Here is a 57,671-nt window from a genome sequence, read left to right as displayed (position 1 = left end):
GGCATGAATGGCGGGCAGATGGCCCGTCAGTTCCGCATGAACGCCCAGACGCGTTCGATCCCCATCCTGATGCTGACCGAAGATGTCGGGCCCGGACTGGAGCGTGAAGGGCTCGAAAGCGGCGCGGATGCCTATATCTCCAAATCGGCCCATCCTGACCTGCTGGTGCTGCGTATCCGTGCGCTGCTGCGAGAGGGCTCGGATTTTCTTCAGGCCGAAGAGGCTGGACGTTTTCGCCGGGCGCGTATCGTTATCGTCACGAGCCCCCATACCGAGGATTTCGAGGACGAGCCGGGCGACAATGCCAATTGGGAGCGCGATTCCTCCGGTGCCTCTCTGGGGGAGCTGCTCTGGCGCGATGGCCATACGGTCACCACGGTTACCGCCTCGGGCGAGCTGATTCATGGGGGCTGGCTTGGGGGCGAGGAGGGGCCGGATTGTCTGGTGCTCGACCTTACCTCGCGCCTGCTCGATGGCGTGAATTTCTGCCGCCGTCTCGATGCGCGCCGTCAGGATGTGCTCGAGGCCGGAGGAACATCATTCCGGATCCTCGGCATTGTCGATGCTGACCGGTTCAGGCGTCACTCTGCGGCAGATCTGTTCGATGCGGGGCTGGATGACCTGGTGCCCAGCGACATCGCCCCCGATGTTCTGGCGCTGCGCATCCGGGTGCTTGTGCGTCGCAAGCTGGCTCAGGACGAGATCAGGCAGCAGGAAATCAAGCGTCAGGTGCGCGAAGTAGCACTTCAGACCGCGCAGAGCGAGGCCCGCGCCATTGCCGCCAAGGCCGCGATGGCTGAGGCGCTGGCCCACGCCAATTCTGAACTTGCCGATGCCAATGCGCGACTGATCGAGACGCAGGCCAAGCTGGTGCAGACAGCCAAGATGGCCTCGCTCGGCGAGCTCGTGGCAGGCATCGCCCACGAGATCAACAATCCGCTCGCTTTCACTCTGGCGCATGAGGAGACCATCGCGCGGGCCCTGCAGCGGCTCACGGAGTCCGAGGGGCCTCTTCTGCCAGCACAGCTTGCGCTGCTGGAGAAATGTTCGAGCCGTATCGGTGCGATGCGGCTGGGGCTGCAGCGCATCCAGAATCTGGTGCTGAGCCTGAGGCGTTTCTCACGTCTCGATGAAAGCGCTTTTCAGGATACCGACGTGGTTGAGGCAATCGATACCGCGCTCGCCCTTCTGGCGCATAAATTCGGCCGCGAGATTACAGTGGAGCGCCATTTGTCGGCCCCACGTATGCTGGTCTGTCAGCCGGCCCTTCTGCATCAGGTGGTCATGAATATCGTCAGCAACGCAGCCGATGCCATACGCTCGCGTGCCGAGGCCGAAGGGCTTGAGGCCGGGGCGCCAAGCGGCAAGATCGTGATCCGGACCGTTCTGGAGCAGGAGGGATCGGATGCAAATTACGTGATCAGCGTGGCAGATGACGGACCGGGTGTGCCCGCCGCCCTGCGCGCACGTGTGTTCGAGCCATTCTTCACGACCAAGCCTGTCGGTATGGGAACGGGGCTGGGGCTGGCAATTGCCTATGGCGTGATCGAGGCGCATGGCGGCACGATTGATATAGAGGACGCGAATCTCGAGGGTGGACGCGATGTGGGGGCCTGTTTCACGCTCTCCGTTCCGGTGCGCCTTACCCCTACGGGACCGGTGACGATAGGACGCAGCGCATGAAACGGACCGAAATGAGCGTACCATTCGGGAGGAGCCGTATCCTCCTGGTGGATGATGAAGCCGAAATTCTGGTCGCGCTGACCGATCTGCTGGAGGATGAATTCGATATTCTCTCCAGTACAGACCCGCTCGAGGCGCTCGAATTCCTGCGCAAGTCACCCGATATCGCGGTGATTGTCTCCGATCAGCGCATGCCCAACATGACGGGCGATGTGATGCTGAGCAAGGCGCGGGACTATTCCGATGCGCGTGGAATTCTCCTGACCGGTTATGCCGATCTGGCCGCCGTGGTTGCCGCCCTCAATCAGGGCAGGATCCAGTTCTATGCCCACAAGCCGTGGGAATCCGACTCACTGCGCGCGATGGTGCGTGAGGTCGCAGCCCATCATCGCCTCGAGCGGGCATTGATGATGGAGCGCGTGCTTTTGCATGGCGCACTGGAATCGGTGCCGATGGATGTCGTGTTTTCCGAGGCCGATGGCACGGTACTGCGCCACAATATCGAGGTCGAAGTCACGCCGGATAGCAGGGGCGATATCGCTGAGGACTCCCTGTTCAACGATGCCCTTCGACCCGATATCGCCGCCATGCGTGAGGAGACCCGAAGCGAGGGCGAGGTCTCGCGGCTGGTGTCGGAGCATACGGCTGACGGGGTGAGGTGGCACGAGATCACGCGCCAGACCCTGCCCTGGCCGCGCAATGCGCTGGGTGTCCCTTTCCCGAGCGCGCAGCGCTGGCAGATGATGCTCGACCGCGATGTGACAGAGCGCCTCGCCATGGAGGAGCGCCTGCGTCAGGATGACAAGATGCATGCTCTTGGCACACTTGCCGGGGGGATTGCGCATGACTTCAACAACCTGCTGACCGCCATGCTGGGCTCGCTCGAATTGCTGCAGGACATGACGCCTGCAGTAACCCCGACCGTGACCAAGCTTTTCGACAATGCCCTTGAGTCGGCCCGTCGCGGTACGGTCCTGACCCGCCGTCTGCTCGAATTCGGCCGGCCGAAACCCATGGCGCTGCGTCCAGTCAACCTGGTCGAGATGATCTGGAGCATGCACGACCTGATCGTGCAGAGCCTGAGTCGGGCAAGCGATCTGCGCGGCGAAACGGGGCGTTGCACGATCGATCTCTCTGCCGTGCCGCGTGATCTGGTCATGCCCCCCGTAATGAGTGACTCCGGTCAGCTTGAAATGGCCCTGCTCAACTTGTGTATCAATGCCCGCGATGCCATGCCGGATGGCGGTGTTATCAGTATCGCGCTCAGCCATGAGGCTCATGCCCCTGAAGGTGAGCGCGTCGTGCTCTCGGTGGATGATCAGGGCTGCGGCATGCCGCCGGAGATCGTGCGCCGTATCTTCGAACCTTTTTTCACGACGAAGGGCCTTGGAAGCGGCACGGGTCTGGGGCTTTCGACCATCTACGGGTTCCTGCAGCGCAGCGGGGGGGATATCCGTGTCGAGAGCACGCCGGGCGAAGGCACACGCATGATCATGCTTCTGCCTGTCAGCCACGAGGCGACGGCAGGGGCGCAGCAGGAGGCGGTCGAGGCTGTTTCGGGGCCGCGCAAGCTGCGTGTGTTGCTGGCTGATGATGAACCCGGTGTGCGGCTCGTTACGGCGCAATTCCTCTCGCAGGACGGTCATGAGGTGATCAGCGTTGCGGATGGCAAGGATGTGATTGCCTGCCTGGCTGCGGGTGAACATTTCGATCTGGTTGTGCTCGATCTGCTGATGCCGGGCATGGGCGGCCGCGAATGCGGCGCCATCCTGGCGGAGAAATATCCCGCTCTGCCGGTGCTTTACGTCAGTGGTTATGCCGACCCCGAAAACCTGCCTGCCGATGCTTTCGTGCTGGGCAAGCCTTTCACCCCGGTGGAGTTGCGTCAGGCAATCGCCACCACGCTGCGTAACTGGGCATAGGGCGGGCTTGTCTCTCTGCGCGCAGGGCTTATGTGAAGAGGCATGCACACTCATTCCTCTTCCCCCCATGACCCTGTTGGCTGGCATGGCACCACCATCCTTTGCGTTCGTCGCGACGGACAGGTGGCCATGGCGGGTGACGGGCAGGTTACGCTTGGCCAGACGGTCATCAAGGGCAATGCCCGCAAGGTACGCCGCATAGGGCCCAAGAACTCAATTCTAGCCGGGTTCGCCGGGGCAACAGCTGATGCCTTCACCCTGCTCGAGCGCCTTGAAGCCAAGCTGGAACGCTATCCCGATCAGCTTGAACGGGCCTGTGTCGATCTGGCGAAAGACTGGCGCACGGATCGCTATCTGCGTCGGCTGGAGGCCATGATGGCGGTGGCCGATGCCCATCGCTCCTTCACACTGACCGGCAATGGCGACGTGCTTGAGCCCGAGGACGGGATCATCGCGATCGGCTCCGGCGGCAATTACGCGCTTTCGGCGGCGCGTGCGCTCATCGATATCGAGGGGCTGAGTGCCGAGGATGTGGCCCGCCGTGCGATGAAGATTGCTGGCGATATCTGCGTCTACACCAATCATTCGGTCCGGGTGGAACTGCTGGGCGGAGAGTCGCTGTAATGGAAATTCCGAATTACTCGCCGCGTGAGATTGTCTCCGAGCTCGACCGCTTCATTATCGGTCAGAACGAGGCCAAGCGGGCTGTGGCTATTGCCATGCGTAACCGCTGGCGCCGTGCGCAACTGCCCGAAGGGTTGCGTGAAGAGGTCGTGCCCAAGAATATCCTCATGATCGGGCCAACCGGCTGCGGCAAGACCGAGATCGCCCGCCGTCTGGCGCGTCTGGCACAATCGCCTTTCCTGAAGGTCGAGGCCACCAAGTTCACCGAGGTTGGCTATGTGGGGCGTGATGTGGAATCCATCGTGCGCGATCTGGTCGAGGTGTCACTCACCATGCTGCGTGAGGCCCGGCGCAAGGATGTGAATGCCAAGGCCGAGCTTGCCGCAGAATCCCGCCTTGTCGACGCGCTGGTCGGTGAAGGGGCCACGGCGGACACCAAGACCAAGTTCCGCCAGATGCTGCGTAATGGCGAACTTGAGGACAAGGAAATCGAGATTCAGGTGGGGCGTGAGCCGGGCGCGGGTGAGATGCCCGACATGGCAGGTGGCACGGTCATGAATGCCGCCGCCTTTGGCGACCTCATGAAGAACCTCATGAACCGCTCACCCCAGAAGCGTCGCCTGACGATCGCTGCCGCGCGTCAGCTTCTGATCCGCGAGGAAGCCGACCGGCTGGTGGATAATGACGCACTGACCCAGGATGCAGTGCGTCATGCGCAGGATCACGGCATCGTCTTTCTCGATGAGATCGACAAGGTCTGCGCCCGCTCGGGTGAAGGCGGTGGACGGGGTGGCGATATCTCGCGTGAGGGCGTGCAGCGCGATCTTCTGCCGCTGATCGAGGGAACGACGGTCACCACCAAATATGGGCCGGTAAAAACCGACCATATCCTGTTCATCGCATCCGGGGCCTTTCATTTGGCCAAGCCTTCGGACCTGCTGCCTGAGTTGCAGGGGCGTCTGCCCATTCGCGTTGAGCTGGCTGGTCTGACACGTGAGGACCTCAAGCGCATTCTGCTCGAGCCCGAGCACTCCCTGCTCAAGCAATATGTCTCACTGCTCGGCACTGAAAATCTGACGCTTTCTTTTGAGGACGGTGCGGTGGATGCGCTTGCCGAACTGGCGGCGGACATCAATGAGCGTGTCGAAAATATCGGTGCCCGTCGTCTTGCGACGGTCATGGAGCGTCTGCTGGAAGATGTTTCCTTCAGGGCGTCTGACCGGAGCGGGGATACTGTGGTGATTACCGCGCAGGATGTGCAGGAGCGCGTTGCGCCTCTGGCCCGCAAGGGCGATCTGAGCAGGTTCATCCTGTGAGCGGCGCGGTAACGGATCTCCCCTTCGTCCAGCCCGTGGATGGCACGGCGGCGGAGGCCATTGCGTCGATCGGCGATGAACTCGCCTTGTTCGATGACTGGATGGATCGCTACGAATACATCATCGAGATGGGGCGCAACCTCCCGCCCTTTCCCGCTGCGTGGCAGAATGATGGGCATCGTGTGCCCGGCTGCCAAAGCCAGGTCTGGCTTGAGGCGCATGAGTCAGATGGCCGCCTGTTCTTTGCCGGGGCGTCCGATGCGGCCATTGTGAATGGGCTGGTGGCTCTGTTGCTGCGGGTCTATTCCGGGCGTGACCGGGCGGAGATCGAGGCGACGGACCCGACATTCCTGCATGATCTGGGACTGGTGAAAGCACTCTCAACCAACCGTGGCAATGGGGTCGAGGCAATGGCCCAGGCCATACGGGCCCGAGCCCGGGTCTAATTTTGCACGGGCCTGATTTTGACAGGGTAGAACGGCAATCAAGAAAAAAGGCCCGGGAGACCGGGCCTTTTTTACATGGAACAACCCGAACTGCGAGAGGCGGAGACCGCCCCCTCAATCAGTTCTTGCCAGGGGCCCCATCAGCGGGGGTCGCGGGTGCGGTCGTCTTGCTATCGTCCTTGGAGGCGGCATCAGCCTTGCACTTGGTGAACTTGCCCTTGGCATCGCGGCATTTCTCGGCCTTCGGCTTTTCGCATTTCACGAACTTGCCCGAGGTCGCATCGCGGCAGGGCTTGGCGTAGGCAACAGGGGCTGCGGCTGTGCCGAGCAGCACGGTCAGAGCGAGAAATCCACGGAGCATGATGAAATCCTTGGCTGAGGTTTCAGCAACACTCTGACATTATTCGTCGCTGTGCAAGAGCCGTGCAGGCCCTTTGAAGCCGGGCACAAAAAAACCCGCCAAAAGGCGGGTTTTCCTGTTTCCGAAACCGGGAGGGATCAGTTCGGCAGAGCGTAGGCGATAACGTAATCGCCCATTTTCGTGCCGAAAGAGCCGTGACCACCGGCATAGGTCACGATGTACTGCTTGCCATTGGCAGAGTAGCTCATCGGGGTGGACTGGCCACCGGCGGGTAGACGGTCCTGCCACAGGGTTTCACCCGTGGTGACGTTGTATGCGCGGATGTAGAAATCCAGCGTGGACGTCAGGAAGGCTACGTTGCCGGCCGTGGTGAGCGGGCCACCGAGGCTGGGCACGCCAACCTTGAGCGGCGGCAGCTGGATGGGCAGGGCGCTGTTGTAGAGACTGTCACGCAGCGTGCCATTGCGATGCTGCCAGACCACCTTGTTGGTGCGCAGATCGATACCAGCCATGTAGCCCCACGGCGGACGCTTGCACGGGATCGGCAGACCGATGCGTGTGGTGATCGGGTTCAGGAACGGGCTCAGCATGATGGCATAGGGTGCGCCATAGTTGTGCTGCAGGCCGGTCTCGCCGCCCGAACCCTTGGCGTCCTTTTCGGGCCAGAGCGGGTTACCCGGACCACGGGGAACCAGACGCGACACGAAAGGCAGGGCGATCGGGTTGGAGATGGCGATCTGACGCTGCGGATCGACAGCAAGACCACCCCACTCGAAGATACCCAGATTGCCCGGGAAGATCAGCGAGCCACGCTCGGACGGTGCCGTGAACGTGCCCTTGTAGTCGAGCTGATGGAACGCCACGCGGCAGATCAGCTGATCGAACACGGTGCCACCCCACATGTCCTTGCCCGTCAGCAGGGCCTTGGGACGCAGGGTCAGGTCAGAGAAGGGCTGTGTGGGAGCAACGTGATCGCTCTTAACCACTTCCTGCGGCACGGGAAGCTCGGGTGCAGGTACGATGAGCTTGCCGTCGCGACGGTCGAGAACGAAGATGTTGCCCGTCTTGGCCGGCGCGTAGATGGCCGGAATAACGGTGCCGTCCTTCTGGGTGATGTCCACAAGGCTCATCTGGGCCGGAAGATCCATGTCCCACAGATCGTGGTGCACGGTCTGGTAGCTCCAGGCCAGCTTGCCGGTATCGGCGTGGAGGGCGAGCACGGACGACGCATAGCGTTCGGCATCGGGGGTGCGGTTGCCGCCCCACTGGTCAGGCGTCTGAACGCCGGTCGGGATATAGACCAGGCCCAGATTGGCGTCATAGGACGCGGTGATCCATGAGTTGGGCGAGTTGGCGACATATTTGTGGTCACCGCTCGGCATTTCGTTCGGGTCGGGGTTCGAGGGGTCGAACACCCAGACGAGCTTGCCTGTGAACAGGTCGAAAGCACGCGTGACGCCCGAGGGCTCCTTGGTGGAGTTGTTGTCGGTCACGGCGCCGGAAACGATCACGACCTTGTCGGTTACGACAGGCGGTGAGGTCGGCTCATAGCCGCCAACATGGTCATACGGCATGTAAGGCGTACGCAGGTCGATCTCGCCATTGTTGCCGAAGCTCGGACAGGCCTTGCCGGTCTGGGCATCGACAGCGAACATGCGACCGTCATTGACGGGCAGGAACAGGCGCTCATGGCACTCATCAGGGGCCGGCGTGCCATCTGACGTGACGGCGCTGGCATCGGATTTGTGGTAGGTCACGCCACGGCAGGTCAGATGCTGGAAGCCCGGATTGACATAGAGATGGGGGTCGAAAACCCACTTTGTCTTGCCGGTTGCGCCATCGACGGCCCACAGCTTCTGATGCAGCGAGCAGAAATACAGCGTGCCGTTGACGGCAAGCGGTGTCGCTTCGTTGGTGGCTTCACCGGGATCGTTCGGGCCCTTGAAGTCGCCGGTACGCATGGTCCAGGCCACCTTGAGCTTGCTGACATTGTCAGCATTGATCTGGGTGAGCGGGGAGAAGCGATCGCCATACTGGGTACGGCCATAGGCCTGCCAGTCGCCATCGGGCACCTGGGCGGCATCACTGCCAGCAGCGGCGATCTTTTCGGTGGGCAGATTACCTGCCTTGTCACCCGGATCCTGCACGAAGGCCACGATCACGACGATCAGCGCAAGGACGACGCTGCCCAGCAGGGGCATGGTGGCGAGACGGCTGGTGGTGATCTGGCGGCTGACGAAAGGCAGGAGCAGCCAGATGCCGAGAATGGTGATGACGTCGCCGCGTGGTACGAGCGACCAGAAATCGATCCCGATTTCGCTGACCGCCCAGACGAGCGAGCCGAGAATGATCAGGGTATAGAGCCAGAAGGCGGCAGGGCGGCCCGTCCAGACGAGATAGGCGGTTGCCAACAGAGCAATACCGCAGACTGCGTAATAAGGGGTGTCGCCATAGCTCAGGAGCCAGACACCGCCGAGTGTCAGATAAATGCCACAAAGGGCAAATATCACGGCGGTGAGGGCTGCCCAGAACCGCGGCCGGGAAACCGTGTTCATGCGTCGTCCTATGTGTGGTTTCGTGTTCGGAAACGTTGCGAAAAGAGACCGCGTCGTAAAAGGCCCAAATGTTGATCTACGTCAAGAACGTCCCATATTGTGGTTAAGGTTCTGTCTAACCCAAAGTAAATGTTTTGGCGCGTTAAAATGGGTTGTGCAGGGCAGAGATATCCTTTAGGTGCCCCCTTTCGAACGCGCGTCCAGGCGATGGTAGGGCATGCCTGGCCGCTTGGTAACGTCCGCAAGCAATTGCGGGAGGTTGCCTGATATGTCGAGAGGAGAATGAAATGCCCAAGATGAAGACCAAGTCGTCGGTCAAGAAGCGGTTCAAGATCACCGCGACCGGCAAGGTGATGTGCGGTCCCGGCAACAAGCGCCACGGCCTCATCAACCGTCCGCAGAAAATGAAGCGCACCAATCGCGGCCCGCAGACCATGACGGACATGGATGCGAAGACCGTGAAGCAGTGGGCCCCCTACGGACTGGCTTGAGGAGCAGATAAATGGCACGTGTTAAGCGCGGCGTAACGACGCACGCCCGTCACAAGAAGGTTCTGGATCTCGCCAAGGGTTACCGCGGCCGGTCTTCCACCAACTATCGTATCGCTCTCGAGCGCGTCGAGAAGGCTCTTCGTTATGCCTATCGCGACCGTCGCAACAAGAAGCGCGATTTCCGCGCTCTGTGGATCCAGCGTATTAACGCTGCTGTTCGCGAGCAGGGCCTGACCTACAGCAAGTTCATCAACGGACTGGCAAAGGCTGGCATCGAAATCGACCGCAAGGTTCTGGCCGCCATCGCATTCGATGACGCCGCAACCTTCGCCGAGATCGTGAAGCTGGCGCAGATGGCTCTTGAGCAGTCCGCTCAGGAACAGACGGCGCAGGCCTGATCAAAGGCTTTAGCCTCCGGATTTTGGCTTCGGCAGATTTCCGGATTTGATAGAAAACGGGTCGTCCTGTATCAGGACGGCCCGTTTTCTTTTTTGACGATACCAGTTGACCGATGGGACAGGCGAATGATGGGCGATGATCTCGAAGCGCTGAAAAGCGAAACTCTCGAATCCCTGGCGCAGGCGCAGGATCACGCCAGCTGGGACGCCATTCGCGTTGGGGTGCTCGGCAAATCGGGGCGCCTTACTGTCCTGCTCAAGGAACTGGGCAAGATGACGCCCGAGATGCGCAAGGAGCGCGGTCAGGCGCTGAACCGCCTGCGCGATGCGCTCAATACGGCTGTTGAAGAGCGCGGCCAGGCCATTGCCGAGGCAGCGCTGGAAGCCCGTCTGAAATCCGAGCAGGTCGATGTGTCGATGCCTGCTGTCTCGACTCCGCTCGGGCTGCTCCATCCGATCAACCGCACGATCGAGGAAATGACCGCGATTTTCGGTGCCATGGGGTTCTCCGTAGCCGAGGGGCCGGACATCGAATCGCAATGGCATAATTTCTCGGCGCTCAATACGCCCGACCATCATCCTGCGCGGACCGAGCACGACACATTCTACCTGCCTGCATCCCATGAGGAGTCGCCGCCGCGTGTGCTGCGTACCCAGACATCGGGCGTGCAGATCCGCACCATGCTGACCGAGCCCCCGCCGATCCGCGTGATCGCGCCGGGGCGCACCTATCGCGCCGATCATGACGCCACCCACTCACCGATGTTTCATCAATGTGAAGGACTTGTCATCGACCAGGGCATCACGCTCGGTCATCTCAAGGGCTGTCTGATCGAGTTTCTGCGCATCTTCTTCGACAAGCCGAACCTTCCTGTCCGTTTCCGTGCCTCGTATTTTCCGTTCACCGAGCCCTCGATGGAGGTTGATATCGGCTGGTCTCGCCAGACGGGTGAGATTGGCGGTGGGACCGACTGGCTCGAGGTTCTGGGCTCGGGCATGGTTCATCCGCGCGTGTTGGCCAATTGCGGCCTCGATCCCGCCATCTGGCAGGGTTTTGCCTTCGGCATGGGCATCGAGCGTCTGACCATGCTCAAGAACGGTATTCCCGATCTACGCTCCTTCTATGAGAGCGATCTGAGATGGCTGCGTCATTACGGCTTCTCTGCCCTGTCCTCCGTCAGCCTCGCAGAAGGAGTCTGAGACCATGAAATTCACTCTGTCCTGGCTGCGCGAGCATCTCGATTTCACGGTCTCGCTGGATGAGATCGTCAGCAAGCTCAACGCCATAGGCCTCGAGGTCGAGAGCGTCGAAAATCCCGCCGACTCGCTTCGTGGCTTCCGTGTCGCCAAGATTCTCGAGGCTCATCGTCATCCCGATGCCGACCGGTTGCAGGTCTGTGTGGTGGCTGCTGGTGGGGATTACGAGAAGGTGCAGGTCGTCTGCGGTGCGCCCAATGCCCGCGCCGGCCTCCATGTGATCTTTGCCCCGCCGGGAACCTATATCCCGGGCAGCGACATCACCATCAAGGCAGGCAAGATTCGCGGGCAGGAAAGCGGGGGCATGCTGTGTTCCCTCCGCGAGCTGGGTCTCGGGGCGGAAAGTGACGGCATTGCCGAGCTGCCCGAGACGGTCGTGCTGGGTCAGTCCTACGCAGACTATGCGAAGCTCGATGACCCGGTGATCGATATCTCGATCACGCCCAATCGTGGCGATGCCCTCAGCGTGCGCGGCATTGCCCGGGATCTGGCTGCTGCCGGACTGGGCCATCTCAAGCCGTGGCTGGTTGAGACGGTCGAGGGGCAGTTTGCCTCACCGATCAACTGGGACATCCAGTACGATACGGCATGCCCCTATATTGCCGGGCGTCTGGTACGCGGCGTGAAGAACCGTCCAAGCCCCGACTGGCTGCGTCAGCGCCTCGAATCGATCGGGCTCAAGCCGATCAGCGCGCTGGTTGACATCACCAACTATCTCACCTTCGATCTGGGGCGTCCGCTCCATGTGTTCGATGCGGGCAAGATCAGCGGCAATACCCTGTCTCTCACCCGTGCAGCACGTGAGACGTTCCGCGCACTGGACGGACGCGACCTCGTTCTCGGCACGGATGACCTCGTGATTGTCGATAGTGCTGGCGTGCAGTCCCTGGCGGGCCTGATCGGCGGTGAGGCGACGGGTGTTTCTGACGAAACGACGGATGTGTTCATTGAGGCCGCTCTGTTCGACGCGGTGCGTATCGCCCTGACGGGGCGCAGGCTCGGCATCCATACCGATGCCCGCCAGCGTTTCGAGCGTGGAATCGATCCGGCACTCGTTCTGCCCGGCCTGGAAACTGCCACGCAGCTCATCCTGTCGCTCTGTGGCGGTGAGGCCAGTGAAATCACCAGCGCTGGCACGGTTCCCGCCTGGCAGCGTGAGGCATGGTTGCGTTTTGATCGTCTCGAAACGCTGGGTGGCGTCGAAATCCCTTCGGGGGAAGCTACACGCATCCTTGAGCATCTCGGCTTTGCCGTGCGTGAGCAGGACGAGACGCGCGCCTGTTTTGCGGTGCCGTCATGGCGCAATGACGTGGCGACAGGTGTCACGCTCGATCAGGCGCCGCATCTCGACCCTGCCCAGGCCCAGAACGCTGCGGCCTCGGTTCATGCCATTGAGGCAGAAAACGACCTGATCGAGGAAGTGCTGCGTATCTACGGGCTGGACTCGGTTCCCCCGCTGCCATTGCCGCTCAAGACTGCGATTGCCGCTCCCGCCCTGACGCCGGCACAGGCCCGTCTGGGCGATCTGCGTCGACTCTGCGCGTTACGTGGGCTGGTGGAGACCGTTGGCTTCTCCTTCGTCTCGCATGAGGATGCCCTGCTGTTCGGCGGAGCGCCTGAGGGGCTGCGTCTGCTCAACCCGATCGCTTCCGACCTCAACCAGATGCGCCCCACGCCGCTGATCAATCTGGCACGTGCGTGGCAGCGTAATGCGGCGCGTGGGCTGGGTGATGCGGCCCTGTTTGAACTGGGCCCCTGCTTCCATGCAGATGGGCAGAAGCTCGTGCTGGCCGGGCTGCGTGGTGGTGAGACGCCAAGGCGCCCCGGTATGCGGGCGCAACCCATGACGTTGTGGGACGCCAAGGCGGATCTCATGGCGGCGCTCGAGGCTCTCAAGCTTCCTTCCGAGGCACTAAGTGTGACGGCCGATGCGCCCGGTCATTACCATCCCGGCCGCTCGGGTGTTGTGCGTCAGGGTCCAAAGACGGTTCTGGGCTGCTTTGGCGAGCTGCATCCCCGCGTGACACGGGCCATGGGTATCGACTCGACCCTTGTCGTGTTCGAGATCTTCCTCGATGCCGTGCCGCTGCCCAAGGTCAAGCGTCGCCAGGCGCCTGCGCTCTCGGCTTTCCAGCCTGTCAGTCGCGATTTTGCCTTTATCGTGGCACCGGGTGTGGAAGCTCAGGCTGTTCTCAAGGCCGCCCGTGGTGCCGAACGTGCGCTGATCAGCGATGTGCGCCTGTTCGATGTCTATGAGGGCGGGTCGCTCGAGGCGGGGCATCGGTCACTGGGCATCGAGGTTACGCTTCAGCCCGTCAAGGCGAGCCTGACCGATGAGGAAATCGAGGCGGTTTCCGAAAAGATCATTGCGGCCGTTGCCAAGGCAACCGGCGCAACGCTGAGACGCTGAGCTCCTATGCCCAATTCTGCCATCGCCCCTCGCGTCATCTGGCTTCTGGCAGGTGAGGCCAGTGGTGATGTGCTGGGCGCCCACCTCATGCAGGCGCTTCACGCGCGCGACCCGCATCTGATTTTCGTTGGAATCGGCGGTCCGCGCATGGAGGCTCTGGGTCTCGCCAGCCTGTTCCCCATGCGGGATCTGGCAGTGATGGGGCTGGTGGAGGTGCTGCCGCGCGTCCGACAGCTCTCCCAACGCCTGAATGAGGCGGTCAATGATGTGGTGCTCCGTCAGCCTGATCTGATTGTCACGATCGACTCACCGGGTTTTGCGTTGCGCTTTCTCAAGCGCCTGCGACACGTGACCGTACCGAAGATCCATTATGTGGGCCCACAGGTCTGGGCGTGGCACGAGAAGCGCGTCCACAGTTTCCCCGAACTCTGGGACCGGCTGCTTTGCCTCCTGCCGTTCGAGGTGGAGTGGTTCGGTGAGCGCGGCGTAGCGGTCGATTTCGTCGGTCATCCGGTGCTTCAGTCAGGGGCCGATCAGGGGGACGCTAAGCGCTTTCGCCTGCGTCATGGCATTGCCGATGAGGCACCTGTACTGATCCTGATGCCGGGCAGCCGTCGCTCCGAGGTGCCGCGTCTTTTGCCGGTTTACGGCAAGATGCTCGCCCTGCTGAAACAGCGTCTGCCGGGTATCGTGCCGGTCCTGCCGCTTTCGCCGCTCGTTGCCCAGACGGTACGCGCTGCCGTGGCACGCTGGCCGGTCAAGCCGATCATCGTGACCGAGCTGCATGACAAGCATGATGCTTTCGCCGCAGCAGGCGCAGCCCTGACCAAATCGGGCACGTCGACGCTCGAACTGGCTCTGGCGCATGTGCCGATGGCTGTGGCCTATCGCGTCAACCCGGTCACGGCGTTCATGGCGCGTCGCCTGATCAAGGTGAAATATGTGGCGATGGTCAATCTCCTGGCAGGGCGGGAGGTCGTGCCCGAGCTTCTGCAGGAGCGCTGTACGCCAGAGGATCTGGCGGATGCGTCCTATGCCCTGTTGACCGACCCTGCGCTGGGGGCGACGCAACGCGAAGCCTTCGATGCGGTCATGGCGCAGCTGCGGCCTCCGGCATCACCGAGCCATAATGGTACCCCGTCAGACGCGGCGGCGGAAGCGGTCCTGCGTATCCTGAACGAGCGTCGCCCGGTGACAGTGCAAGAGAGCGTCACGACAACCGAGCCTGCAGCGCCCTGAGACGCCTCGGGCGGCGCCTGCTGTGGGCGCAGCGGCCTCAGCGTGCCGAGCTGGGGGTTGTGGTCCCGGGATCGCAAGGGCCCGTTCGTGTCACGAATAAACTCCTCGGCAAGCGCCAGGCCTTTTCACCAGACGGGAAGAAAAAGGCAGTAAAAGAGGCAGGGCTCAGTGCGCGCTGCCATAGAGCTGTTCGGGCGTAACTTCCGGCGCGGTCGTATCCCGCAGCCCCTCAGGAACGACTTCATGATAAAAGCAGCTGCGACGGCCGGTATGGCATGCCACACCCGTCTGGTTCACGAGCAGAAGCACCGCATCGCGATCGCAATCCAGCCGGGCCGAAACGAGGGTCTGACGCTGCCCGGAGCTCTCGCCCTTGCGCCAAAGCCTGTCGCGGCTGCGTGAGTAATAACAGACCTGACCGGTTGCGAGCGTCTCGGCAAGCGCCTCGCGGTTCATCCAGGCCAACATCAGAACATCATGCGGCGCCTCTGCCGCCTGGGCGAGGGCCGTGATCAGCCCGTCCTCATTGAAACGCACCGTATCGAGCAGGGCGTCGATCGTCTGCTGATCGGGGGGGAGGTAGCTCATGATGCTTCGTCCTGAAACCAGTCGGGAATGATGGGTGTGAGGGTTACTCCCTCATGATGCACGGGCGTTGTCCAGACCTCGCGACGCAAAAAGGCAAGGCCATGCTGCCCGATACTGCTGCGCATTTGACCGATTTCGCGGCCTCCAGCCATCAGGATGGTGCCGCAGGGGGGGAGGGGACCATCACCCCGCACGGGCACCAGACGCTTTTTCACTAGCCCACGGTAATGGGTACGGGCGGTGAGTTCCTGCCCCATATAGCATCCCTTGGTGAACGAGATGCCATTCAGCCAGTCGAAATTCGCCTCGATCAGCAAGGTCTTTTCGCTCTCGCAATCCTGCGCATCGGGCAGGCCCAGAGAGAGGCGATGGGCATGATAGGCCACAAGTTCCGCCTGATCGGCTGTATCCGGCCCCTCGGTGACACGGCGCCATCCTGCATCGGGATGCCTTGGGTCACGACGTGCGCTCTCGTGGGGGGCGTCATCCCAGAGGGCTTCCACGGAAAGAGCGGTCCGTTCCAGCGCCACGTCAGCCCTCAGGCGGAACCGCATCAACCGGCTGATCAGAAAATCAGCGTGTTCCCCAGGTACGTCGAGCAGAAGGCGCTCGTTCTCATGCCATAAAAAGAAATCCGAAAGGTAGCGGCCCTGAGGCGTGAGATAGCCTGTCCATATCAGAGCCTCATCTGAGGCAGCATTGACGTCGTTCGACACCAGTCCCTGAAGAAAGCTCACCCTGTCCCGGCCACTGAGGGAGAGAATAACGCGATCCGTGAGCCATGCTCTTGCCATTTTCATTCTCCAATTCGGACAGTATTGAATGGAGATGCGGGTTGCAGCCCGCTGAAACAAGAGAGAAAATGTGAAAGCGACGCATGCGTTATTCGTGCGTTGGCTCATCAACGCAAGTCATTCCCCTCAGGAGGGGATATCCTGGGAGGCGTGACTTTTGCCAGTTTCCGAGATCATTGACCCGGCCGATCCCGAAGCCGAAACGAGAAGACGCCGTCTGATCGAACTCGTAGGCCCGATCTTCGGCGTTGTTCTTGTCATTGTGGTCATTGTTGTTGTCACGCTTCATTCTTACCACAAGACCCGCGACGGGGTGATTGCGCTGACGCGCGATCTGTTGAGCGAGGAACAGAAAAACCTGACGCAGCAGGTTTCAGATTATCTCGCCCCCGCTCCGGCGACTGCCGTGGTAGCGCGTGACCTGCTGACCGATCCGGTGACGGATGAGCCACCCCAGGTCTTTCTGGATTATGGCGCATCCATGCTGCGCAATGTCGAGCAGGTGGAGAGCTTTTATCTCGCCGATGATCGCGGCTCATTCTGGTTCATCGATCGGGCGCCAAAGGAGATCGCCGATGGCATGGAATGGGTGCATCTGCTGCGGGACAAGAATGTTTTCAGGCACTGGTATTATGACAAGAACAATGTGCTTGTCCGCACGAGTGATACGCCCGGCAAGAATTATGATCCGCGTCAGCGCCCCTGGTACAAGGGAGCCTTCGAGCATCCGGACCTGAACTGGTCCGACCCCTATCCCACCGTTGCCACAGAACAGCTGATCGTGACTGCGGCCAGCGTCCTGCACACATCCGATGGGCATCAGGCCGTCTTTGCCATCAACATCTCCCTCAACCGCCTGACGGATTTCCTCGCAGCCATCAAGATTGGCAAAAGCGGGCAGGCGGTCGTGGTGGACAAGGAGGGGCATCTCATCGCAGGCAGCCATCTGCTGGATGTGGCGCGAAAAGCGAACTGGCAGTTCGACAAGATGCAGCTCGATCCTGCAACGCAGCCGGTTTTTACACGCGCGCTCTCGCTGTTCCACATCTATGGAGCGGGCGTGCATCTCATCAAGGCGCATGACAAGCAGTACGTTGCCATCATGGCTTCGCTGCACAAGATCAGGCCAGGATGGGTGTTGCTGCTGAACGCGCCAGAGGACGATTTTGCGGCCTTCGCTGCGGCGGCAGGGCGGCAGGGCTTCCTTTTCTCGATGGTGATTGTTGTGCTCGCCGGGCTGCTGGCAGGGTTTCTGGTGCGACAGAACCGCCGGACCGAGGGGCTGCGTCGCCAGATCCGGTATGAACGCGCCCAGGTCAAGGCCGAGAGCAACGCGCTCAATGCCATGGCGGGAACGCCTCATCTCCTCGACCCCGGACACGATGCACCGCTTCTGACGCAACGTCTGGCTGAACTGGCCCGGGCAAGGCGTGTAAGCCTCTGGCGCTCTGTCGGCGAGGAGGAGCGTCTTTTGTGTGAAGACTCCTATGACCGCACAACAGACGCCCATAGCGCGGGCATGGAACTGGCCCATAGCGATCTCAAGAACTTCTTTGCCATGCTGATGTCGGGTGAGGTGATCGAGAGCGATCACGCCTCGGCACAGGAGGGGCTGCGCACCTTCCAGCGTATGGTCATGAGCCAGATCGGTTCAAAGTCTGTCTATATCCAGCCCATTCTGGCCCGAGGCACGGTTATCGGCATGGTGGTGCTGGAAGACGCTGCCCGTCCCCATGCGGTCTCGCACATCATTGCGATTGTTGCCGAGATTGCGGCTGTCCGTTTTGCAAGCATGAGGGCCGATGAGGCGTCAGCCGGAAAGCCGGAGCAGACGCAACGCGAGGATTATGGTGCCATCACCACGCGACTGAATGAAGGCTTCATTGCCGCACCCGGCGAGAACAGCGCTGGCGGTCTCAAGGCCGGGCAATACGCGATGGTCCCGGTGGCGACAGTCCTGTTTCAGGACTCAAAATCGGAAGCGACAGTCGATCTGATTCCGATCGTCCAGACGCTAGTGGAGCGGTTTCAGGATGTGATCCAGCATGCCGGGCTGTTTTCGGCTCAGGTTCTGGGCGGCAGGCTTGTGCTGATCGGCGGATGTTCACAGGACCCCGATCCCGATGCGGCACGGCGTGTTGCCGATGCGCTGCTGGCCCTGCGTGAGCTGGCGCTTGTGACACTGTCCGATGCCGAACTGACCCCGAGCTTCCGTATTGGCCTCGATGTCGGGCAGGCCTTCGGGGCGACGCTGGGTCAGGATCCGGGTGTGTTCAATATCTGGGGCGAGGCGCCTCAGACATCAGAACTGCTGGCCATCAGTGCACCTGACTCAGGGACAATCCAGGTGTCGGAGGCCGCCCATGCGTTGCTGCGCGACTACTATCTGTTCCGGCCGCGCGGCATGTTCTACCTGCCGGGCCTTGGCATCACCAATACCTATGTTCTGGCAGCCAAACGTTGAGTGACGAGATTCCCCTCTACAGGCGCCTGCTGCGCCGTCTGGGTGCGCTGACAAGGCGACAGATGCGTTTCTCGCTCATGCTCGTTGGGGCGAGCTGGGGCGTGGTACGTGAGGCGCTGCGCCCGACTTCGTGGCGCCGTACGGTGCTGCATGAGTTCAAGAACACGCTGCGACAGGCCGCGGGCGGTGGGCTGTTCAGCACGCTTTTCACGGCGGCGCTCACGGGGTTCGGGATTGTGGCGCAGGCGATCTACTGGCTGGGCATTGCCGGTATGGCCGATAGCACGGACTCTCTGCTGGCTACCGTGCTCGTACGCGAAATCGCCCCGGTTCTGGTGGGCATCATCCTGCTGGGCCGGAGCGCCATGCTGAGCCTGACGCAGCTTGGACAGCTGACGCTGGGCGGTGAATTGCGCGCGCTTCAGGCTCAGGGGATCGATCCGTTCATGACACTGGTCATGCCACGTGCGCTGGCGATGATGCTGAGTTCCTTCACGCTGGGCATGGTGTTCAGCATCATCTCGCTATCGGTCGGATATGGCGTTTGTCGTGTCCACTCCGTCATCACCATGCCGCTCTGGACGTTCCTCTACGATATCGTCGGGGCGATGAAGCCGATCGATTATCTCGGGATCCCCCTCAAGCTTACGATCAGCGGATTTCTGCTGAGCCTCGCCACGCAGCTGACCGGTCTCGATGCCACGCGCTCGGATACGATCGCGACCCTTCTGCCGCGTGGTTTTGCTCGTGGTATTCTCGTGATCATGGTCGTCAATGTCCTGCTCGGGGTGACAGTCGCATGACCGACGACCTCTCTGCCGTACTGGAATTGCGCGAAGCCCGCCCGGTTTTTGAGGAAAGCGGTCTGACGTCCATTCCCTATTCGCTGCGCCTGATGCCGGGCGACTGCATGCTGATTGCCTGTCGTGATTCCGAGCGCGCCACACGTTTTGCGGATCTTTGCACCGGTATGGCACCGCTCGTCTCGGGACAGGTGCTGTGCCAGGGGCTTGATTGGGAGGCGCTGGCCGAGCCCCGGGCCTGGGCGCTGCGGGGGCGTATCGGCCGTGTGATGCAGCAGGGAGCCTGGATCGACCTGTTTGGTACCGATCTTAATATTCTTCTGCAACAGCTGCATCATACGCGCACGCCCACCGAGGAACTGATCGATGAGGCAATCGCGCTTTCCAGACGATTTGGCCTGCCGGGTCTGCCGACATTGACCCCGGGACGGCTGAGCGTGGCTGATCGGGCCAAGGCGGCCTGTGTGAGAGCCTTTCTGGGAGAGCCAAAGCTGCTCTTGCTGGAAGATCCGGTGGAGCTGGAGACTGCTGATATGATGACTGCCTTCCTTGCCGAGCTGACAGCGGCACGTGAGCGAGGCTGTGGTGTGATCTGGTTTTCCCGCGAACCGGATCTGTGGCGTGGCTATCATGCCGAGGGAACGCAGCGATACAGGTTGCTGGATGAGGGTCTGTTACCAATGAAGCAGGTGGTCTGATGTTTCGTGTCCGTTCAAACGCCAACACTGACAGCCGCACCCGTCCTTTGTTGCGCATCCGCTATGCCGATGAATGGGTCGGTATGCTGGTCGTCGCGACTTTCGGCCTGTTCATATTTGCAATTATCGAGGCCGGTGTCCTGCGAGACTGGCTGACGCCCTCAGGCAAGCTGCATTTCAACCTGCCTGAAAGCGGTATCGCGGGCCTAGCCGTGGGAAATGACATCGAGCTTATGGGGATCCGTATCGGCTCGATCCGTGCGGTGAAGATCAACCCGCATGGTAATATGTACGCCATTGCGGATATCGACCCGCAATTCGAGCCCTATATCCGCAAGGACAGCCGCGCCATCATCCGTCATCGCTTTGTCGTGGCCGGAGCAAGCTATATCGAGCTTGAGCGCAGCAAAGGCCCTGCGATGGACTGGGAGTTTGCCGAGCTTGAAGCCACGGTCGAGCCCAATCCGGCCGATATGATTACCAAGACCATCAGCGATATCCGTGCGGGCATGATGCCCAGCCTGCGTAATGCGGACAAGATCATGGCTGACCTCGCTGCCGTGACGACATCCATCCGCAACGGTAAAGGCACTGTCGGTGGGCTGATGATGGATGACACGCTGCTGAAACATGCGGATGAAGTGATCAGAACGCTTCAGGACTCCATAGCGCAGCTCAAGCCGATCGAAGCCCAGATATCGGGTGTTCTGAGGCAGACACAGGGCACGATGGATAATCTGCGTTCAAGCAGCAATGACGTGAAAAAAGCCACGCCGCAGCTCAAGGACACGATGGCGCATCTGAATGCCGCGAGCGCCCAGCTTCCGGCATTGCTGACGCAGGCCCAGGCCACGACCATAAGCCTCAAGCGTCTGACAGACCAGTTGCGTGGCCTTTGGATCCTGGGCGGCAGCTCGGGTAAGGCCCCTGCACGCAGGTTGCCCGCCGGAGACATCAAGCCATGAGAACCTCACATATTCTGCTTCTCGCCGCACTGACGGGCATGACCGGGCTCGCGGGATGTGGTGGCAAGTCCAGCAAGGACGTTGCTCGCTCCGATCAGGATTATCTGAATGCCATGGAGGTCGGTCGTGATTCGTTCGACCTGACGCATGCGGACCAGGCAAAGACCCAGTTCGAGAATGCGTATGGCAGGGCCTTGCTGCGTGACGATGTACTCGCCATACGCGATGCGGGCTATAATCTTGCTGTTGCTGAGCTGGCGATGGGCAATGCCAGCGCGACGCTCGACACTGTGCATCGTGTACACGCCGACATGGCGCTGCGTGGCGATGTGTCCAGCCCGGCGCTCGATCTTGTCGCCATGGCTGCTTATTGCCGCCTGGGAGAAAATGCCCAGGCGGTCGCTTTGGCGCGGGGCATCAGAACGGATGACCCGGCCCTTCTGGAACGACGTGCTTTCCTGACAGGGATTGCAGCTGATGGACTTGGTGACGCAGGCCTGCTCGCCAGTTCACTGAACGCCATGCCAGTGTCACCCAGGCCGCCAAGGTTGGAGCAGGCAGACAGGGCTGAGCTTGAGTCGCGTCTTGCGCTTCGTCAGGGTCGCTACGATCAGGCCGAATCTCAGGCGATCGCGACGACCAATCTGCGCCGCGATATGCTGGATTATCGCGGCATGGCGCGAGCGCTCGATATTGCATCAAGGGCAGCGAAGGCAGCAGGTAAGGACAATCAGGCCGCCGCCTACAGCGAGCGGGCGACACAAAGCCGCAGCCATGCGGGTGATAAGGGCTGAAACGTCTCGGTCAACCCTCAGTACGAGTCAGGAAACCTGTCAGAAAGCGGCGCCAGTCTCGTTGGCCAGTTCCTTGATATGGATTTGCCTCAGGGAGATGATCGTCAGGATCAGGCAGGCACAGATGCCAGCGACCGAGGCCGTGCCGAACCATGCCAAGACACCCGGAAGCATACCTTGGCGGCAGCATAGATACAGCGCGGCAAGCGGCAAGAAGGTGCGACAGGGGTGAAGCACGTACCCCGGTATATGGGGGAGCATCAGGATGCGGCACATCTTGGGTTGCAGGAAACCATGCGCAAGAAATGCAGCAACCCAAAGAAGAAGGCCAAAAGCAAGCGTCATGGTGCGATCAGTCTGCGATGAATGAGAAAAGCGACGAGCCCCAGCCCCAGTATGGTCAGATCGACGCTTCTGTAGACGTCGAGGCTCGTTAACAGGTTGCTCATGTTGCGTGTGAGCAGGTCGAGAGGCAGGAGCGCCGCGGAGAATACCGCGAAAAGAAAGAACTGTTCGTTCCATCCCGAACGCGCGCCGCCACTGAAGCTGCGAAGGGCCGAGTGAAGCAGGGCGAGCAACCAGACAGCGAAGAAGATGCGGATCTCAAGCTGGCCCCGTTGAGGCAGATCGGCCCAGATAAGGCGATTGGCCCAGAGATAGGCCAGGCAGGCCAAAGGCAGACCGGTTGTTACCGCCATGGTCAGGGTCTCAGCGAGACGAAAACCGAATGTCCTGGCTTTTTTGGGGCGGTGCTTCATAAGAAAGATCACGAGCCCGCCTGACATCATCGCGCTGCCGACAAGCCCGCTGAGAAAATACAGCCAGCGCAACGGCAAGGGCGCCCAGCGTATGAAATGCAGCCCGCGCAACACGCCACCAAGACGATGTATCGTATCCGGTATTCTGACGGTTCGCAGCAGGGTGCCGTCTTTTTCGGAAAATTCCAGATGGTCGCGCGAGAGAACAAAAGAGGCTGAGTCGGCTTTCGTCATGGATACTTTACCATGATCGAACAGCACGAGTCCGATAGAGCCGTTTCCGAGGACTTCCTCGGCCTTGTGGAACATGGGTGCGAGTGGTGCCCGGCCTGGCGCTGCCTCGGGTGGCGGCATTCCGGGAAGGCCCACTCCTTCCGATCGCTCAGTGGTCTGATTGCTCGCAGGTCTGGCTCCAGGGCGGCCATGCAAGGCGGTGCCGCCCTGGGGGCGACCATGATGCCCAGTATTGAACATTGGAAAGAGACGAGGCGCATGGATGACTGCGCCGGTATAAGCCATCATGACCATGAATGGCAGAAACAGCAGTCCTGCAAGGATATGGGCATCCATGAAGGCGCGGTTTTTTGAGGCGAAGGGTCTGAACAGGAGCAGGTCGCTGAATATGGACCTGAAATGGATGATGATCCCGGAGCCAACAGCAATCAACAGGCCTATAGCAGCGATTTCGGTCAGCATGTTGCCCCAGAAGGGGCCATAGTAAAGCGAGTGGTGCAGGTCAAAGAAGAGCTGCCCGCCGCCTGTCTGCCGCGTGGCGACTGGAAAGGCGTCCTGCGGGCGAAATGCCGTGCCGATAAAAGCATGTCCGTCATAATGCAGGATCCTGATGATCGGATCGCGCGGGGTGGGCAGGGTGATGAAGGCATTCTGGCCTTCGTCGCGCATTTCTGCCGCGAGAGCTCCGACCTGGTTCAGGGCATCGTCGCTCAGCGGTGCTGGCGTGTAGCGTGACAACTCTGGTTGCATCCAGCGTGTCAATTCAGTGTCGAATAATGCGAGGGACCCACCCGTGAAAATCACGACCAGCACCAGCCCTCCGACGAATCCGACCCACTCATGCAGCCAGCCCATCCGGTTGCGCAGTGTATCGCGCATCAGGATAGGCCGATCCACAGACCGGGAACCGGCAGGAAGGCAAGCAAGGCTGCCGTTGATGCGGTGCGGGCGGCAAGCATCTTGTCTTTGCGCCGGGGAAGGCTGAACACGACGAGCACAAGCGCGGGCATAAACGCGAACACGCAGAGGAAGCCGACAACCATCAGCGGTTCGCTTCCATAGTGCCGAAACAGGGCCATGATGCAAAGGCTTGCGACATAGCTCGCGGCTATCCCGATCAGAAGGCGACGAACCGAAGATCTGATGAGCTTTCGGCCCTGTTTGTAACTGATACTCTTTCGCATGTGCTTCCTGTGCAACAGCGCCCAGCTTCGCGACGCGATTATCGCAGGTCAGGACAAAGTTTAGTTGCGAGCGTTTCTTATTCGCGTCTATTTGGCCGCGTCATTTACCTCTTGTCAATGAGATTAGCCTCTTGAGCCTGCTCACCTTGTCCGCCCTGAACCCCGGAATGCCGCGTCCACGACGTCTGGCACTTTCTGCCCTGCTCATGCTGTCTGCAACCCTGCCGTGCCAAGCTTTCGCACAGGATCAGACACCCGCGCAGGCACAATCGCAATCGGGGGCGGTGAAAGACAGTCAGAAAAACGCGAGAGGGGTTAACAAGGCGCGTAGCCAGGCCCTGACCAGCGACGAGCAGATCGAGGTCAAGGCGCAGCGTCAGAACCGTATGGAAGTGAAGTCAGGCGGTAATCTGGGTGCGCTGGGCAACAAGAAGGGACTGGACGTGCCCTTCAACGTGCGCAGCTACACCTCGGCGCTGATTCTCAACCAGCAGTCCCAGACGCTGGGCGAGGTGCTGATGAATGACCCGACCGTGCGTACAACGCTCGGTTACGGCAATTTCTCCGAACAGTTCGTGATCCGCGGCTTCCCTGTCTATGGCGATGACGTGGCAATTGACGGGCTTTACGGTATCACGCCGCGTCAGCTCGTCTCACCGCAGCTTTACGAACAGGTGCAGGTGCTCAACGGCGCTTCGGCGTTCCTCAATGGTGCTGCACCGGGTGGTACGGCACAGGGCGGCAATATCAATCTCGAATTCAAGCATGCCGGCGATACCCCCCTGACGCGTGTCACGGGCGACTACACCAGCTCCTCGATGGGTGGAGGCGCCGTCGATGTGGGTCGACGCTTTGGCCAGGACAAGCAGTTCGGGGTGCGGATCAACGTTGCAGGCCGTAGCGGTGTTGCGGCCATCGACCGGGAGAAGCGCCATCAGGTTGCGGTAGGTGGCGGTTTCGACTGGCATGACCGGGCAGAACGCACGCGTGTTACCGTGGACATGGCCTATGAGAACCAGGGCGTGAATGGCGGGCGCGGTGGCGTGTTCCTGAGCGGCGCGACCTCAGTACCGAAAGTGCCGGGCGCAGGATCGAATTACGGTCAGCCCTGGACCTATACGGAGCTGAACTACATCTATGGCAAGCTGAAGGTGGAGCATGATTTCAGCAAATACCTGACGGCTTATGCGCAGTTCGGCGGTCTGGGAGGCAACGAGAAGGGCAATTACGGTAGCACCTATGTCACCAACAGCCAGACCGGGGCGGGTTATAACGGGGCCATGTATGTGCCCTATGTACAGACCAATGAAAGCACACAGGCCGGGCTGCGCTCGCATTTCAACACGGGTGGCATCAAGCACGAAATCAATGCCGGTGGGTCTGGCCTGTGGGAGGAAAATGCTTCCGCCTACGCTCTCGCTCTGACGAGGCAGGCCACGAACATCTATCATCCGACGCTCTATAATGCGTCGCAGCCCGAAACGTATATCGGCGGAAACATCGATAATCCGCAGAAGAACAATACCACGCGTCTGTGGAGCCTTTTCTTCTCTGATACCGTCTCGGCATTTCATGACCGTGTCGCGCTGACGGCAGGCTTTCGCTATCAGTCGATCAAGACAGTCGCCTATAATTATGGCAACGGCACAACCTCTTACGATCAGGGAGCATTCACGCCCGTTGTGGGGCTTGTTGTGCACCCTACACGCCAGACGTCTATCTATTTCAATCGCATCGAGGGACTGGCGCCCGGCCCTCAGGCCAGCGGTCAGGTTGTCAATCTGGGGCAGATTTTCCCACCTTATCAGACGGTCCAGTACGAGCTTGGGGCGAAATACGATATCGGCCGTTTCTCGACGGTGGTTTCGATTTTCCAGATCGACAAGCCCAACGCCTACAGCGTTGCGATTCCCGGCACGAGCACCAGCATTTTCTCGGTAGATGGGTTGCAGCGTAACCGTGGTATCGAGTTCACCGTCAATGGTGAAATCTTCAAGGGTCTGCGCTTCAACGGTGGTACCTCGATCATCGACGCGGATCAGCGTCGCACGTCGGGCGGGCTGTATAATGGCAACCGTGTGATCGGCGTGCCGGGTTACACGATCAACGGTAATCTTGAATATGATTTGCCGTTCATTCGTGGCGCGACGCTTACGGGGCGTGTGATCCAGACCGGCCATCAATATGCCGACAATCTCAACAAGATGCGTGTGCCAAACTGGACGCGTTTCGATGTGGGTGCACGCTACAGCTTTGTTGTGGAGCACAAGGCCATCACGACCCGTCTGGGTGTCGATAACCTTGCCAATACGCGTTATTGGGAAAGCGCATTCGGTGGTTATCTGCTTCAGGGCCTGCCGCGCACGTTCAAGTTCTCTGTCACCGCCGATTTCTGAGCAGCTCATGGGGCAAGTGGAGGCCCGCCCCCCCGGCCATCGGAGATGGCCCGATGACGATTGTTCCAAAGCCAGCCTTCGGGCTGGCTTTTTTCATGGAGCCTCGTTGCAAGTCGGATCGCGCGCGCTCAGCGGATATGCGCGACCCACCCAGAAGGTACCTGCTCGGCGATTTTCAATATCCAGCAGACACAAGCCCCTGATCTGCCACTCACAAACCAGCGCCGCAGGCCATCGAACTCACATCATTTTCGACAGGTCAGTTCTCGCTGAAGCTCTGCAAAAACATCAGGGATGAAAGGGGCCCACGCCCCTTTCCGGGGAGCGGGGCAGAGCCCCGACACCGTCGCATACAGAAAAGGCCGGCCCCTTGCAGGAACCGGCCCCTCCAAGCGGTACCGAACCAGACCGGTTCAGTGCCCTTCGGTCATCGGCTTCATGCCGAGGCTCGCCAGAAGCTTGCGGTCGCGATGCTCGGCGGGGTTAGGGGTAGTCAGCAGCTTGTCGCCGCAGAAGATCGAGTTGGCGCCGGCGAGGAATACCAGGGCATGCGCCTCGTCGCTCATCAGTTCGCGGCCTGCGGCAAGGCGTACATGGCTGGCAGGCATGGTGATGCGTGCAGCGGCTACGACGCGGGCGAAGGTGATGGGATCAACGGCCTCGGCTTCGGCGAGCGGTGTGCCTTCGACGCGTACGAGCAGATTGATCGGCACGCTTTCAGGGTGCTGGGGCAGGGAGGCAAGGGTCGCGATCAGGCCTGCGCGGTCGCTCTCATCCTCACCCATGCCGACGATACCGCCGCAGCAGACATTGATACCGGCATCGCGCACGTTCGAAAGCGTGTCGAGGCGGTCCTGATAAGTGCGCGTGGTGATGATCTTGTCGTAATATTCGGGCGAGGTGTCGAGGTTGTGGTTGTAGTAGTCGAGGCCTGCCTCTTTAAGGCGGCGCGACTGCTCGCCGTCGAGCATGCCCAGCGTCACGCAGGTTTCGAGCCCGAGTGACTTCACGCCTTCGATCATGGCGCACACGGTGTCGAGGTCACGCTCCTTGGGGGAGCGCCAAGCTGCCCCCATGCAGAAACGTCCGGCACCGGCAGCCTTGGCGGCCCGGGCTTCAGTCAGCACTTTTTCAACAGCCATAAGGCGCTCGGCCTTCACGCTTTTTTCGTGCAGGGCGCTCTGGGGACAATAGGCGCAATCCTCGGGGCAGCCGCCTGTCTTGATGGAGAGGAGCGTCGAGATCTGCACGCGGGTGGGATCGAAATAGGCGCGATGGGCCATCTGGGCGCGGAAGATCAGTTCGGGAAAGGGCAGGTCGATCAGTGCCGCAACTTCATCGCGAGTCCAGTCATGCCTGATCTCGGGTTTCCAGCCGGCCTGGATGTCGTGCCCTTGGGCGCGTATTTCACGAGGGAGGACCGGGTCGCGTGTCAGGGTATCGAGGGACATGCGGGGCATGGCTCCAAAACATTTGAAAAGGAAAAGCTCAGGCAGCGATGCCACAGCAAGGGGGCGCTTGTCACGCGCCTGCGCGAGAACTCTACCCAAAATGGCCGGGACATGTCATCTAGGCGTCATGAAACATTGGCGCATCGATCAGATGGACTGGGATGCCTTTGATGCATCCCGTGTGGACCCGGATCTGATTCCGGTCATCAAGGCTGCGGCGGTGGTCGAGCGGAACGGGCTCGATTACGCCGTGTACCTCGGTAATGTCTTTGTAGGTGACCCCGATTTCCGGCAGGCCGCCGATAACTGGGCGGTCGAGGAAGTCCAGCATGGGGATGCGCTGGGCAAATGGGCCATGCTGGCCGATCCGAGCTGGGACTATATGAAGGCGTTTGAGCGTTACCGGGCGACCTATCATATCGAGCAGGATGTCGACGCGTCGATCCGCGGGTCGCGCACGGGCGAGCTTATTGCGCGCTGCATGGTCGAAACCGGCACCTCGTCATTCTACACTGCTATGGCAGATGCAACGGATGAGCCGGTACTCAAGGCCATCTGCAAGCAGATTGCGGCTGACGAATACCGTCATTTCAAGCTGTTCTATGACCACATGCACCGTTATCTCAAGCGCGAGAAGCTCAGCGTGTGGCAGCGAACAAAGATTGCGCTGGGGCGTGTGACGGAAAGCGAGGATGACGAGCTCGCGACCGCCTATTACACCACCAACATGCCTGCCAACACGCCCTATGATCACAAGAAATGTATCGCGGCGTACATGGCGCGGGCGATGGGCTATTATCAGCCCAAGCACATCAATCGTGTGACCAGCATGATCTTCAAGACCATCGGCTTCACGCCGCACTCGAAAGTGCAGGTGCTGATTGCCAAGGCGATGTATCAGCTGATCCAGTTCAAGGCGAAGCGCTTCCGCAAGGCTATCGCAGCCTCGTAACGAAAGCGTTTTCTCTCCTACTGAGAATTAAGCCCTCCCGAGCGGGTTTCGTGGTCTAATGTCAGACGAACGGAACCGACTCAATTGGAGGGCTACCCTTGTCGCTCACTTTCACACGCCTTCGCCTTATGGGGGCAGCACTCACTGCGTTCCTCCCCGTGGCCGCCAGCTTCTGTGTGACATCGGCAATGGCTGATCCCTATTCCCTGCCGATCGCGTCGTCGGGTCCAGTGAATCTGCCCCCGGTTGCTGATGATGGCACGATTGCCGCCCGTCAGCTCGCGGCTCAGGTGGGCCTCCCCCAGTTCACGGCGTCCAGCTGGCGACCGGGGCTTTTGCGGCACGTCGTGATGTTCCGCTACAAGCCGGGCACCACCAATGCCATGCGGGCTGAAATCACCTCACGCTTCCTGAGGCTTGTGCAGGACTCACGCCGCCCCGATGGGTCGCACCCGGTGCGCTCGATCGAGATGGGTGTGCAAAACAGCGGCGAAGGCGTGGATGCTGGTTTGCAGCAGGCCTTCATCGTGACCTTCGCTTCAGAAGGCGATCGCAACTTCTATGTCGGGAAGCCTGTCGTGATGGACCCGGCATGGTTTGATCCTGCTCATGAAGCGTTCAAGGAATTTGCGGGTCCGTCACTCGAAAAAGTAGTGGTTTTCGACTTCAACGCGCTGGCTTCGGCAAGTCTGGAGCCTACTTCGCGCAAGGCAAACACGCGGACTCGCCGTTAAACAAAATCTGTCATAACGTTGCACGATGTGTCCCGTGCCAGAAATGGGCGGGATGGTGTTGAACCTGCTGAAAGTGATGGCTTGTGACCGGAAAATTCAAACGTACCACCTCGCTCTGGCTCGGAGCTGTCAGTGTCATCGCCTTGACTCATCAGGTCCTGCCGGTGGCTCGTGCTGCCGATGCGGTTCCGGCAAAGGCGGATGCGGCTTCGGTGAAGCCCTATGACCCGAGCTGGGGTTTCAATATGTCCGGCATGGACAAGGCCGTGCGCCCCGGGGACAATTTCTTCCAGTACGCCAACGGCACCTATCTGAAGAATGTCGTCATACCGGCTGATCGCTCATCCTTCGGTCCGTTTGTCATCCTGACCGAGACAGCTCATGAGCGCGTTCAGTCAATCCTGACCGATGCGGGCAAGCATCCCGCTGCCAATCCGAAGACGACCGAGGAAAAGCTCGGGGCGTTCTATGCGACCTTCCTTGATACAGCCAAGGCTGACAAGCTCGGTGCGGAGCCGCTCAAGGCTGATCTTGCCGCCATCCAGGCGGTGAAGGACCAGTCGAGCCTGGCCCGACTGTTTGGTCAGGCAGCCTTCAACTTCCAGTACACACCGTTTGGTCTGATGATCAACGCGGATGACAATAATCCCGAGCAGTATGCGCTGTCGTTGCATCAGGGGCATCTTGGCCTGCCGGACCGGGATTACTACCTGAAGCCAGATTTTGCCGCGAAGAAGAAGGCCTATCAGGCCTATGTCGCCAAGGCCCTTGGCATGATCTCATGGCCGGATGCCGAGCAGGCGGCCGCGAAGATTGTCGCGCTGGAAACCACGCTCGCGCAGTCGGAATGGTCTCGCACCGAGATGCGTGACCCGGTCAAGGTATACAACCCGATGACCGTCGATGAACTGGCGAAGAAAGCGCCGGGCGTTGACTGGGTAGCCTTCCTGACGGCTGCCGGTATTCCGGCGGACAAGCTTGGCGCACGCCGTATCATTGTCGGCGAGCCGACTGCGCTGGCCGGTATGGCCAAAACACTCTCTGCGGCTGATTATGGCACATTGCGGGCGTGGCTTGCCTTTCATCTGGCCGTCAATGCCTCGCCTTATCTGAGCCACGACTTCGTGCAGTCATCCTTCGATTTCTATGATCATGAACTCGAAGGGTCGCCACAGCTTCCCGTGCGCTGGAAACAGGCCGTGGAACACACGGAAGACGCTATGGGCTGGGCGATCGGCAAGATCTATGTCGACCGGTATTTCCCGCCGGCTGCCAAGGCACGTATCACCGAGCTCACCCATGACGTGAAAAACGCCTTCGCGAACCGTCTGGCGCATAATGCCTGGATGGCCCCTGCGACGCGCGAAGCGGCAGGGCGCAAGCTGCAGAATTTCGAAATCCAGGTCGGTTATCCGAACACGTGGCGCAACTATGACGGTCTGACGGTCAAGCCGGGCGACCTCTATGGCAACGGTGCACGTGCGGTTGCCTTCGAGTGGCAATACAACCTTGGTCATCTCGACAAGAAGGTGGACCGCAACGAGTGGTTCATGACGCCGCAGACGGTGAATGCCTATAACGATCCGAACCAGGTTGAGATCGTCTTTCCGGCAGCCATCCTGCAGCCGCCTTTCTTTGACCCCAAGGGGGATGCCGCGGTCAATTATGGCGCTATCGGCGGGGTAATCGGTCACGAAATGACCCACTCCTTCGACGATGAAGGGCGTCAGTACGACGAGCATGGCCGTCTGCACCAGTGGTGGACACCTGATGACGTCAAGCGCTTCCAGGCGCTGGCCGATCGTTTTGGCAAGCAGTATGACGCGTTCGAAGTGCTTTCGGGCGTGCACCTCAACGGCAAGCTGACGATGGGCGAGAACATCGCCGATCTCGGCGGTCTCACCCTGGCGCTCGATGCCTATCACGCGTCGCTGCATGGCAAGCCCGCACCGGTGGTGCATGGCCTGACCGGTGATCAGCGCGTGTTCCTTGGTTGGGCACAGGTATGGCGCCAGAAGCTCCGTCCTGACTCGATCCGCAATCGCGCCGTCACCGATCCTCACTCGGCGCCGGAAGCGCGCGTTAATCTGCCCATGCATAACATTGATGCCTGGTATGATGCCTTTGGCGTGAAGAAGGGCGACAAGCTCTATCTCGCGCCGGAGGATCGCGTTAAAATATGGTGATTATTGAATCATCATCGTTAACCGGCAGGCTTGTCACCGTATCTCTGTGATGCGATGGCGAGCGTGCCATTCCTGAAAGGTGAAGCAGGCATAATGTTTGTCATGCGAGCGGCGAGGGAACAGTCTCCGACAGAAGAGACGACCAACCCGCTCACAATCCGAAAGTCTGGTGTCTCATGAGACGCCAGCACGATCTGCACGACCTTCTTACGGTTGCAGCGGCCGTAGCCCGTGCGCCTGCGGCGTATATTGCCCTGCCCGAAAAGGGCAGGCATGTCGTGGGAGTAACGTACGGGGCGCTGCCCCTGATGCTCGATGCCCTCGATCCGCCACGGCGTACTTTTACCCAGGAGGTCTTGTCTCCTCTGGCCGAGCTGGCGCGTGCGCCCTGGAATTATGCCTTCCAGATTGCTCTTTCGTTTCTGCTGCCTGACGGGCAGGGCGAGGGCATCCTCTGTTTCCTCACCCGCCACCTGTTGGACACGGAGGCCACCTCCTTTCGGGAGGGGCTGGACGCGATTGTCAGGCAGATCGTTCTGGTTCTGGAGCGGCCTGGTCCGGGGGAAGCGGGTGGTGCAACAGAGGGGATACCATCCCCCCGGCCGAGGTCGAGTGCCGGTCACCCGTATGACGGGGAGGCTTCCATCCATCGAGGATATGCCCGGGATTGGCACGTTCGAGATATGCCATGGCAGCAACACGATCACGCTTTCGGCGGAATTACTGCGTCTATCAGGCGTTCCCACCGGAAAGCAGTGCCCGCTGGAGGTTTTTGCACAATGTATGCCGGTTCCTGATACGGATCTGCTGCGTTTCGGCGAAGGGACCAGCGATGAGGTTGTCTTGCCGGAAACGGATTATGCAATCAGAAACCTCACCGACCACACCCAGAGCTGGGTCAGGCGACGCGCCGAAATCGAGGCGGATGATCGTGGCAAGCCCTGGCGTCTGATTGGCACGATCGAGGACATCACGCGCGATCGTGTCGCGACGAACAGGCTGGCTGCTATGGTCATGCTTGGCGATGCCCTGCGCAAGGTCGACACGCAGGATGACGCTTATCTCGCAGCAGCGAGCGCGCTTGGTGATGCCCTCGCTGCTGATCGCGCAGGGTGCGCCGTTGTAGAGTCAGGTGAGGAGGGCTTTTTCAGCGTGCCGCAGGACTGGCATGCCGCTTCCGTACCGAGTGCGAAAGGTCGCTATCGTCGTGCTGCGTTTCCGGCAGCCATTGGCGTGCTGGATCAGGGCTTGTTGCTCGCGGTGCGTGATGCCCGCGAAAATGTCTGGATACCGTGCATCATGCCTCATTGCGGCGAAGGCGATCAGGTCCGGGCGCAGTTGCTCATGCCTGTTATGGCGCAGGGCCGGATGACGCATTGTCTGTTCGTACAGAGTTGTACGCCGCGTGACTGGTCCGATCAGGAGCTCGCTTTTGTGCGCGCAGTGTCTGACCGTGCGCAGGCTGCTGCGGCGTCACTTGAGGCAAGAGCGCACCAGCTTACCTTGCATCAGGAACTGGCGCACCGACTGAAGAATACGCTCGCTCTGGTTCAGGCTCTCGCCAATCAGAGCCTGCGCGGTGTTGAGAACAGACTTGCCGTCAAGGCTTTCGAGAAAAGACTGGTAGCGCTTGGTTCGGCTCATGATCTGCTCATGCGCCAGTCATGGCGGCGGGGCGATCTTGCCTTGCTGGCGCAGGAAGTCTTGTCACGCATCGCGCCGATCGACCGCTTTCATCTTGCAGGCGCTACGGTCTCGATCGGCCCCAATACGGCTACGACGCTTGGTCTCATGCTGCACGAACTGGGGACGAACGCAGCCAAATATGGCGCGCTGAGTGTCGAGGGCGGAAAAGTCAGTCTGGTGTGGGATATCATTCAGGACTCCGGTCGCGATACCCTGACCCTGCATTGGCACGAGGAGGGAGGACCGCCCGTCAACCCTCCGGTAACCACCGGTTTTGGGTCACGTCTGCTGCAGGCCGGGTTTGGTCATCAGGGAAGCGCTATTGTGCGGTATCCACCAACGGGGTGTGATGCCGAGTTCTCGGTTCCGTTGCGTCAGGCACAGGAAAACTGATCCATCGGGAGTTTGTGGACAGCCCCCAGACATGCCTCCTGACGGAGAGGGGCGGTGTCCGCGGGTGTGTTGGTCTCCCCTCTCCGATTGCGCTCGTCATGTCAGCAAAGTGCCGCTCGCCTCTTGCCATTCATGGTATGAAGTGATCGAACACAGGCCAATTGCCTTAACCTCTCCCCGGCCGTGCCTTGCGGCCAAAAGGACTTCTCATGACGACGATCTCCCTTGGCTATCTGGGCACCGCGCTCCATGCTGGTTGCGCCAGTGCAGTTGCCCGCGTACTTGATGCGCATGAGGTCGAGGTCGATTTTGTTGATGCCGACGAGCGCGAACTCCCCTCAATGCTTGAGGAGGGGGCTATAGATCTGCTGGTTTCGGCTTGGCTGCCGCGCGATGCTGTGTTGCTGCAATACGGGATGCGGGTTCTTGGAACGCTCTACCGCCCTTATTATTGCTGGGCGAGCTTCGATGATCTTCCGCCGATCGCTGCGCTTGGTGCGCAGGATGTTGATGTTGTCGTGGCCGCTCGTTCGGATGCCGGACGTATGAACGCGCTCCTGACACAGACGCCCGGTCTCGATGGCGTGCCGGTGGAGATTTGCGATGATGCAGGGCTCCACGCTTTCGTGCACACGGCCCATGAGGAGGGACGCCGGGTTCTGGTTTTCCTCGCTCAGCCCCATGCGCTTTTCAATCATGAGGCATTCCAGCCTGTGCAGGACCCGCGCCTGTCCGAGGAAATGGAGGCCTCCCTGCTGGTGCGTGAGGCCGTGGCAGCCTGTGCTGACCAGGATATGCTCGACGAATTGTCGGAAATGACCCTTGGCAACAAGGTCATGAGTGCGCTCGACTACGCCATCCAGATTGATGGGATGGATCCGGAAGAAGCTGCCGAGGCCTGGCAGCGTGGACGTCTGGTCGCACGCTAGGACCTCGTTCCTCCGCGAATTCGAGCCTTGTGAGGTGCTGCAAGGTGATGGCCATGCTGCACTTGCGGATTTCCGGGCTCGATGAGGTGCTGCTGCACAGATATTGTTTCTATTTAAGTAATTGACAGAAAACTTTCATGTTATTTGCACCTATATTATAGAGTCTTTCCTGAATTAACAGGTAAGGCCGCGTATGTCCTCTTATCCCGATGCCTCTGATCTGCATGAGCGGTTCAGGCTATGCAGTGATGAGGACTGGCTCAAGATACTGGTCGCATCGATCCATATGCCTGAGATCGATCATGTGCGTATGCCGAGCTTTCCTGCGGAAACGCTCCAGCGCGAGATACATGGTCACGCGGGAGAGGTCTCACTGCATGAGGCCTACATGTTTTATCGCGAAATCAAGGCGTTCGGCCATTTCACCGATCGACCCATTTCAGCTGGGATGAAGGTGCTGGATTTCGGATGCGGCTGGGGGCGTATTCTTCGCCTGTTCATGAAAGATATACGCCCGGAAAACCTTTATGGGATTGATTCGACAACACGGTTTCTGATGGAGGCGCGCCGCTGTAATCCGGCGCTCAACTTCATGAGCTGCGGCATGGCCCCGCCTGTCCCGTTCACTAACGGGTCTTTCGATCTGATCGTTTCTTTCTCGGTCTTTTCACACCTCGATGAGTATCTGGCCGGGCAGTGGATTGCTGAGTTTCATCGTCTTCTTGCGCCGGGTGGCCTTGCGATCATCACCACCCAAAGCCGCCGGTTTATCGATTTCTGCGCGGAACAACGCCTTAAGCGGGCATCCGGCATCAGGCTGGAGCATGGCTGGCACGAAGCCTGCGCCGATAGCTTCACGGATGAGGCGCGGGCTCATGCGCGCTACGACGCTGGCCGGTTTCTTCATGCATCGCCAGTCAGGCGCCCGCACCCGGCGGCTCATTATGGTGAAGCGATCATCCCGCGCACCTATATCATCCAGAAATGGGGGCATCTGTTTCGCATCATCGAGTTCCTTGACGATCCAGCGCGGGTGCCGCAGGTGTTCATTGTCTTGCAGAAGAACAGAGCACCATGAACGTCAATTCCATGCCGCCTTTGCCACGCGTCATTCTGGGTCGTGCCAATGTCAGCAGAGCCGGTCGGGTCGCTTTGTGGCCCCTCATCGCAGCGGCTTTGTGTCTCCTGACGCCAAACGCCTGTCTGGGGCAGAGCGCATCTGATGGCGGTGCCTTGTTGGCATCAGGCTCGTCGCCCTTGACGCCCGGAACAGGGTCGCCTGCGGCCATGAACCGGCTGCCCGGCGAAGGGCGCGAGGCGACTGGGCAGTCTGTCGAGACAATCAGGGTCACGGCGCAAGGCATGGTGCCCCTGTCACAACGATACCGGCGACTGGAACGCATTTTTCGTCGGTTCAACTCCTTCCCCGAGGCGGATCGTGCAGGGTTGACCCTGCATCTGCAGGCTATGCTCCAACCGGGAGACGGAGCCGCACGGACAACGGGTATGATGATGAAGCTGGGAGAGCGGGTCAGTCACCTGTTCCCCGGTCCGCCGCTTGGCACGGATGATGAAATCGTCGTGCCTCATGAGGCAGCACTCTGGGAGGCCGATCCGGCAATCTATGCACGGCTCAAGCCCGGTGAGCGTCTGAATGTCGGTTTCTTCTTCACGCTGGCGCCTGCGGACAGGCAGCATTTTACCCGGCAGCAGGCTTTGAAATGGCTGGCGCAGCTTGATGGCTGTATTGAGGATGAAGGGGGATTTCTCGTGGCCTTGTTGCTGCCCGATACGCACAGACTGGGTGTCGATGTCGCGCCCGGTAGCCGTTTCATTGTGCGGGAGGGCGGTGTGGAGCGGCTGCTGGTCGATAATCAGGGCAGTACGCCCTATCCCTACGTCTTTCGCCCTCAGAACTTCAGGAAGGATGCCGAGTTCAGCGCAACCAGGCCGCTCAGTCGGGTTGTGATGACCCTTCCTTTCGCCCTGCGCGGCGATCTGACTGCAAAGTAACGATTTGACAGGAAGCCGTTGCCTCCGCCATCACGCGGGTCAGAATAGTCCCCGGTCCTTGTGCCGGGGCAGGAGGGCCGCGGCGCAGGTGCCAAGGCGTGAATGAAGGTACGGTCATGTCAGTTCATGCGTTCGTGTTTCCCGGTCAGGGCAGCCAGTCCATTGGAATGGGACAGGGCCTCTACGAGGCTTTCCCGGCGGCGAGAGAGGTTTTTCAGGAAGTTGACGATGCGCTTGGTGAGCATCTGTCCAAACTGATCTTTACCGGCGAAGCTGCCGACCTGACCCGCACCGAGAATGCGCAGCCGGCATTGATGGCCGTCTCTATGGCTACGGTGCGCGTGCTCGAAAATGAGGGTGGCTTCAGGCTCGCAGACAAGGCGACCGTCGTGGCCGGTCATTCGCTGGGTGAGTATTCCGCCCTTGCCGCCGCAGGTGCGCTGGGTATTGCCCAGACTGCAAAGCTGTTGCGCCTGCGAGGGCTGGCCATGCAGGAAGCCGTGCCAGCAGGCGAGGGTGGCATGGCCGCCCTGCTTGGCGTCGAGGCTGAACTGGCGCAGGAGATCTGTGCCGAGGCGGCGCGTCTGAGGGTCGAGGGTGAGGCCGATCGTCATGAGACGATCGAACTGGCCAATGACAATGGCGGTGGCCAGATTGTCGTGTCCGGCCGGCTGTCGGCGGTCGAGCGTGCCATTACGGTGGCCAAGGCCCGAGGGGTGAAGCGCGCCGTGATGCTGCCCGTTTCCGCGCCGTTCCATTCATCCCTCATGGGGCCGGCGGCCGAACGCATGGCCGAGGCTCTCGAACGCGCCGAGATTGCGACCCCCGCCATTCCTGTCATCACCAATGTTACAGCGACGAAGAATACCGATGCGTTGCGCGTTGCTTCCCTGCTGGTGCAGCAGGTGACGGGCTCGGTGCGGTGGCGTGAAAGTGTCCTGGCCATGGCGGCTATGGGCGTCACCTCGCAGGTCGAGCTGGGCGCAGGCAAGGTGCTGACCGGTCTGGTACGGCGCATTGCTCCCGACATGACGGCCCGTAATGCCGGAACCCCTGAAGAAATCGAGGCGCTGCTGCGTGACCTCTGAAAGCGTGGAGAAGAAAACGATGTTCAGTCTTGAAGGCAAAACGGCCCTCATCACCGGTGCTTCTGGCGGCCTTGGCGCTGCTATCGCCCGCGCGCTTCACGCGCAGGGCGCCGAAGTCGTGCTGTCCGGCACGCGTGAGGCAGCACTGGCCGAGGTCGCAGCCAGCCTTGGCGAGCGGGTGCATGTCTGTGCGGCCAACCTCTCCGTCGGTGCCGAGGCCGATGCCCTGGTGGGCAAGGCGGAAGAACTGCTCGGCAAGCCGCTCGATATTCTGGTGAACAATGCCGGTCTGACGCGCGATGGCCTGATCATTCGAATGAAGGACGAGGACTGGTCGCAGGTGCTGACGGTCGATCTCGAATCTCCGTTCCGTCTGTGTCGTGCTGCGCTGAAGGGGATGCTCCGTCGTCGCGCGGGTCGCATCATCAACATCGCCTCCATCGTCGGTGTGACCGGTAATGGCGGGCAAGCCAATTACTCGGCTGCCAAGGCAGGCATGATCGGCATGACCAAGTCACTCGCGCAGGAGGCCGGCTCACGCGGGGTCACGGTCAATGTCATTGCACCGGGCTTTGTCGAGACAGCCATGACGGCGGTTCTGCCTGAAGCACAGCGCGACAAGCTGCTCGGCTCGATCCCGCTCGGTCGTATGGGCAAGCCGGAAGACATTGCCGCCGCAGCCGTGTATCTTGCTTCGGAAGAGGCCGGTTGGGTGACCGGCATGACCATGAATGTCAATGGTGGCATGGCGATGCCATAAGGGCATCGGCCCCGCTCGCACGCAAAGCTTGGCGTGCGAGGGTAAACCATGCTAAGCGCCCGCTGCTTCGTCCGAAGCGTGGGCGTCTCGGCCCGCCGGGGCCCGATCTTCGGTCCGCGATCCGGAGTACTGGCAGATCATGCCGTCTCTGGAGTAAAGACGGGGACCGACTGGGTAACCAGACGGATGGTAAACAGTTTCGAACCGCCCGAATTGCCGGGCACACAGGAAGCCAGAACAGATGAGCGAAATCGCCGATAAGGTTAAGAAAATCGTTGTTGAGCATCTCGGCGTTGAAGAGAGCAAGGTAACCCCTGACGCTTCCTTCATCGACGACCTCGGCGCTGACAGCCTCGACACGGTTGAGCTGGTCATGGCGTTTGAGGAAGCTTTCAGCGTTGAGATCCCGGAAGATGCAGCCGAGAAGATTGCGACCGTCAAGGACGCCATCGACTACATCGAAAAGCAGAAGGCCGCCTGATCTGGCTGCATCGGGCCGCAATGCCCGATGCAATGATCTTCTCCGGCTCCCGATCTGTGCGGAGCCGGGACATACGACGAGATTGACAGCCGCTCCCCCTTGGCAGCCGCCGGGAGCTGGCGTTTATGACTGGAGCTTCGTCCGCCCATGATGGCAAACCTGTCGGCAATGAAAGAAAGACGCGTTGTCGTCACCGGTATGGGGCTTGTTACGCCTCTGGCAGTGGGCGTGGAACAGACCTGGCAGCGTCTTATCGCCGGACAGACCGGCATTGGCCGTATCTCCTGCTTCGACCCGAGCGATCTCCCCGCCCATGTGGCTGGCGAAGTGCCCGAGGGCCCGACGGCAGAAGGCGGTCTGACGCTCTCGGACTGGGTCCCGACGAAGGACCAGAAAAAGATGGATCGTTTCATCCATCTTGGCATGGCGGCTGCCATTCAAGCCATTGAGGATTCAGGCTGGAAGCCGGAAACCGAGGAAGATCGCTGCGCCACGGGCGTGATGATCGGCTCGGGCATCGGTGGTCTGCAGACCATCTATGACGCCTCCCTGACCGTTGCGAGCGGCAAGGCCCGTCGCCTGTCGCCCTTCTTCATCCCCTCGGCGCTGATCAATCTGATCTCGGGCCATGTCTCGATTCGTTATGGCTTCAAGGGCCCGAACCACTCGGCCGTCACCGCCTGTGCGACCGGTGTGCATGCCATTGGCGATGCCACACGCCTCATCATGCTGGGCGATGCCGACGTGATGATCGCTGGTGGTGCCGAGGCCGCTGTCTGCCCGCTCGGTATTGCCGGGTTCTCCTCTGCCCGCGCGCTGTCCACCGGCTTTAACGATACGCCCGAGAAGGCATCGCGCCCTTGGGATCGTGACCGCGACGGTTTTGTCATGGGCGAGGGCTCGGGCATTGTCGTGCTTGAGGAATACGAGCACGCCAAGGCACGCGGCGCGAAGATCTATGGTGAGATCATCGGCTACGGCCTGTCCGGCGATGCCCATCACATCACGGCACCGGCGGAAGGGCATGAAGGCGCTTTCCGTGCCATGAAGGCTGCGCTGCGTTCTGCGGGGATTACGCCGGCCGATATCGACTACGTCAACGCCCACGGAACATCGACCATGGCCGATGACCTCGAGCTTGATGCGGTTGAGCGCATGTTCGGCGATGACGCAAAGCATGTTGCGATGTCCTCCACCAAATCCGCCACCGGGCATCTGCTCGGCGCTGCCGGCTCGGTAGAGGCCATGTTCTCCATGCTGGCCATCCGTGACAACGTAGCCCCCCCGACGCTGAATCTCGACAACCCCGCGCGTGAGAGCGTCATCGACCGCGTGGCGCACGAGGCCCAGCAGCGCAAGATCAACATTGCCCTGTCCAACAGCTTCGGTTTTGGCGGGACCAATGCCAGCCTGATCGTCAAGGGCGTCTGATTTAGTGATTCTGACCCCGTGAGTAAGGCCTGGCCCGTCTCGGCGCTCGTCGTGGTGCAGTGTGACGGGAGCTGACTCCGGGGTTTGGCCTGAAACGGTCCCACGTCAGGGATATCCAGCACCGGATGCCGGATGACCGGCATCCGTTCTTTCGGGAGTGAACATGAAGCGTGTCATTCTCTCCCTCGTCCTGCTTCTGCTCCTTTCCACGGCAGGAGGGGCTGCACTGATCTGGCATCAGGTTACGCAGCCCGGTCCCTTGCAGGCCGCCACGGATCATGTCGTCCCACATGGCGCAACAGCCCACATCACCCATGATCTGGCGCAGGCCGGGATTATCTCGCCCGGTACGCTGTCCGAACTGAGTTTCCGTCTTGCTGCCCGGGCAACGGCGTCTCATGGGGCGTTGCATGCCGCTGAACTGCATTTCCCGGCGCAAGCCTCAATGCTCGACGTGCTCTATGTGTTACGTCATGGGCAGCCAGTCCGGCATTTTCTGACCATTCCGGAGGGGCGTACAGCGCGGCAGATCGCGATAATTCTTCGAGAGGCCCCGTTCCTGACAGGAGAGGTGCCGCCGCTGCGTGAAGGCGCAATCCTGCCCCAGACGGTCGCCTACGAACGCGATACATCACGCGCCCGTCTTGTCAGCCGTCTGGAAACGCTCATGAGTGAGACTCTCGCCCGTGTATGGGCAGGGCGTGATCCATCCATCGGTCTGACATCGCCTGAACAGCTTCTCATCCTGGCCTCGATTGTCGAGCGCGAGACGGGCATTGCGGCTGAGCGACCCAAGGTGGCCCGCGTATTTCTCAATCGCCTGGCGCAGGGGATGAAACTGCAATCCGACCCAACAGCCATTTACGATCTGAGCGAGGGGCTGGGCACGCTCGATCACGGCCTGACCCATGATGAGCTTCATCAAGCGGGACCGCATAATACCTACGTCATTGATGGTCTGCCTCCCGGTCCAATCTGTTCACCGGGGCTTGCTGCGCTCGATGCGGTCGCCCATCCGGCGAGCGGGGATATGCTGTACTTCGTCGCAGATGGCACAGGCGGCCACGGCTTCTCGCATGATCTGCACGAGCATAACCAGCGTGTTGAAACGCTCAAAGCCCTGCGCGGAACCGGCAAAGCCGCGTCACCCCAGGCTGCGCCGGCGCGGCACGATGGTCGTGGCGCCGGAGAGCCGTCTCAACATCGGCATTGAGGTGAGGGGCAGGTGCCGGAAAGCACTGCCCGCAATACCCTCCCTCGCGGGGGGCGGGTTTCCGTTAAGGGGCCAGCCCAGCAGTGGAAACCCTATCTACCCAAGTACGGTGATTATTTCGGTGCAGCGAGAGACTCGCTCTTGATCGCGCCATGTGATTGGCTGGCGTAGGATTTGCGGCTGTCATAGTTGGCCGGGTAGGGGCTGCTGCCAGCGCTGCTGGTGGTTGCCGGGCTCGTTGCTGCGGCGCTACCGGTAGCGGGCGTGCTGCCTTGCTGCTGGACCACCTGCATCAGAACGCGGCGCAGGGGATCGGCCCCCGTGTTGTTCACCCGCATTGAGATGACGATGTCTTCAGGGCCGACTGGCTGGTTATAGAAGGCGCGGTTCGAGCTGCTGTCGATTGTCAGTTTCGAGCCCCCCAGCGAGGCCCCGGCAAACAGCCCGGAGGATTTCTGCAAGGCGAGGATATCGGTGTTCGAAGCGCCTGCCGAGCCACTCTCGATGCCACTGCCCATATTGGCAAATGAGGCCGAGGCCCCTGCGCTGAACTTGAACTGGCTGTCGAGCAGGGCCTGCAAGCCACGATCAGACATGACGAAGAACATCAGCTCCGAGCTTTCGACCCCAAGCTGAATGCCCATCGAGGCCGAACTCAGCGTGTAGAAAGCAGGGTCGGACCATGAGCCGCGTGCATCGCGCGAGAGCAGAAGGCAGCCGCCACCTGCGCCGCCAAACACGATCGACATGCGAAAGACCGATGGGCAGACCATCACAGCGCGGGCCTTGGCCAGATAACGCTGCGCCCGCGAATTGGGATTAGTCCCCTGGAAAATGTCCTGAACAGCCAGCGTTGCCCGATCGACCAGCGCCTGCTGCTTCGATGCGGCCATGGCAGGCAGGGCGCTCAGGCCCGATGCCAGAAGTACCGTCGAGGCGACGAGTCGGCAGGGAAAAGAAACCATAGGGTAGGGGCCTCATATCTGGAGCCGGCAGGGCGAGCCCGGACCGGGAACACCCGAGCAGAAAAACAGGATTTGCGTATCCCGAGACGGGTACGGCAAACCATATTTCCTGAGCGGCAATTATGGCGTGAGAATGGTTCAGATCATGCGATGACGGCAAGAGGAGACGATCAGAGCAGTTCCATCCCGGCTGCCTTTGCAACGGCCTCAGCCACGCCCGGAGCGGTGGCCAGAATGGGTCTCGCCCCGGTCAGGCCGCCATCGCGCAGGAAGGGCGAGACGCGCGCGCCACTCTCCTCGAGCAGGACCAGCGCTGCCGCGACGTCCCACAGATTGATGGCGATTTCCAGATAGCCATCGCAGCGGCCCGAGGCGACATCGGCGAGGGCCAGAGCGCCGCAGGCACCAGTGCGTGGGGCAATGCCCAGCTCAAGAAAAGCCTGTGCATGACGGGCATAGGTTTCAGGCGAAACCTTGGCGCTCCACCCCATTTCAACCATGGCGCTTTTCGGGTCTGTCACAGGTGAGGCGACAAGCTTGCGGCCGTTCATCCAGGCGCCCACGCCGCGCTGGGCTGTATAGATTTCGCCCAGAGCCGGAGCGTTGATCACCCCGGCTACGGGCACATCGCCGTGCATTAGTCCGAGAGAAACGCACCAGCGCTCACGGCCACGCGCATAATTCGAAGTGCCGTCAATCGGGTCGATCACCCAGGTCAGGCCGCCCTGCCTGTGTCGACCGCCTTCCTCACCCATGAAGCCGTCTTCGGGGAAGAGCGTTTCCAGACGACGGGAGACAAGTGCCTCTACCGCCATATCGGCCTCGGTTACGTAATCCTGCATACCCTTGGTGGTGCCGGTCGGGCCGCCCGGTGGGGGGCGCATGGCCGTGGCAAGGGCGGCGGCATCGGCAACAACCGCACGAGCGACTTCCAGACGCTGCGCAATCATGCGCTCGAGATTCGCATCGGAATCACTCGAATGGTTAACGCTCATCGCGGGGGTGGTCATGCAGATACTCCTTATTCGACACGTCGGGCCGCACGAAGGGATGCCGTCATGGCAGGGTCTTCAAGCGCCATGAGGCGCAGCGCGGCGCCATGGCCGAAAAGCTGCATCAGGGTCTTCCTGCGGGCGGTCGCCAGCTTCGAGAGCGGGCTTTCCCGGATCATGGCACATTCCGGCAGGATGGTTGAGGGGCTTTCGGGCAGATGGGCCACGAACAGCCCGACATCCTGCGGGATCAGATCACGCGGAAAGGCCTGATCCACCGCGAAATAGAGCCGGTCGCACCAGTCACGATACTCAGGCCATTTGCGGTCGGTCAGAAAATCGCGAGGTCCGGATTTGATCTCGATGCAATGCAGCATCCCGTCCTGCGTCAGCGCCATAATGTCGGCACGCCGACCTGCCGCCGGCAACGAGAACTCGTTGATGCAGGCCCAGCGCATGGTACGGCATAGCCCGAGCATGGCGCGCCGTATGGCAAATTGCGTTTCAGGCAGGGTGAAGGCTGATTGGGTATCGAGCGGGGGTGCCTGATCATCGGGTACAGGACTTTGCGTATCGCTCACTTGCCGTTACTCATCATCAGCTACGCACTCACGTCCTTCTGGAGAAAGATTTGTCTGATAAACGCGAGATGTCGGACGGGGTTATGCCGCTTGTTGCCTTTATGCGCCGGGAGAAAGCGCTGAGTGCAGCAGGTCTTGGCGTTTTCCTGTTCCTGCTGGGGTATTTCTGCGGCCATCTTGATGAACGAATGCATTTTGCACTCGATCTGCTGGCGCTCATTGCCTTCGGAGGAGCGACGTTTTTTGAGCGTCAGGCGGCGCCGCGTATGGTGTGGATCCTGCTCCTGATTGCTTCTGTGGTCTTCGCCCAGATGGATTTCCGCCTCTCCGGGCATCTGACCCAGACGCGGTCACAGAGTGCTTTCGAGTCGCGCTAGAATCTCGGCGCCCCGTCGATCGAACGAGGCCGCATCAAAACGCGAAAGAACACGGGCCCGACCGGTTTCGCCCATTGCAGCCAGCTTGCCGGGTTCACGCAGCAACCCGGCCAGCGCCAGCGCCAGCGCCTCCGGGTCGTTCGGGGGAACGATCCGGCCGCAGGATTGCGTGATGGTATGCGGCAATTCACCGGCCTCGGAGGCGATGACCGGCACGCCGCAAAGCAGCGCCTCATGCGCCGCAAGGCACAGCCCCTCCCATTGTGAGGGCTGCACATAGAGGTGCAGGGTTGCCAGAAACTGCCTAGGGTCAGCGTTATAGCCGTCCAGGACGATCGGCAGCCTGTCTCGGGCGATAAGCGCTGCCAGACGGTCACGCTCCTCACCCTCGCCGGCGATATGAACCTCGTACTCCGGCAGACCCTCGATCTTGCCAAGCAGCCTCACGGCCGCACAGAGCACGTCATAGCCCTTGACCGGATGGAGGCGCCCCAGTGAGCCGATACGTATGGGGCCGGCTTCCGACCATGGTACGGCGTGCGGGAAGTCGCTGCTTGCCCGAAAGATGGGCCAGCAGGTGAGTCGATCGGCGCCAAGCCCCAGCTTCTTCTCGGTTTCGAGTTCGACGCAGGTGGAATCGGCAATCCACAGACGGGACAGCCCGCGCATGAGCCGCAAAAGCCGTGCATTGGCGGGTTTGAGCCGCGCGGAGTGCTGCCAGCTGGCCACCCGGATACGACGTCGCAACCCGACAAGCTGCCCGAGGAGGGTTGCGCGTGTGAGGGATGTCCAGATGAGCTCGGGTCGCTGCTCGCCAATCTCACGATCAAGCCAGGCAAGGGCGGCCAGATGGTCCTTCCTGCCGCCTTCACGGACATGCACGGTCAGTCCAGCCTGAATCATGGGCCTGATGGCGCGGCCATCGCGGCGGGTGAGGGCAAGCACGATAACCTCGTGACCCTGATCGCGCATAACCTGCGTGATGGCCGGGACCGGCAGGGCGGCGCCGCCCCCCTCGACCGAATTTATGACATAGGCAATTTTCATGGGGCCATGCTCAAGCGGATCGGGCCAGCAGCATTTCGACCAGTTCGAGATCCTGCGGCTTGTCCACATCCACAGCGGCACGACCGTCATCAATGGGGATCAGCGCCACCTTCGCACCGGTCAGTTGGGCGATGCGGGCCACAAGGGCCGCGCTGGACAGGCGGCCCAATAATGCCCGCAGGAGGATGCCGTAGCCCAGTGTGCGCGCCATTCTGAGCGGGCGTTTGCGGTCACGCTCCAGGCTTTGCCATAATGTGACGACGGCACGCGCCTTTGGCGTGCGCATCAGGAACAGATTGCAGCCTGAGAACGTCATGTCACGCAAACGTATGTAGGTGCGTCTGGTATGGGGGACATCGCGCTCGATCGTCGCCTTCAGAGCAACACCGACGGCCAGATCACAATCGCTTTGATTGGCCTCCTGCACAAAAGCGGTGATCCAGGAAGGGCGAAGCAATGGATGATCAGCCGTCGTGATCAGGAGCGGTGTGCCGAGCGCCTCGAGCGCCAGCGCGACACTGCCGCTTGGGCCGCTTGCAGTGGGCAGGCAGGTAAAGGGACGTTCGAGTCTCCGCAGGGCTGCGTGATCCTCGATGCTGACGGAAACAGGGCCGATCCCGTTAGTCTCTTCGAGGGTGCTCAGCACGCGGTCGATCATGGGACGACCGCCGACCGGCAGCAGAGCCTTGTGCCCGACCTTTCCAAGCCGGGCCAGTGGGTCCTGCGCTCCGTCGCGCGAGCCTGCGAGAACCAGCGCGGGAAGTGTCACGAGGCGGCGCTGCCACGTCGGGCGCCGTCGGGGCGCTGCTTGGGCGGGGCGCCCGTGTGCTTCATCACCCAGGGATAGCGCTGTGCCTCCTCAAGGTCATAGCCGAGGTCGAATACATGAGCACTGCGGGGGCGGGCGCGGGCGTCCTTGTAGAAGCTACCGAACAGGCGATCGGCAGCATAGTTCGTGATGCCGTAATTGCCGTCCTCATCATGGAAGTGATGCAGGACATGCAGCTGCTTGATTTTCGCAACCCAGTTCCAGCGCGGCTTGTAGGCCAGATGCTGGATGCAATGAAAAAATTCATAGATGCAGGTCATAACCAGGCCGGTGGAGAGCGCGGCAAAGGCCGTGCTGATACCGCCAATGGCCCAGCCGATGGGCATGACAATGATGGCGATGGTCGGGATTGTGTTGAGCGGTGAGCCAAACAGTACATCAAGGAGATGGGGGTCCTGATGATGGTCGAAATGGACGCGTTTCCAAAGCGAGGCAGTCAGCGGATTGCGATACAGCCAGCGTCCGTGGAGGATGAAGCGGTGGATGGCGTACCAGGCAAACGGGTAGATGCCCACCACCAGAACGATGGTGATCAGCGTCGGTGCCGCCTTGGGACCAAACCAGATTGCCGCAGTAGCTGAAGCCAGAATAAGCGCGAAGTAGAGCAGAATGGTGGGGTAGGTGAGATAGGCCATCCAGAGATGGGGCAGACTCATCTTTCCCAGATCGAAGCTTCTTCCCGTGCGAAGTGAGCCCTGGTTTTTCCGGGCGTTCCAGAAGGCGCGCCAGAAGCCTTCCGAGTGTTCAGAATTGAACGTACTCATTTCTCTTCCATCTTCACTATCCATGCCCCTCCAAGGAGGAATGCCAGGGCGGGAGGCGCCGTGACGGCAATTAACGCGGGCAAGGTTCCCGCATTGCCAAGAGCCTGTATCAGGCCTTGCAACACGATGAAACCAAAACCCGCAGCCAGCGCCGCAATGGGCAAGAGGCTACGGGTGCCTGTGCGGGGGGGAATATAGATGACAGGCAGTGCCAGAAACAGCATGGCGCAGAGCGATACCGGCAGGGTGAATGGCGCAAAAAGCGCCATGCGATAGGTGGCCTTGGGCAGGCTGGAGGCACCGCCACGGTGCAGTATGGTCCATAGCGACCAGCAGGAGAGAACCGGATAGGATTGCGAGAGCTGGATCAGCGTATCCGGCGTCACGCGGGACGGCAGCAGCGATACATTCTGCCGCAATGTGGTCTCCACGCGGTTACTTTTCAGGACGAGGCTTCGCACCGAGGCGGCGCGCCAGCCGGTGATGGGGTCATAAACCATCTCCGGTGCGGTATCCGTAGCGGTCAAATCACCCCCATTGGCGCGATGGTAGACCGCGATCTTCTGGATACGGTCTCCGCCCTCGGTGAAGCTGTCTATGTGAATGACATTGCCTGAGGCGTGAAACCAGAAACCATGACCGCTTCCGGCAGCTTTCGGATCGGTCTGGTTCCACCATTTTGCGAAAGCGAGCTCGGTGCGTGGCGCGATGATTTCCTGTGTGAGAATGCCCGCGACGCTGATGATGCCTATGGAGGGCAGTAAAAGTGTCAGCAGTCTCACGGTCGACAGACCGGCGGCGCGCAGGCTGGCCATTTCGCTTGCAAGCGTCATCTGCATAAGCATGAACAACGCCCCGATCAGGGTGCTGAGCGGCAGGGTCTGTACGGTCAGGGCCGGTAATTTCAGCAGGGCATAACGGACCAGCCCAAGGGCACCAAGATGGCGCTCCAGTATGGGCGTCGTCATCTCAAGGAGTCCAAGGATCTCCATCATCGAGACAAGCATGGCCCCGCAGATCAGTGTGCGCCCGATAAAGCTTCTGGTCAGATGCATCAGGAGCACGGAGCGCGATGGATTGAGCGGTATCATGATGTGGCCTTTGCCGGGCCGAGCGGAATGGCCTTGCGGCGTCGCCACGATCCACGCGAGCGTCTGAAAATCGAGGCGAGACAGATCGTACAGAAGGCGATCTCGGGCAGCCATATGGCGTAGAAGCCGCGCATCCTGCCCGTTGCCACCAGGCCGTGACCAAATTGCAGCGTATGGTCGAACCCTACCAGAACGATGGCAAGGCCGATCAGCCCGATGATCGGACGCCGTCTCTTGGCACCAATCGCCAGTGCTACAGCGAGTGGCGGAATGAACGGTATGGCAAGCGCACGCGCGAGACGGAAATCGAGCTCCGCACGCAGGCTCGAGCGGGTGATGCCACCATTTCCGTTCTGGTTGTCGGATTGATGGGATGCCTCGAGCCGGGTTGCCAGCTCCACGAGGGTCAATTCACGCTCATCAATGCCGCGCGAGCGGAAGACTGCCGTATCGTGGCTCTGGTCGAACACCTTCATGCTGTGATCGAAGCGGGTTTGCGTGGCCTTGTTGCTCCCATCACGCGGGTCGTAGACAATCAACCCGTCCCACAGGTCAAGGCGTGTCTGCTTGAGAGAAGGCACAGCGGTGACCAGACCGCGATGGGCGGTAATGATCCTGACGGCGCCATCAGGCTCTCTCTGGCGAATGAAGACCTCATGCAGAACAGTGCCGTTACGGGTCACGCGATCGGCAGTGAGCATGGAATCATCTGCTGTTGTCGCGAACATGCCAGCTTGCAGGTGGGGGGCCCAGCCTGAATGGGCGGCGTAATAGAAGCCGGAGCGGAAATCGTAGCGGGCGACCGGCTGGATATAGCCGTAGAGCAGAATGCTGCCGCAGCCCACCGCAACGCCGGTCCACATATAGGGCCGAGCGATACGCAAAAGCGAAACGCCGCTCGCCATCAGGGCGTCAATCTCGTTGTTGTCGCTCATGCGCCGGATGATCAGGAACACGCTCACGCACAGGGCAGCAGGCAGGGCGAGGCCCAGATAATGCGGCAGCAGATCCGTCAGCAGGGCCACAAAGGTCGCCAGCGAACTGCCTTCAGCGGCGAGGTCGTCGAACAGGACAAGGAGCCGTTCCAGGAGGAGTGCCGCGAGCACCGCCGCCAGCGACACCACGAAGGGTGGAACGAGCTGGGCCAGCAGATAGCGATCAAGCGTGGGAAAATGGGGGAGGCGCATTATCGTGGCTCATTCGCCTTCATGATCTGACCATGCAGTTCTGAATGTTGCTGCCAGCGCCGATGGCGGCTGCACCGCCAGCCGGCATCACTCGTGAACTGTCTGGTTTGCAGGTCGATGGTCCAGCCTTCCTGCGTGGGAGTAATGGCGATTCTGTTCCAGCCACTCTGACGCCAGGGGCGTGAGGAAAGCAGAGACGCTGATGGAACGCCAACCAGAGGAATTTCGCTGCCCGGGACCGTTGCAAGCGTCGCATCATGCGAATGTCCGTGAAGGACAATCGAGGCTCCGTGCCGGGCGATGACTGCAGCAACGGCCTTGTGGTCGAGAAGGGATTTGCGCCACGGAACAAGCCCGGCCCGTGGCGGATGATGGATCATGACCACGCGGCAGAGAGTCTTTGTCTCGTCCAGCAACTGAGCCAGCTTCGCGCGCTGCGTCTTGCCGATGCGCCCACAAGCCATGAAGGGTGGTGTCGGGATTGCGGAATTCAGCCCGATGACCGCTACATCGCCGTGGATGTGGCAATACGGAAAGCCGGTTTCATCGGTCGATTCCATCCACTCCGACCATAATCCGGCATGGTCCGGCCAGTCTGAGCGGACCATCGCATCATGGTTGCCGGGCACCACCAGCGTCCGGGCAGGCATGGTGGCGAGCCAGTCAGCCGCCGCCGCGCATTCCTCCGAAAGCCCGAAATTGGTCAGATCGCCCGTATTGAGGACGAGATCCGGAGCGGCGTCGGTAATGTCCTTGCGCACAATGTCTGCAAGTTCAGGTCGATGGCGATGCACCCTGTGGCGCTTCCACGAAGCAACGCTCAGGGCGCGTTTGTTCGTGAAAGCACGCCATGACGGCAGGGGGGCAGGCGGGGGGAGGTGAACATCCGAAAGATGGGCCAGAACCACTGGTGACGTATCGCTGTTTCCGGTCATCTGCCTCTCTCCTCGTCACCACAGGTCAAAGGCCGATACCGGCAAAATCCAAAAATGACCAATCGGTTTCTGGTCCCGCTGCGTAAGTCATGCTATGGCGCCGCGCAAGGCGGACGCCCGAAGTTGCGTCGGGCCAGAGGATTGACCGTAACATAAATGATACTGCCGTGCGCCTAGCCCTGATCCATAATCCACGCAGTCGCAAGAACAGGCGCGATGGCAGGAAATTTGCCAGACAGGCGCATCAGCTTCTGGGGGAGGGGTTTCTCGTCCCGGCTTCCCATGACGAGATGACCGAGATGGTCGAGGATCTTGCGCGACGTGATGTCAGGCTGATTGCGATCAATGGTGGCGATGGAACAGTCAGCGATGTCATGACGGCGGTCATGCGCGCCTATCCGGAAGGCGCGTTGCCTGATCTTGCCATCTTCCCGTCCGGCAACACCAATCTGATCGCCCGTGACATCGGATTTTCCCATCGCGGGATCGCTGCCCTGCGCGAGCTATGGAACCATGGCGAAATGCTTCCACGCACCAACCGGCGCCCGCTCAAGATTTCCTGGCCGGAAAACGAGCATGAAGCCCGCCTTGGCATGTTTCAGGGCAGTTCCGGCTATGCGCGTGCCATTGCAATAGCCCATTCCCCGCATGTGCTGCGTTATGCGCCGCATAATCTCGCTGTGGCCGTCACGCTGGTAGGCGCGTTCGGCAGCCTGCTCTGGCGCCGGCAGCGTGAGACCTGGCTGACAGGAGATCGCTTTACGCTCGAAGGCGATGGCGAAATCCTCGCCGACGGTCAGAGCTTCCTGTTTCTCTCGACGGCGCTGCAAAAGCTGGATCTGGGCATCTGGCCATTCTGGAACGGCGACAAGGCAAGATCCGAAGGGCTGCATTATCTTCATGTCGCCGATCATCCCCGCCGCCTGCTTCAGGCTACCTGGTCGCTGCTGCGGGGGCGTGCTCCTTCATGGTTGCGCCAGAGCGTGGACTACACAAGCGGGCGTGCCACCCATATGGTCCTGACCTGTGCGGGAGATTTCGTGCTGGACGGTGAGCGTTTTGCGCCTGGGGCAGGGCATCGTATCCATCTTTCTGAAGGGCCGCAGTTCGGCTTTGTTCATGACTGACCATGCGGTACGTCCAGTCGAGACCGAGACTCTGCTTGACCGGACGCTGATTGGCGAACTGACGACACCGGTTGACCCGCGTATCCACCAATTGGTCTCTCACATACTCGGGACCACACGCCCGCTCGGGGTTCTGTTCTATGGCTCGGGCCTGCGTCAGTTCGATCCTGAAGGGCTTTTCGACTTCTATATTGTGCTGGAGCGCCTGACGGACTGGCCAGCTTCCGTATTGGCCCAGATGGGCAACGTATTGCTTCCACCGAATGTGTTTTATGCCGAGCATGAGGTCGAGGGTCAGATCCTGCGGGCCAAGGTCGCGCTGATCACTCTGGCGCAATTCCGGTCCCGTGTTTCGCCTCGTTCGCAGGATACGACGCTCTGGGCGCGTTTCTGCCAGCCTGTAAGGCTTGTCTGGGTACGCAATGCGGATTCTGCCGAGGCCCTTCTCGATGTGCTGCGCCGGGCCGTTGTGACCGCTTCTGGCTGGGCCGCGCGTCTTGGTGAGGGTACGCATGCGCCTGCCGAGTGGTGGCGCATTCTCTTCAGCAGAACCTATCGCGCTGAATTGCGGGTCGAGCATGAGAGCCGCGGCTCAACCATCATGCAGGGGCTCGAAAGCCGGTATGCAGCGCTCACACGCGATGCATGGACGCTGGGCCATCTGAAATTCGACGAGCGGGAAGGCCAGCTGAGGCCTAGATTAACGCAACTTGCCCGTACACGCGCAGGCAAACGTTGGGCCCGCATGGCCCGACGCGGGCGATGGCGCAATATCGCCCGCCTGGTAAAGGCGGCCTTCACTTTCCGTGACGGGGCCGCCTACCTTGCGTGGAAAATCGAGCGACATAGCGGTTTTCGTCTTGCACTCTCGCCCTTCGAGGCTCGCCACCCGCTCATCTGCCTGCCTCGCCTGTTGTGGCGGGCCAGAGGGATCTTCCTCAAGGGGATGAAGGGCTGAGGCAACAGGCTCGTCGAGATAAAAAAAGGGAGGCCAGTGACAGACTGGCCTCCCTTTCTGACGCCGTGGCGAACGATGTTCAGCCCAGAATTTCTGCCTTGGCCTGAGCGAAGGCGGCGAGCGCCTTATCGATTTCCTGAGCCGTATGAACAGCCATGACCGAACAACGCAGCAACGGATGCTCGTCCGGCGTCGCGGGCGGCAGTGAAAGATTTACATAGACGCCCAGTTCAAGCAGGCGGTTCCAGAAAGCAAGGGCCTGCTCCACCGTCTCCAGCGTCACGGCAACGACCGGGCTGACATGCGGGCTGGTCTTTAAACCCAGCTTGTGCAGGCCATGATTGAGCTGCTCGGCATTGGCATAGAGCTGCTTGCGCAGTTCGGGGCGGGCCTGCATCTCATCCAGCGCGGCGAGTGTGGAGGCGATGATTTCTGGCGGAAGCGACGCCGTGAACATGTAGGGACGTGAGCAGAGACGGATAAGCTCCAGCCCTTCGAGATTCGACACACAGTAACCGCCCACGGTGCCAAGCGACTTGGAGAACGTGCCAACCACGAAATCCACATCGTCTTCGCAGCCGTCCCGTTCGGCCACGCCGCGTCCGTTCTCGCCAAGCACACCAAAGGAATGGGCTTCATCTGCCAGGAGATAGGCGCCGTGTTTCTTCTTGACCTCGGCAAATTCGCGCATGGGCGCGACGTTGCCAGTCATGGAGTAGATGCCCTCGACCACGACAAGTTTCGCGCCCTGGTGGTCTTTCAGGCGCGACAGGCGCTTGTCGAGATCAGCCGGGTCGTTGTGGCGGAAGCGTATGACCTGGGCGTATCCAAGGCGGCTCGCATCATAGATGCTTGCATGGCTATCCGCATCGAGAAGCAGGATATCGTCCTTGCCTGCCAGAGCGGAGATCGCGCCGAGATTGGCCTGATAGCCGGTCGAGAAAATCATGCAGTGGCGACGGCGGAACACCTCGGCCAGGCGCGCTTCCAGCTTGCGATGCAAGGCATAGGTGCCGTTGGCGATACGTGAACCTGTCGTGCCAACGCCTTCGCGTCTGACCGTCTCGATCGCGGCTTCTGCCGCGGCGCGGGACTGACTCAGGCCGAGATAGTTGTTTGTTCCAAACAGCAGTGTCTCACGCCCTTCGATCAGGCCTACTGTCGCCGAGACAGGGTGATCGATGACGACACCGAACGGGTTACGCGGCGACTTGGCGGTCAGGCCAGCGGCGGCGGCTTTGAGGCCTGCATATTTGGCAAAGATATCGGTCACGAGGATCAACCACCCGATTTCAGGCTTGAGAGGCACACGGCAAGATCGTGGATCGTGCGGATATCGGCGAGCTTGTCGAGCGGCACGGAAACGTCGAGTTCATCTTCGATTTCCATGACGAAATTCATGACAGCCAGTGAGTCGAAAGCGAGATCTTCGACGATCTTGCTGTCACCGTTGATGTCGCGTGGCACCTTCGGATTGGCAAGGAGCTTGTCGATGATCATTGCAGTGATGGAGGCGACCGTATCGGTCATCAAAATTCTCCGGCTTTTGGCGTTCGGGTGACAAGCACCCCAGATGAAGCGTCTTATGCGTCAGGCTTGGATGGAAGGCCAGAGGGGGCAGTTTCTCTGAAGCCCTGAACGAGGTGCCGGAACCAAGGATGAGGCTCCGGCATGTTTGTCAGGCTGCGGTGCTGCTGGTCATGGTCTCGAACTGACCAGCCAGAAGCATGGCCTTTGCCCGGGCGCGCGTCAGCTTGCCAGATGACGTCTGGGGCAGGGTGTGCGGCGGCACGAGAATGACGTCCACTTCCACACCATGCTGGCGACGGAAAAGGCCCATCGTCTCCTCGCGCAGGCGAGCGCGGTCTTCGTCATTGGTCGCACGACACTGCACGAGCGCCACAACACGTTCGCCAGCCTCTTCTTCGACTGCAAACACGGCCACATCGCGTGATCGCAGTGAAGTGATTTCATGCTCAGCCGACCATTCAAGGTCCTGCGGCCAGATGTTGCGTCCGTTGATGATGATCAGGTCCTTGGCACGGCCTGTGATGACGACCTGCCCGTTGAGCATGTAGCCAAGGTCACCCGTGTTGAGCCATCCCTTGTCATCAAGCACTTCAGCCGTTTCGGTTTCACGGCCAAAATAGCCGCGCATCAGGCTGGGGCCACGAACATAGACCATGCCAACGTGGCGTTCCTCCAGCAGGTCGCCCTTGGCATTGCGCACCTGAACATCGTGTTCTGGCAGGGCAACGCCACAAAGCACAAAAGTGCGAAGAGCATGAGAGGGATCGTTGGATGCCCGCGCCACGCCTTCGGTCTCCAGCGTGCGCAAATCAATCGTGTCGGTCGCGATGCCTGTGTTGAGGGGCGCGAAACTGATGGCGAGGGTGGCTTCAGCCATGCCATAGCTGGCAACGAAGGCGCGACCGTCAAAACCATATGCCGCAAAGCGTTCGGAAAAAGTCTCGAGGATATGATGGCGTATCATATCACCACCGATACCGGCGATGCGCCAGCATGAGAGGTCGAGATCCCCGGAAACCGGACGGCGCGCGCAGAGCTCGTAGCCGAAGGAAGGGCTATAGGCGATCGTACCGCGATTGCGGCTGATCAGATCGAGCCAGACATGCGGGCGACGGGCAAACTCACGTGTGGGCAGCAGATCGACAGTAAGCTGACAGGTCATGGGGGTGAGGAAGAAACCGACAAGACCCATGTCATGATAGAGCGGCAACCACGATACGCAGCGATCACCTGTCTCGGTTACTTGCAGGCCGTCACGGGCGATTGCACGGGCATTGGCCATCCCGGCCGACTGGGTAACAGCAACACCCATGGGAAACCGCGTGCTGCCCGAAGAAAACTGGAGATAGGACAGGTCATTCGTATCGATGACCGGTAGCGGCTCGCTCGAAGCGGGTCGCTGCAGCAACTCGGCGGGAGACCCACCGAAGGCCAGATCCAGCCCTTCAATGATATCCTGCGTCCAGGAACCGATCAGTTCCGGCACCACAACGGCGCGTGCGCCAGAGGCGCTCACCATGCCGCGCAGGGTGCCGATATAGGCCTCGCGACCCCCGAAGGCGATGGGAAGGGGGAGGGGGGCCGGCACGAGGCCTGCGTACTGACAACCGAAGAAGATGCGCGCGAAATCACCGTCGCTCTCGGCGACAATGGCAACACGATCGCCGGTTTTCAGTCCGGTGCCGATCAGGCGATGGGCGGTCTCGATCGCCTGATCGCGCAAGATGCGATAGGGCAGGGCCTCGATAAGCTGGCCACGACCATTATAGATGTTGAACCCCGCCGTTCCCTGCGCCGCATAATCCAGGGCAGCGCTGAACGTCGGAAAATCGCCATGGCGGCGCTTCTGGTTCGATGCAGTAGGAACGGGCGTTTCGTTGGGCGTCATATCGTTTGGTCTGCTCTGCTTTTCACTCTGTCATGATCACCGCTCCCGGGGGGAAACCCTGAGGCGGTCCATGCGTATGGGTTATGCGGCGTTACGGAGATAATCGACGATTGCATCCGCAGCACCTGGTGCTGTCGGGCCGTCGTCGCTGAACTCGAACGTCTCTAGTATATATTGGCGTTGCGCCTCAAGAAATTCGTCATGTTTTGTCACAGCCATCTCCAGCGCCTTTGAGAGCGGGTCGATGGTGTCGAGTACCTGACCGAGATTCCAGAAATGGTAGTTGCGGTCCGACTGCCAGTTCACATGATGAGCATTCAGAAAAACACAAGGCCGCGGGCGCACAAGAAACTCCGCGACCTGCGAACTGACGTCACCGAGATAGATATCGGCAGCCATCGTATATGTCATGTCGATGCTGCGCGGGCTGCCGGGATCGATCAGGATATGATTGTGATGGGCATAGCGTGAAACGAGCTGCTCACCTTCCTGACGATGCTTGTCGAAAAGACGATAATGCGGCGCGAATATCAGGTTGTAACGGTCCTGATTGGCGAAATACTCCAGCACAGCTTCGCCAAGAAGGGGCCATGAAGAGAGTTTACTGGAAAAATGCGGATTATAGAGGACGATCGGCTTGTCGTTGTCGAAAAGCGCGGGTCGGCTCCGTGCCATGCGACGCACGATATCGAATTTTGCATAGGAGCCTCGGTAATATCGCCCCGGGCTGATTGCTCCTTGCGAAAGTAGGCGCTCTTCAATCTTCTTGCCCGACAGGAGTACGAAATCGAACTCTTTCACATCCCGGGCGAAGCCGATTGCCCGATCTCCGGCTCCATGACGGGTCCAGATCATCCTTGGCTTGCGAATTCCCATGCGCCGTAAGTAGAGTGATGTGCGCTCTGGCACGACTATGGCTTCGAACCGCGAGAAATATTCGCGGTTAAAAAACAGACTGGCCATTTTCCCCAAGACGCCAGGGCCGGAATGCTCGATGCGACGGCGCAGGATTTCGGGCATCTTGAGAAGGTCGAAGCGCGCCTTTGCATTGGGATAAAGCGCACTCAACGTCTTCGCGTAGTCGAGATGTGCTTCCGTGGTGCAGGCGACGTGGACTTCCGTATCGATATGGCGGGAAGCGATTTCCATCGCGATCGGTAGTGAATGAAGCGTTTGATGAGGCTGTGCGATGTAAGGGAAAGCAATTTTCAGCATGATCGGGTGTCAGTCACCAAGGTTCGTCAGGGTAGTGTGATATGTCATCGTACAATCTCCTCACGTCCTGCGGGTTGGCGCGGAAACGGGCTCCAATAAGATAGGGCAGGTTTTTGTGCCTCTGCTTGCTAGATACAAGAGCGGATATTGGAAACGTGATGGAACGCTTGCTTAAATTTTGGCAATCGAAGCAACTCTGAATGGCTACGCCGCTCCATACTGACCTGTTCTCGTCCAGTATGGCTGACATGCTTCCCATTGAGATCTCGCATCAACGAAGATTAGCGACGCACCGACCTTATTCCACAACACACGATTTATGACACTTCATTGCCGTCGTCGGGGGTTTCCAGGCAATGCGCTTTTTTCTCGCCTGCTGTCATTTTTCTGAAATTATGTGTTGACGGGTGTGGGTGTGGGGTCTAAAAGCCCGTTCACCGCAGCGGAACACGCCGCGGTGACTGCCTGAAAGACTGAGTAAGATCAGT

53 protein-coding genes (1 of these 53 running past the window's edge) are annotated in these 57,671 nt (G+C 60.4%); 31 read left to right on the top strand and 22 right to left on the bottom strand.

Annotated features, from left to right (window positions below; all coding sequences use genetic code 11):
• The 5 genes in view from F3J08_RS13780 to F3J08_RS13760 are tightly spaced (at most 42 nt apart) and all read left to right on the top strand, a layout consistent with a single transcriptional unit that may run on beyond the window.
• A protein-coding gene (locus F3J08_RS13780; RefSeq protein ID WP_166930693.1) for a response regulator crosses the window boundary here: on the top strand, positions 1-1,683 show its 3' portion. It extends 189 nt beyond the left edge of the window; 1,683 of the gene's 1,872 nt are visible here — the last part of the coding sequence; the start codon falls outside the window, past its left edge; it ends in the stop codon at positions 1,681-1,683.
• Positions 1,680-3,605, top strand: a complete 1,926-nt coding sequence (locus tag F3J08_RS13775; protein ID WP_240149359.1) for a response regulator — start codon at positions 1,680-1,682, stop codon at positions 3,603-3,605. Before F3J08_RS13780 ends, F3J08_RS13775 begins: the two co-directional genes overlap by 4 nt.
• 42 nt (positions 3,606-3,647) lie before the next feature.
• A complete protein-coding gene (gene hslV / locus F3J08_RS13770; protein WP_122039042.1) occupies positions 3,648-4,229 on the top strand; it encodes an ATP-dependent protease subunit HslV in 582 nt (193 codons plus the stop codon).
• Complete coding sequence (gene hslU, locus F3J08_RS13765) at positions 4,229-5,545, top strand: ATP-dependent protease ATPase subunit HslU (RefSeq protein WP_122039041.1); 1,317 nt, start codon at positions 4,229-4,231, stop codon at positions 5,543-5,545. The genes hslV and hslU overlap by 1 nt, the downstream gene beginning before the upstream one ends.
• Complete coding sequence (locus tag F3J08_RS13760) at positions 5,542-5,991, top strand: SufE family protein (protein ID WP_122039040.1); 450 nt, start codon at positions 5,542-5,544, stop codon at positions 5,989-5,991. The genes hslU and F3J08_RS13760 overlap by 4 nt, the downstream gene beginning before the upstream one ends.
• 118 nt (positions 5,992-6,109) lie before the next feature.
• Here the strand turns inward: F3J08_RS13760 and F3J08_RS13755 are convergent, their stop codons facing one another.
• On the bottom strand, positions 6,110-6,352 hold the full coding sequence (locus F3J08_RS13755; RefSeq protein WP_062164225.1) for a hypothetical protein: 243 nt from the start codon (positions 6,350-6,352) through the stop codon (positions 6,110-6,112).
• Positions 6,353-6,489: 137 nt separating this feature from the next.
• Positions 6,490-8,907 (bottom strand): glucose/quinate/shikimate family membrane-bound PQQ-dependent dehydrogenase, encoded by a 2,418-nt coding sequence (locus F3J08_RS13750; protein ID WP_166930692.1) that lies wholly within the window; start codon positions 8,905-8,907, stop codon positions 6,490-6,492.
• A 287-nt stretch (positions 8,908-9,194) separates the two neighbouring features.
• On the opposite strand from F3J08_RS13750, the gene rpmI reads away from it, so the two are divergent.
• From rpmI to lpxB, 5 genes are all read left to right on the top strand, one after another.
• A complete protein-coding gene (rpmI, locus tag F3J08_RS13745) occupies positions 9,195-9,398 on the top strand; it encodes a 50S ribosomal protein L35 (protein ID WP_023978115.1) in 204 nt (67 codons plus the stop codon).
• A gap of 11 nt (positions 9,399-9,409) precedes the next feature.
• Positions 9,410-9,796 (top strand): 50S ribosomal protein L20, encoded by a 387-nt coding sequence (gene rplT / locus F3J08_RS13740; protein ID WP_062164227.1) that lies wholly within the window; start codon positions 9,410-9,412, stop codon positions 9,794-9,796.
• Positions 9,797-9,925: 129 nt separating this feature from the next.
• A complete protein-coding gene (gene pheS / locus F3J08_RS13735) occupies positions 9,926-10,996 on the top strand; it encodes a phenylalanine--tRNA ligase subunit alpha (RefSeq protein ID WP_062165706.1) in 1,071 nt (356 codons plus the stop codon).
• A gap of 4 nt (positions 10,997-11,000) precedes the next feature.
• Positions 11,001-13,463, top strand: a complete 2,463-nt coding sequence (gene pheT, locus F3J08_RS13730; RefSeq protein ID WP_166930690.1) for a phenylalanine--tRNA ligase subunit beta — start codon at positions 11,001-11,003, stop codon at positions 13,461-13,463.
• A 6-nt stretch (positions 13,464-13,469) separates the two neighbouring features.
• Entirely contained in the window at positions 13,470-14,702 is a 1,233-nt protein-coding gene (gene lpxB / locus F3J08_RS13725; protein ID WP_166930688.1) for a lipid-A-disaccharide synthase, read from the top strand.
• A 165-nt stretch (positions 14,703-14,867) separates the two neighbouring features.
• Here lpxB and hisI read toward each other — a convergent pair whose 3' ends face one another.
• Both hisI and F3J08_RS13715 read right to left on the bottom strand, forming a co-directional pair.
• On the bottom strand, positions 14,868-15,290 hold the full coding sequence (gene hisI / locus F3J08_RS13720) for a phosphoribosyl-AMP cyclohydrolase (protein ID WP_166930687.1): 423 nt from the start codon (positions 15,288-15,290) through the stop codon (positions 14,868-14,870).
• A complete protein-coding gene (locus tag F3J08_RS13715; RefSeq protein ID WP_166930685.1) occupies positions 15,287-16,084 on the bottom strand; it encodes a folate-binding protein YgfZ in 798 nt (265 codons plus the stop codon). The genes hisI and F3J08_RS13715 overlap by 4 nt, the downstream gene beginning before the upstream one ends.
• 157 nt (positions 16,085-16,241) lie before the next feature.
• Here F3J08_RS13715 and F3J08_RS13710 point away from each other — a divergent pair, with 157 nt between their 5' ends.
• The 5 genes from F3J08_RS13710 to F3J08_RS13690 are packed head-to-tail and all read left to right on the top strand — an operon-like array spanning position 16,242 to position 21,808.
• Complete coding sequence (locus F3J08_RS13710) at positions 16,242-18,548, top strand: cache domain-containing protein (RefSeq protein ID WP_166930684.1); 2,307 nt, start codon at positions 16,242-16,244, stop codon at positions 18,546-18,548.
• Positions 18,545-19,351 (top strand): ABC transporter permease, encoded by an 807-nt coding sequence (locus F3J08_RS13705; RefSeq protein WP_240149358.1) that lies wholly within the window; start codon positions 18,545-18,547, stop codon positions 19,349-19,351. The genes F3J08_RS13710 and F3J08_RS13705 overlap by 4 nt, the downstream gene beginning before the upstream one ends.
• Positions 19,348-20,049, top strand: a complete 702-nt coding sequence (locus F3J08_RS13700; protein WP_166930683.1) for an ABC transporter ATP-binding protein — start codon at positions 19,348-19,350, stop codon at positions 20,047-20,049. The genes F3J08_RS13705 and F3J08_RS13700 overlap by 4 nt, the downstream gene beginning before the upstream one ends.
• Positions 20,049-21,014: an MlaD family protein gene (locus F3J08_RS13695; RefSeq protein WP_166930681.1), complete on the top strand. Its 966-nt coding sequence runs from the start codon at positions 20,049-20,051 to the stop codon at positions 21,012-21,014. The genes F3J08_RS13700 and F3J08_RS13695 overlap by 1 nt, the downstream gene beginning before the upstream one ends.
• Positions 21,011-21,808: a hypothetical protein gene (locus F3J08_RS13690; protein ID WP_166930680.1), complete on the top strand. Its 798-nt coding sequence runs from the start codon at positions 21,011-21,013 to the stop codon at positions 21,806-21,808. The genes F3J08_RS13695 and F3J08_RS13690 overlap by 4 nt, the downstream gene beginning before the upstream one ends.
• A gap of 39 nt (positions 21,809-21,847) precedes the next feature.
• On the opposite strand, the gene F3J08_RS13685 is transcribed toward F3J08_RS13690, so the two are convergent.
• The 3 genes from F3J08_RS13685 to F3J08_RS13675 are packed head-to-tail and all read right to left on the bottom strand — an operon-like array spanning position 21,848 to position 23,984.
• Positions 21,848-22,153, bottom strand: coding sequence for a hypothetical protein (locus F3J08_RS13685; RefSeq protein WP_166930679.1), 306 nt, complete (start codon positions 22,151-22,153; stop codon positions 21,848-21,850).
• Complete coding sequence (locus F3J08_RS13680; RefSeq protein ID WP_166930677.1) at positions 22,150-23,679, bottom strand: PepSY domain-containing protein; 1,530 nt, start codon at positions 23,677-23,679, stop codon at positions 22,150-22,152. The genes F3J08_RS13685 and F3J08_RS13680 overlap by 4 nt, the downstream gene beginning before the upstream one ends.
• Positions 23,679-23,984, bottom strand: coding sequence for a hypothetical protein (locus F3J08_RS13675; protein ID WP_166930675.1), 306 nt, complete (start codon positions 23,982-23,984; stop codon positions 23,679-23,681). The genes F3J08_RS13680 and F3J08_RS13675 overlap by 1 nt, the downstream gene beginning before the upstream one ends.
• Before the next feature lie 167 nt (positions 23,985-24,151).
• Between F3J08_RS13675 and F3J08_RS13670 the strand changes: the two genes are divergently transcribed.
• On the top strand, positions 24,152-26,380 hold the full coding sequence (locus tag F3J08_RS13670) for a TonB-dependent siderophore receptor (protein WP_166930714.1): 2,229 nt from the start codon (positions 24,152-24,154) through the stop codon (positions 26,378-26,380).
• Positions 26,381-26,793: 413 nt separating this feature from the next.
• Here F3J08_RS13670 and bioB read toward each other — a convergent pair whose 3' ends face one another.
• Positions 26,794-27,831, bottom strand: coding sequence for a biotin synthase BioB (gene bioB, locus F3J08_RS13665; protein ID WP_122049344.1), 1,038 nt, complete (start codon positions 27,829-27,831; stop codon positions 26,794-26,796).
• A 127-nt stretch (positions 27,832-27,958) separates the two neighbouring features.
• On the opposite strand from bioB, the gene F3J08_RS13660 reads away from it, so the two are divergent.
• From F3J08_RS13660 to F3J08_RS13650, 3 genes are all read left to right on the top strand, one after another.
• Positions 27,959-28,783, top strand: a complete 825-nt coding sequence (locus F3J08_RS13660) for an acyl-ACP desaturase (protein ID WP_062164240.1) — start codon at positions 27,959-27,961, stop codon at positions 28,781-28,783.
• 98 nt (positions 28,784-28,881) lie between these two features.
• Entirely contained in the window at positions 28,882-29,517 is a 636-nt protein-coding gene (locus tag F3J08_RS13655; RefSeq protein ID WP_240149357.1) for a Dabb family protein, read from the top strand.
• An 83-nt stretch (positions 29,518-29,600) separates the two neighbouring features.
• Positions 29,601-31,703 (top strand): M13 family metallopeptidase, encoded by a 2,103-nt coding sequence (locus F3J08_RS13650; protein ID WP_370458744.1) that lies wholly within the window; start codon positions 29,601-29,603, stop codon positions 31,701-31,703.
• Between the two features lie 17 nt (positions 31,704-31,720).
• Here F3J08_RS13650 and F3J08_RS16985 read toward each other — a convergent pair whose 3' ends face one another.
• Entirely contained in the window at positions 31,721-32,176 is a 456-nt protein-coding gene (locus F3J08_RS16985) for a hypothetical protein (protein ID WP_205207028.1), read from the bottom strand.
• Positions 32,177-32,330: 154 nt separating this feature from the next.
• Between F3J08_RS16985 and F3J08_RS13645 the strand changes: the two genes are divergently transcribed.
• The 9 genes from F3J08_RS13645 to mltG all read left to right on the top strand — a co-directional run bounded on the left by F3J08_RS13645 (position 32,331) and on the right by mltG (position 41,697).
• A complete protein-coding gene (locus tag F3J08_RS13645; RefSeq protein ID WP_166930673.1) occupies positions 32,331-33,782 on the top strand; it encodes a sensor histidine kinase in 1,452 nt (483 codons plus the stop codon).
• A 209-nt stretch (positions 33,783-33,991) separates the two neighbouring features.
• Positions 33,992-34,711, top strand: coding sequence for a glycine betaine ABC transporter substrate-binding protein (locus tag F3J08_RS13640; RefSeq protein ID WP_166930671.1), 720 nt, complete (start codon positions 33,992-33,994; stop codon positions 34,709-34,711).
• 193 nt (positions 34,712-34,904) lie between these two features.
• A complete protein-coding gene (locus tag F3J08_RS13635; RefSeq protein WP_166930669.1) occupies positions 34,905-35,789 on the top strand; it encodes a class I SAM-dependent methyltransferase in 885 nt (294 codons plus the stop codon).
• Positions 35,786-36,724, top strand: coding sequence for a hypothetical protein (locus tag F3J08_RS13630; RefSeq protein ID WP_166930667.1), 939 nt, complete (start codon positions 35,786-35,788; stop codon positions 36,722-36,724). Before F3J08_RS13635 ends, F3J08_RS13630 begins: the two co-directional genes overlap by 4 nt.
• A gap of 116 nt (positions 36,725-36,840) precedes the next feature.
• On the top strand, positions 36,841-37,812 hold the full coding sequence (gene fabD / locus F3J08_RS13625; RefSeq protein ID WP_166930665.1) for an ACP S-malonyltransferase: 972 nt from the start codon (positions 36,841-36,843) through the stop codon (positions 37,810-37,812).
• A 19-nt stretch (positions 37,813-37,831) separates the two neighbouring features.
• Complete coding sequence (fabG, locus tag F3J08_RS13620; protein WP_062165708.1) at positions 37,832-38,572, top strand: 3-oxoacyl-[acyl-carrier-protein] reductase; 741 nt, start codon at positions 37,832-37,834, stop codon at positions 38,570-38,572.
• Between the two features lie 241 nt (positions 38,573-38,813).
• Positions 38,814-39,053: an acyl carrier protein gene (locus F3J08_RS13615; RefSeq protein ID WP_023978090.1), complete on the top strand. Its 240-nt coding sequence runs from the start codon at positions 38,814-38,816 to the stop codon at positions 39,051-39,053.
• 147 nt (positions 39,054-39,200) lie between these two features.
• Entirely contained in the window at positions 39,201-40,484 is a 1,284-nt protein-coding gene (gene fabF / locus F3J08_RS13610; protein ID WP_166930663.1) for a beta-ketoacyl-ACP synthase II, read from the top strand.
• Between the two features lie 163 nt (positions 40,485-40,647).
• The gene (gene mltG, locus F3J08_RS13605; RefSeq protein ID WP_166930661.1) at positions 40,648-41,697 is read left to right on the top strand and encodes an endolytic transglycosylase MltG; all 1,050 of its coding nucleotides are present in this window, start codon (positions 40,648-40,650) and stop codon (positions 41,695-41,697) included.
• A gap of 113 nt (positions 41,698-41,810) precedes the next feature.
• Here the strand turns inward: mltG and F3J08_RS13600 are convergent, their stop codons facing one another.
• From F3J08_RS13600 to F3J08_RS13590, 3 genes are all read right to left on the bottom strand, one after another.
• A complete protein-coding gene (locus F3J08_RS13600; protein WP_166930659.1) occupies positions 41,811-42,662 on the bottom strand; it encodes a lipid-binding SYLF domain-containing protein in 852 nt (283 codons plus the stop codon).
• Positions 42,663-42,832: 170 nt separating this feature from the next.
• The gene (locus F3J08_RS13595; protein ID WP_370458745.1) at positions 42,833-43,657 is read right to left on the bottom strand and encodes an inositol monophosphatase; all 825 of its coding nucleotides are present in this window, start codon (positions 43,655-43,657) and stop codon (positions 42,833-42,835) included.
• Positions 43,658-43,683: 26 nt separating this feature from the next.
• Positions 43,684-44,235, bottom strand: a complete 552-nt coding sequence (locus F3J08_RS13590; RefSeq protein WP_370458743.1) for an MmcB family DNA repair protein — start codon at positions 44,233-44,235, stop codon at positions 43,684-43,686.
• Positions 44,236-44,285: 50 nt separating this feature from the next.
• On the opposite strand from F3J08_RS13590, the gene F3J08_RS13585 reads away from it, so the two are divergent.
• Positions 44,286-44,612, top strand: coding sequence for a hypothetical protein (locus F3J08_RS13585; RefSeq protein WP_166930657.1), 327 nt, complete (start codon positions 44,286-44,288; stop codon positions 44,610-44,612).
• Here the strand turns inward: F3J08_RS13585 and F3J08_RS13580 are convergent.
• The 6 genes from F3J08_RS13580 to F3J08_RS13555 form a co-directional block, all read right to left on the bottom strand.
• Positions 44,586-45,659, bottom strand: coding sequence for a glycosyltransferase family 4 protein (locus F3J08_RS13580; RefSeq protein WP_166930707.1), 1,074 nt, complete (start codon positions 45,657-45,659; stop codon positions 44,586-44,588). The genes F3J08_RS13585 and F3J08_RS13580 overlap by 27 nt on opposite strands.
• A 10-nt stretch (positions 45,660-45,669) precedes the next feature.
• Entirely contained in the window at positions 45,670-46,428 is a 759-nt protein-coding gene (locus F3J08_RS13575) for a nucleotidyltransferase family protein (protein WP_166930655.1), read from the bottom strand.
• Positions 46,425-47,144 carry a sterol desaturase family protein gene (locus F3J08_RS13570; protein ID WP_240149361.1) on the bottom strand — a complete coding sequence of 240 codons (720 nt, stop codon included), beginning with the start codon at positions 47,142-47,144 and terminating at the stop codon, positions 46,425-46,427. The genes F3J08_RS13575 and F3J08_RS13570 overlap by 4 nt, the downstream gene beginning before the upstream one ends.
• A 104-nt stretch (positions 47,145-47,248) precedes the next feature.
• Positions 47,249-48,457 carry an LptF/LptG family permease gene (locus tag F3J08_RS13565; RefSeq protein ID WP_166930653.1) on the bottom strand — a complete coding sequence of 403 codons (1,209 nt, stop codon included), beginning with the start codon at positions 48,455-48,457 and terminating at the stop codon, positions 47,249-47,251.
• The gene (locus tag F3J08_RS13560) at positions 48,340-49,530 is read right to left on the bottom strand and encodes an LptF/LptG family permease (protein ID WP_166930652.1); all 1,191 of its coding nucleotides are present in this window, start codon (positions 49,528-49,530) and stop codon (positions 48,340-48,342) included. Before F3J08_RS13560 ends, F3J08_RS13565 begins: the two co-directional genes overlap by 118 nt.
• Positions 49,530-50,465: a metallophosphoesterase gene (locus tag F3J08_RS13555; RefSeq protein ID WP_166930651.1), complete on the bottom strand. Its 936-nt coding sequence runs from the start codon at positions 50,463-50,465 to the stop codon at positions 49,530-49,532. Before F3J08_RS13555 ends, F3J08_RS13560 begins: the two co-directional genes overlap by 1 nt.
• A 167-nt stretch (positions 50,466-50,632) precedes the next feature.
• Here F3J08_RS13555 and F3J08_RS13550 point away from each other — a divergent pair, with 167 nt between their 5' ends.
• Both F3J08_RS13550 and F3J08_RS13545 read left to right on the top strand, forming a co-directional pair.
• Complete coding sequence (locus F3J08_RS13550) at positions 50,633-51,592, top strand: diacylglycerol kinase family protein (protein WP_166930649.1); 960 nt, start codon at positions 50,633-50,635, stop codon at positions 51,590-51,592.
• Positions 51,585-52,550 (top strand): hypothetical protein, encoded by a 966-nt coding sequence (locus F3J08_RS13545; RefSeq protein WP_166930648.1) that lies wholly within the window; start codon positions 51,585-51,587, stop codon positions 52,548-52,550. The genes F3J08_RS13550 and F3J08_RS13545 overlap by 8 nt, the downstream gene beginning before the upstream one ends.
• Positions 52,551-52,629: 79 nt before the next feature.
• Here F3J08_RS13545 and spt read toward each other — a convergent pair whose 3' ends face one another.
• From spt to F3J08_RS13525, 4 genes are all read right to left on the bottom strand, one after another.
• On the bottom strand, positions 52,630-53,823 hold the full coding sequence (gene spt, locus F3J08_RS13540; protein WP_035444171.1) for a serine palmitoyltransferase: 1,194 nt from the start codon (positions 53,821-53,823) through the stop codon (positions 52,630-52,632).
• A gap of 5 nt (positions 53,824-53,828) precedes the next feature.
• Entirely contained in the window at positions 53,829-54,080 is a 252-nt protein-coding gene (locus tag F3J08_RS13535) for an acyl carrier protein (protein WP_023979234.1), read from the bottom strand.
• A 148-nt stretch (positions 54,081-54,228) separates the two neighbouring features.
• Positions 54,229-55,968, bottom strand: coding sequence for a fatty acyl-AMP ligase (locus tag F3J08_RS13530; protein ID WP_166930646.1), 1,740 nt, complete (start codon positions 55,966-55,968; stop codon positions 54,229-54,231).
• Between the two features lie 81 nt (positions 55,969-56,049).
• On the bottom strand, positions 56,050-57,180 hold the full coding sequence (locus tag F3J08_RS13525; protein ID WP_205207031.1) for a CDP-glycerol glycerophosphotransferase family protein: 1,131 nt from the start codon (positions 57,178-57,180) through the stop codon (positions 56,050-56,052).
• Positions 57,181-57,671 lie beyond the last annotated feature (491 nt).

It is taken from the genome of Asaia sp. As-1742, from assembly GCF_011753235.1.
Lineage (GTDB): Bacteria > Pseudomonadota > Alphaproteobacteria > Acetobacterales > Acetobacteraceae > Asaia > Asaia bogorensis_B.
Note: the sequence above shows the minus strand (reverse complement) of the source record. Positions and strands in the feature narration are given on the sequence as shown.

What these genes read in the sequence shown, in the direction of transcription:
- hslV (WP_122039042.1), top strand. Translation starts at nt 3,648, where the DNA reads ATGCACACTCATTCCTCTTCCCCCCATGACCCTGTTGGCTGGCATGGC.
- F3J08_RS13615 (WP_023978090.1), top strand. Translation starts at nt 38,814, where the DNA reads ATGAGCGAAATCGCCGATAAGGTTAAGAAAATCGTTGTTGAGCATCTC.
- F3J08_RS13775 (WP_240149359.1), top strand. Translation starts at nt 1,680, where the DNA reads ATGAAACGGACCGAAATGAGCGTACCATTCGGGAGGAGCCGTATCCTC.
- pheT (WP_166930690.1), top strand. Translation starts at nt 11,001, where the DNA reads ATGAAATTCACTCTGTCCTGGCTGCGCGAGCATCTCGATTTCACGGTC.
- F3J08_RS13545 (WP_166930648.1), top strand. Translation starts at nt 51,585, where the DNA reads ATGACTGACCATGCGGTACGTCCAGTCGAGACCGAGACTCTGCTTGAC.
- F3J08_RS13675 (WP_166930675.1), bottom strand. Translation starts at nt 23,984, where the DNA reads ATGCGAAAGAGTATCAGTTACAAACAGGGCCGAAAGCTCATCAGATCT.
- F3J08_RS13560 (WP_166930652.1), bottom strand. Translation starts at nt 49,530, where the DNA reads ATGCGCCTCCCCCATTTTCCCACGCTTGATCGCTATCTGCTGGCCCAG.
- F3J08_RS13530 (WP_166930646.1), bottom strand. Translation starts at nt 55,968, where the DNA reads ATGACGCCCAACGAAACGCCCGTTCCTACTGCATCGAACCAGAAGCGC.
- F3J08_RS13695 (WP_166930681.1), top strand. Translation starts at nt 20,049, where the DNA reads ATGTTTCGTGTCCGTTCAAACGCCAACACTGACAGCCGCACCCGTCCT.
- F3J08_RS13680 (WP_166930677.1), bottom strand. Translation starts at nt 23,679, where the DNA reads ATGCGCGATACACTGCGCAACCGGATGGGCTGGCTGCATGAGTGGGTC.
- F3J08_RS13690 (WP_166930680.1), top strand. Translation starts at nt 21,011, where the DNA reads ATGAGAACCTCACATATTCTGCTTCTCGCCGCACTGACGGGCATGACC.
- rpmI (WP_023978115.1), top strand. Translation starts at nt 9,195, where the DNA reads ATGCCCAAGATGAAGACCAAGTCGTCGGTCAAGAAGCGGTTCAAGATC.
- F3J08_RS13685 (WP_166930679.1), bottom strand. Translation starts at nt 22,153, where the DNA reads ATGACGCTTGCTTTTGGCCTTCTTCTTTGGGTTGCTGCATTTCTTGCG.
- F3J08_RS13635 (WP_166930669.1), top strand. Translation starts at nt 34,905, where the DNA reads ATGTCCTCTTATCCCGATGCCTCTGATCTGCATGAGCGGTTCAGGCTA.
- F3J08_RS13640 (WP_166930671.1), top strand. Translation starts at nt 33,992, where the DNA reads ATGACGACGATCTCCCTTGGCTATCTGGGCACCGCGCTCCATGCTGGT.
- F3J08_RS13600 (WP_166930659.1), bottom strand. Translation starts at nt 42,662, where the DNA reads ATGGTTTCTTTTCCCTGCCGACTCGTCGCCTCGACGGTACTTCTGGCA.
- hslU (WP_122039041.1), top strand. Translation starts at nt 4,229, where the DNA reads ATGGAAATTCCGAATTACTCGCCGCGTGAGATTGTCTCCGAGCTCGAC.
- F3J08_RS13670 (WP_166930714.1), top strand. Translation starts at nt 24,152, where the DNA reads ATGCCGCGTCCACGACGTCTGGCACTTTCTGCCCTGCTCATGCTGTCT.
- F3J08_RS13535 (WP_023979234.1), bottom strand. Translation starts at nt 54,080, where the DNA reads ATGACCGATACGGTCGCCTCCATCACTGCAATGATCATCGACAAGCTC.
- F3J08_RS13595 (WP_370458745.1), bottom strand. Translation starts at nt 43,657, where the DNA reads ATGAGCGTTAACCATTCGAGTGATTCCGATGCGAATCTCGAGCGCATG.
- hisI (WP_166930687.1), bottom strand. Translation starts at nt 15,290, where the DNA reads ATGAGCTACCTCCCCCCCGATCAGCAGACGATCGACGCCCTGCTCGAT.
- F3J08_RS13750 (WP_166930692.1), bottom strand. Translation starts at nt 8,907, where the DNA reads ATGAACACGGTTTCCCGGCCGCGGTTCTGGGCAGCCCTCACCGCCGTG.
- lpxB (WP_166930688.1), top strand. Translation starts at nt 13,470, where the DNA reads ATGCCCAATTCTGCCATCGCCCCTCGCGTCATCTGGCTTCTGGCAGGT.
- fabG (WP_062165708.1), top strand. Translation starts at nt 37,832, where the DNA reads ATGTTCAGTCTTGAAGGCAAAACGGCCCTCATCACCGGTGCTTCTGGC.
- rplT (WP_062164227.1), top strand. Translation starts at nt 9,410, where the DNA reads ATGGCACGTGTTAAGCGCGGCGTAACGACGCACGCCCGTCACAAGAAG.
- F3J08_RS13630 (WP_166930667.1), top strand. Translation starts at nt 35,786, where the DNA reads ATGAACGTCAATTCCATGCCGCCTTTGCCACGCGTCATTCTGGGTCGT.
- F3J08_RS13660 (WP_062164240.1), top strand. Translation starts at nt 27,959, where the DNA reads ATGAAACATTGGCGCATCGATCAGATGGACTGGGATGCCTTTGATGCA.
- F3J08_RS13715 (WP_166930685.1), bottom strand. Translation starts at nt 16,084, where the DNA reads ATGGCAAGAGCATGGCTCACGGATCGCGTTATTCTCTCCCTCAGTGGC.
- mltG (WP_166930661.1), top strand. Translation starts at nt 40,648, where the DNA reads ATGAAGCGTGTCATTCTCTCCCTCGTCCTGCTTCTGCTCCTTTCCACG.
- bioB (WP_122049344.1), bottom strand. Translation starts at nt 27,831, where the DNA reads ATGTCCCTCGATACCCTGACACGCGACCCGGTCCTCCCTCGTGAAATA.
- F3J08_RS13700 (WP_166930683.1), top strand. Translation starts at nt 19,348, where the DNA reads ATGACCGACGACCTCTCTGCCGTACTGGAATTGCGCGAAGCCCGCCCG.
- F3J08_RS13555 (WP_166930651.1), bottom strand. Translation starts at nt 50,465, where the DNA reads ATGACCGGAAACAGCGATACGTCACCAGTGGTTCTGGCCCATCTTTCG.
- F3J08_RS13645 (WP_166930673.1), top strand. Translation starts at nt 32,331, where the DNA reads ATGACGGGGAGGCTTCCATCCATCGAGGATATGCCCGGGATTGGCACG.
- fabD (WP_166930665.1), top strand. Translation starts at nt 36,841, where the DNA reads ATGTCAGTTCATGCGTTCGTGTTTCCCGGTCAGGGCAGCCAGTCCATT.
- F3J08_RS13755 (WP_062164225.1), bottom strand. Translation starts at nt 6,352, where the DNA reads ATGCTCCGTGGATTTCTCGCTCTGACCGTGCTGCTCGGCACAGCCGCA.
- fabF (WP_166930663.1), top strand. Translation starts at nt 39,201, where the DNA reads ATGATGGCAAACCTGTCGGCAATGAAAGAAAGACGCGTTGTCGTCACC.
- pheS (WP_062165706.1), top strand. Translation starts at nt 9,926, where the DNA reads ATGGGCGATGATCTCGAAGCGCTGAAAAGCGAAACTCTCGAATCCCTG.
- F3J08_RS13580 (WP_166930707.1), bottom strand. Translation starts at nt 45,659, where the DNA reads ATGAAAATTGCCTATGTCATAAATTCGGTCGAGGGGGGCGGCGCCGCC.
- F3J08_RS13565 (WP_166930653.1), bottom strand. Translation starts at nt 48,457, where the DNA reads ATGGCTGCCCGAGATCGCCTTCTGTACGATCTGTCTCGCCTCGATTTT.
- F3J08_RS13570 (WP_240149361.1), bottom strand. Translation starts at nt 47,144, where the DNA reads ATGAGTCTGCCCCATCTCTGGATGGCCTATCTCACCTACCCCACCATT.